Consider the following 57,671-nt stretch of genomic DNA (forward strand, 5'->3'; position numbering starts at 1 on the left):
TATATGAATGTAGTTCACAAGAGTTAGAACCCTATAACCATGCTGTTACTTGGTCAGAATGGAATAAAGTTGAACCGACGCCACTGCTCGAACAAACGCTCAAAATTATTCATAACTTCGATCATATTGAAGTTGAAGTGAAAGCGGTGAAGACACAAGCTGAAGCTGAAGCGTTGACTGAAACATTGGAACAACAGCTCCAAGGCTTTGAACATTCTGCTGTGATTACCAGTTTTGACCCTAAAATTCATCTTGCTTTGCAACAGAAAAAATCTAGCTTCAAACGCGGGCTACTGGTTGAAACGGACGTAAAATTTAAAGCGATTGAACATGCACTCGAATTAGGTTGTATTCAAATCGGTTGGATGAACCAACTCGCCAATTCAGACATTATTCTGGCCACACAGCAGGCAAAATTAAATGTGAGCGTGTGGACTGTCAACGACGTTGATCGTGCTAAACAGCTTAAAGATTGGGGCATTAACGGCTTAATTACCGACTATCCTAAATTGATGATGCAGCATTTTTAATGCTGCTTTATTCCCCTAGATTTGTGTAATTCACTTCTCGATCAACACGTCGCTATTTTAATCGGTCTATTTTCTTTCCAAAACCAATACAGTTTGTCCCCGACTGTTTTGCATCGTCATGTGTTTCCCTTGTATTTGGAATTGTGTTGCGGCTTGCAAGGCATCTGAAAGTTCAGCCTCTTGAGCCAAAGCCGAATCACAACTGAAATAGCCTGCTCGCGCATTCAAATCAATGCTGTGTTTTAAGGTATCAATCACATAAGTGCCACTGATAGTGTTACATCCCGTATTTCCCTGAATTTGTCGAAATTGCGAATTGAACTGAAGATAAGGTTGATGATGAAAGAACTTGGCTTTTTGCCCAGCAATTTGCACAATCGTCCATGGAATATCTTGTATCCCATCATTCACGCGAATAACTTTTAATGGCTGCTCAATGCTGTTGCCATGTGACTTCCCTTGTGACTTTGTAGTCACCTTCTGCGTCGGAGAACTTTGACAGGCCATGAGTCCCAGACAACTGATCAGAAAGCCGCCCCAGATACAGTGTTTGACCAAAAGCTGCGGATTATTTTGACGATTTTGCTGTTTTTTTAGCATCTTTTTTACCCCACAAAAAGTCAAATATCTTCAGTCGTATTATGTTACTGTTTAGAACAATACAACTGTACAATAACAGTGGTGAAAACGGGTTTTCCCGTGCTACTATTCTGTACGTTTAAAATCCCTTAAAAAATTAATGGGATTAGTCCTATCTATACCTCCCAAGGTTTCAGGAGTGCTGTTGGAGATGAATGCTCCCCTACCCAAAGCCCCAATGAACTGGATTGCTATTTTTGCATTGGTGTTTTTACCTATTGTCGCAGTTATTGCAATTCCGTTATATGCCATTAATCATGATTTTAGTGCCGCTGCTTGGATCAGTATGTTTGTTTTACTGGGTGTCAGCAGTTTAGGTATTACTGCGGGTTATCACCGCTTGTGGGCACACCGTGCTTATGAAGCAACCTTGCCTTTAAAAATCATTTTAATGCTCATGGGTACTTTTGCTGTTCAGAACAGTATTTTGTTCTGGGCTTCAGGTCACCGTACACATCACCGTCATGTAGACGATATTGACCAAGATCCATACTCGATTAATCGTGGTTTCTGGTATGCCCATATCGGGTGGATGCTTCGTGATTATCCAGCAGCAGAACCAAACTATAAAAACGCACCTGATCTGTTAAAAGATAAAGTCGTTTTGTTCCAAGATAAATACTACATTCCACTGGTAATTGCTGTTCATGCAGCGATTTTAGTACCAATCGGTTGGGCTGTAGGCGACATGTGGGGCGTTCTATTATTGGGTGGTTTAATGCGCCTAATCTTAAGCCATCATGTGACATTCTTTATTAACTCACTATGCCACATGTGGGGTAAACGTCCATATACTGACGAAAATACCGCGCGTGATAACTTCTGGTTAGCTATTGCAACTTGGGGTGAGGGTTATCATAACTATCACCACATTTTCCAATACGACTACCGTAATGGTGTGAAATGGTGGCAATATGACCCCACTAAATGGCTAATTTGGTCATGTTCTAAATTAGGTTTGGCAAAGAACTTACGTCGTATTCCAAGCTTTAATATTAAAAAAGCTGAGTTGGCAATGAAGTTTAAATATGCTGAACAAGACCTTGCGATTTATGGTCTGAATATGACCGATGACATTGCAACAGCAAAACAACGTATTTCTCAAGAATATGATGCGTTTTCGCAAACTTTGAATGACTGGGCAAAATTAAAAGAACAGGAAATTCAAGCGAAGAAAACAGCAGTTGCTGAAAAAATTCATCAAATGGATGACAAACTCAAACTTGAATTCCAGCAAGTTGAACAACGCCTATCTCAGCACCGTGAAACACTGAATCAATTAATGCGTAATTTGAAAAAGAGAACCGCTTAATTGTTTTAAGCTTCTCAAATGATATAGCCTCCCTTGTGGAGGCTATATCATTTTAAGCTACAGTTTTTCTATCTGGTCTTTGCTATAGTTTAAACATAATTTGAATTTTTAAAGATCATTATGCTGTTCAATGCCCGCTATAATACCCTGCCACCTCGCTTGTACCATCATCAGCAGCCTGTACCCTTAAAAGGCTCAAAATCAGGACATTTCAATGCTGCTTTGGCTGAACAGTTACAATGGTCGGATGAAGATAAAGCTCAATGGATAGAGATTTGCAGCGGGCAAAAAATATTTGAGGAATTTGAGCCGCTAGCGATGGTCTATGCAGGTCACCAGTTTGGACAATGGGCCGGCCAATTAGGCGATGGACGCGGCTTATTGATTGCGCAAATCATCGATAAACATGGGCAAACCATTGACCTGCACCTTAAAGGCGCCGGCTCTACGCCTTATTCACGCATGGGTGATGGCCGTGCGGTGCTACGTTCAGTAGTTCGTGAATATCTTGCAGGACATGCGCTGAACAGCTTAGGTGTTGCATCAAGTAATGCCGTGGGTTTTACCAGCTCTGAACAAGGCGTACAGCGTGAAAAACTCGAGCTTGGCGCGATGATGCTACGTACATCTGACTGTCATATCCGATTGGGACATTTTGAATGGATCAATCAATATCAGGGTGATTTACTACCTGAATTCACGCAAAAATGCATTGAATGGCACTACCCTGAATGCTTGGATGCCGAACAACCGATTTTAGCTTTTGCCACTCAAGTCATTCAGCGTACCGCAGTGATGATTGCCAAATGGCAGCTGATTGGCTTTGCACATGGCGTGATGAATACTGACAATCTGAATATTACTGGTTCAACGCTCGATTTTGGACCTTATGGATTTATGGAACGCTTCCGTCCAAACTGGATCAATAACCATTCGGATTACCAAGGCCGCTATACCTATCAGCAGCAGCCAAGTATCGGGCATTGGAATTTATGGCAATGGCTGAATAATCTCATTCCGCTCTGCCCTACGGACTATGACAAAGAACAGTGGAAAGAAGATTTAGCTAAGTGCTTAGAGCATTTTGAACTGACCTTCTTGGAACATTATAAATTGGGCTTAGCTCAGAAAATGGGTTTGCCAAGTTTCCATAAAGACAGCTTTGACTGCGCCATGGCCTTTTTGCGTATTCTGCAAAGTGAACAGCTGGACTACACGCAAAGCTTTATTCGTCTGCAAAATCATGAATATGAAGCCATTAAAGATGACTGCTTAGACCGCCGCGCCTTTGAAGGTTTCTTGGCACAATATGAAAGTATCCGTGAGCATCAGGACACCGATGCTTTAGATGCGGAAATGGCACAGGCCAATCCGCAATATATCTTGCGTAACCATATGGCTCAAAAGGCGATTGAGCTTGCTGAACGCAATGATTTTTCTGAAGTTGAACGCTTGTTTACATTGCTCAGTCAGCCCTTTAGCAAACAGCCTGAACTGGAAACAACAGAAGATTTAGGCCCCTTGCCAAGTGATGTGCCTGAAGTGATGGTGAGCTGTTCATCTTAAACATTTATCCACAAATTCATGCTTCAGTCGAAGCAAAATTGTGGATAATTTAGACATTATCCACAATTGAAAAATGGATGGACTGCGAAAGCATTTCATCCTCTAAAAAATAATGACAAGAAAACGTATCGCCATTTTTAGTTTCGCTACCCTCTTCTGTATTGCGGCAGCCTATCTTGCCTATCAAAAATTTGAAAAATATCTACCTACACCTACCAATGCACTAGCCTTTCCACCTAAATTAAGTGATTTGCAAATTCAAAAAATTCGCACAGAAACGCCGATCGACAGTATTCAAGTACATAAAGCTGAGCGTTATTTAGAGTTAAAACATCAGGATCAGGTCATTCGGCGTTACCCGATGCGTCTGGGTTTTCAACCGCTTGGACATAAAGTTCAAGAAGGTGATGGCAAGACGCCAGAAGGAACTTATCATATAGATTGGCGCAATCCGCAAAGTTCATTTTATAAGTCGCTGCATATCTCTTACCCCAATGCGGCCGATAAACAGAAGGCTAAAAATCTAGGGGTTTCTGCAGGTGGTGACATTATGATTCATGGTTCGGCGACCAGTTTACAAATGAAAGCTGCACCACAACTGATGACGTATTTCCCACAAAAAGATTGGACTTGGGGCTGTATTGCAGTGCGCAATATTGATATGGATGAAATTTGGCAACTGGTGAATAACGATACAGCGATTCATATTCATCCTTAGGCTTTAACGCTCAGGCTTATTTTTGGTTATCCCTTATGATTGCATTACATGCTGTAGCTGCGAAGACAGCCTTAGCCCTGCCTGAAACCACGTGCAGCCAGCCATTTGGTGAAGGCTGTGATGTGTTTAAGGTGATGGATAAGGTTTTTATGCTGAGTTTTCATTTAGAAGGCAAAGCAGTCATCAATTTAAAAGTGCTGCCTGATAATGGCACGATGCTGAAGGATATTTATCCTTTTATTCGTGCGGGCTGGCATATGAATAAACAGCATTGGATTTCTGTTTTTATAGATGACGCATTGGAAGTGGAGCTGCTGCAGGATTTGGTGCTAAATTCGTATGAATTGGTTGTATCGAAGTTAAATAAAGGACAGCGGCAAAGGATTGAGTTGCTGAGGGGTGTTTAGATAACACTTCCCTTACAATTAAGTTAATATTGAGAATTTCAAATAATCACTATTATGTTAAATGAAGTAAAATTCTATGGATTTTAATATCCATAGAAATCTTTTAGTATTCATATTTAAAATGAAATTTCCCATTATGAAAAAACCAATAATTTTTTCGATATTATTACTAACTTGTTCCTTTTCATATGCGGATGACAATGAACAATGTGATGGAATTGCATATGCAGCAGACACATTGATGACTTTTCATCAAATGGGTTCAGATGTAGAAAAAGCTAAAAGTATTTATAGCAACCTCTTCAAAGAGGAAGGTGAAATTTTCAATCAGATAGTAGATGAAGCAAAGAAATCAGCTGTCTATACCAAAGAGGAAGACGCAGAGAAAGCCGTGGAAGACTTTAAAAATAAATGGAAAAACTATTGTATAGAAAACAATATAAAGTGATTCGCAATTGAATTGATTATCTGCATAGTGATTCTAAAGATTTCCTAAAATTAACATAATACACGTTATACGAAATAATTTATTTTATACAATAAAAATCATAAACTTATAAAAAGACACACTAGAATTTAGTGCACTAGAGCGGTCTTTACATGAATATTCACTCAATTTGCGTATCTTGTCAGAATTTTTCAAAATCATTTTTTAGTGACAGTGAACAAAGGCTCGTCCCTAAGCCTCCATCTTATTAAACTTTCTTTGCTTGCATCACCTTAAACAGTACAAACAGCAATAAAATCCATACGGGCTGCATCAGCACCGACAACATAAAACCCTGATTCCACATGATGTACAAAATCATCAGCATGAACAACAAAACAAAATAGTTGGTGAACGGCGCAAATAATGCAGGAAACTTGGTCAGTATGCCCTGCTGATGCATCGCTTTTCTAAACTTTAAATGAATTAAGCTAATCAGCATCCAATTCAGCACCGCAGCGCTCACCACGATATAAATCAAATAACTCAATGCTTTTTCGGGCAAGAAATAATTCAGCAGCACACAGCCAAAAATCAACAAAGCTGAAAATAAAACCGCAGCAATCGGTGTCCCGTGCTTATTCACCTGTTTAAAGGCTTTTGGCGCATTGCCCTGTTCTGCCAAACCGAGCAGCATGCGGCTATTGGCATACATGCCGCTATTACAGACCGAAACGGAGGCCGTCAAAATAATAAAATTCAGCAAATGCGCCGCCCAATCAATCCCCATCTGATTAAAAATCATCACAAAAGGACTATGATCCAAACCGCCAAGTTTCAACTGGTTCCACGGCACCAGCGACAGCAATACAGCCAAAGAACAGATATAAAATAAGAACACGCGGATTACGGTCTGATTCACCGCTTTCGGGATATTTTGATCAGGATTTTCAGTTTCAGCCGCCGCCATGCTGATTAATTCAATGCCGCCAAAAGCAAACATCATAAAGGCTAGCATGTAGAATAAGCCTTCAAAACCGTGCGGGAAGAAGCCGCCATGTACCCATAAATTACTAATCGAAGCGGTAGAGTCTGCGCCTGCTGTAAGTAGCAGGTATATACCAAAAATAATCATGGCAACAATCGCCACAACCTTAATCATCGACAGCCAAAATTCAGATTCTGCATACAGTTTGACATTGGCTAAATTGGCTAGCGTAATCACAGCAAAAAACACCAAAACTGAAACCCAAGCAGGCACATGCGGCCACCAGTAATTGATATATTTGCCTATCGCGGTCAGCTCGGTCATCACTACTAAAATATACAGAATCCAGTAGTTCCAGCCTGTTAAAAAGCCCGCAAACTTGCCCCAATATTTAAAAGCAAAATAACTGAATGAACCTGTGACTGGCTCTTGCACGATCATCTCGCCCAGCTGGCGCATAATCAGAAAAGCAATCAAACCACCAATCAAATAGCCCAGAATTATCGATGGTCCAGCCGACTCAATAATATGCGCAGAGCCTAAAAATAGCCCTGTCCCGATTGCGCCACCCATTGCAATCAGCTGAATATGGCGGTTCTTTAATCGGCGCTGCAGTTGAGGCATTTCGCTGCTCACAACACGTTCTCATCTTATAAAAAAGTGGATTGTAGCCTGTGCAGCTCTTTGCAGCCAAATATTCGCAGATCATTTCTGTATGAATCATTATGGAATACAGCGCGTGAGCTGCATTTCTCCATAGCACTTGGTCAAATTGATAGGATGGACAATACGAGCCATAAGATTCCACTCGAACAGCCGGAAGCTCTAGCTGCCAGCATACTTAAGTGGCTGAATATATTGTCCCTTTAAATATAAACAGCCCTCAATAGAGAGCTGCTTTTTAGCATTCACTGCACTTGATGGATGATTGATAGTGAATGCAGTACGTCTAAACCTATTCTAACCATTCATACTGCACCACCATGTAAATCGTTATTTACGCTGTGGAACTTCAGCCCACCGTGCATAACTCTTCGTGCTTTTCAGCACAGTGTCCGCTTGTTTTGCAGCGACGCCACTATAGTCCTGAGAGAAACTATCTAAATTTTCGTCAAAACTCGCACCATCAAATAATGGGAAAGTTCCGGCTTTTTTCTGAATCACCACATCATCAATCATCCAACCGCGGAAACCGTTATAAAGTTGATCGACTGTTCTGAATTGGAATTTCAGCTGAACATTGGCCTTGCCTGCATATTCATCTAATGAAATTGCTTCTTGCTGAACAGCAGCCGGTGCGAGGTTAAAGCCTAAATTACTGTATGGAATCGGCGCGCGCTCATATGCCGAGGATGGATCTGCCAGCGGGTTTAATCGAGCCAAAGTCTTGAAGCTATTGCCGCCGTCGGTAGAAACTAAAATATTCATCAAATCGAATCCCTGATTATTTGGATTGACAGACTCAATTTCCCACCATGTTTTAAAGCTTAAACTCAAAGGCGCTTGATACTGGCTTAGATTAATGGCAGGTGAGATTAACTCACCCATATTATGGGTATTAGATGTTCCGCCATCAAACTCTGGAGCCAAAGATGAATCACTTAAAGCGCCAATAAAGTTGCCATTTACTTTGTCACCATACCAATATGCCGTATTACCTTGCAGTGGCTCAGGCACCTTGCCTTGACTTTGGTCATTTGGCGCTAAGCGTACACGCTGATTCACTTGATTATTACGAATGTTGTGACCTTTGTTTAGCAACTGCCAATCGACATTAGCCACACTTGGTTGCGACCTTGTCCATGCATTGCGGGTTGCAGAGTCCACTTCAAAAGTTTCACGCCATACCACATCTGCAGATGCCGTTTCAGGCAGCACTTCAAATTGATAGCCCGATGCAGAAGAAGCAATGACCGTAACTTTTTTCGTAATAGTATTAATTCCTGCACCGTTAATGGTGAGCGTGGCATTTTTCAATGCTTCAAGCAGCGCACTGGATACATTAAATGAAAGCGTGAAATATCCATTGGCATCAGTCAAAGCACTAACAAATGCGCCATTGGTCGCTGTACCGCCAGACAATGACACTTGCGCATTCGCCAAAGGTTTCCCTTTAAAAATCACTTGACCAGACAATGTTCCGACCACTGCATCATTGACTGGTGCATCACTTAGTGTCTGACAGTCTTGGTCTAAGCAGTTGAGAACCACATTCAACACAATGCTCTTATTGGTATTTTTAGGATGGATCAAGAATGCCGAAACTGCAGACTGTCCATTTTTAGTGACCAAAACATAATATGTGCCTGCAGCCAATTTAGGCAGTTTAACGATGCCTTGAGCATTGGCAAGATAACTTTGACCTTTAAAATGTGCCGCTGTCGGTAAACTATTGATCGGTGGAAAGAACTGCTCAGAATCATCTGCTGTAATTGTATTCGTTGCTATTTTCAGACTGCCTGATTGTACTTTTTGCCATTCTTCATCACTTAAAATCTGAATCGACGCAGCATTTAAAGCAAGATTATTCACATCTAATAAAGTCAGCTCTTCTACACTCTTTTGTACCATAGCATCGGCAACTGGCTCTGGCGGTACACTCCCTGTCTCGTCACGATCACTACCACCACATGCCGTTAAACCCAAGACACCCGTGACCATTATTATTTTTACAAAAGCGCTATTTTTCATCTGTTCTGCCCTCTGGCTGTTCCATTTTTAAAAATTGTTATCTCTACATTGAACTCTGCCAGCTCAAACATACTGGTGAATATTCCAGCAAAATAATAACCAATTTTCATTAAATGCGCAAATTTCGCATTTTAAGTCTTTATGGCTTTCGGTTCTTCTTGTATTTAAAATTAATGCAACTAGCTATACACGTAGCAAAAAAAACAGGCCGAAGCCTGTCCTTTCAGTATTTACAATCTATTTTAATCTTCTGGATATTCAAAACGATAACCAACGCCATACACGGCTTGAATCCACTCATGACGGTTGCCGGTTTCCGCTGCATCTGAAATCTTACGACGTAAATTTTTAATATGACTATCAATCACACGGTCAGCCACTTCAAAACTGTCTGGGTTGATATGATCCAGTAACTGCGCACGTGAATACACCTGCCCTACATGCTCTAAAAACAACTCTAGTAAACGAAACTCTGTTGGCGTTAAGCTCAACGCTTTTTGTTGATACCAAATACGCTGCTGTGATTTGTCCATACGGAATAAATCATTGGCTTCAGGTTCAGCTTTACGGTCTAAACGGCGCAGAACGGCTTGTACACGAGCCACTAATTCTTTTGGGCTAAATGGCTTACAGACGTAATCATCAGCACCCATATTAAGCCCCAATACACGGTCAATTTCTTCAGTGCGTGCAGTCACCATAATAATCGGCAAATCAGACTGCTCACGGACTTTACGGCAAATGGTTAAGCCATCCATACGTGGCACCATTAGGTCCAAAATCATTAGACTCGGCTTACGCTGCGTGAAGCTGTCATAGGCTTCTTGACCATCATGAAACATGCTGACTTCAAAGCCTGCAGCCTCTAGATAATCACGCACTAGCTGTGCAAGTTCCACTTCATCTTCAACCAACATGATATGTTTCATGCATGCTTCCTTTTAATATTTCATCTGTTTGGGAAATGTCAATTTGCAACGCAAACCGCCCAATGGAGAATGATCAAAACTCAACTCTCCACCCAATGCTCTAGCTATTTTTACGGATAACGCCAATCCTAATCCTGTACCACCAGTTGCACGCGTACGTGAATCATCCACACGATAGAAACGCTCACCTAAACGTTCCAACTGTTCATCAGTTAAACCAAATGGGCTGTCATCAACATACACGGTCCACTGGGTTTCATCTTGCTCAGTATGAACATGCACTTCACCACCAGCTTCCGTATAACGAATACTGTTACCCAATAAGTTGACCATAATCTGTTTAAAACGGTCTATATCTAATTGTAATGAAGTGCCATCGCCCGTTGCGGTAATTTTCAAATCGGCTTGTTCAAACTTCGGTTTAAAGCTTTCAACTTCCTGCATAACGACATCCCACGGATTAATCGTAGTGAGATAACAATTTAATTGCTGTGCATCGGCTTGTGCCAAATCTGCCAAATCTTTGGTCAATTTTTTCAAACTACTCACTTGATTCAGCATCGAAGTAAAATGCTCTGGCGTTGGCTTACGAATACCGTCCTGCATCGCCTCAATTTGAGCCTGTAACACGGCCAATGGCGTTTTCAATTCATGTGAAGTATCAGCCACCCATTGACGACGTGACGTTTCATGCTGATCGAGAATTACGGCCAACTGATTCAATTCATTCGATAAATCACCAAGCTCATCATTACGGTTCACTGCAACTTGATGTTGATAATTGCCCTTGGTTAATTCACGTGTTCCCATTAACAAACGCTGAATCGGTTTTTTAAAGTATGTTGCCAATAACAATGCTGCAATCAAACTTGCAATAAACGTAAGCGCATAAACCAATAATAAATAACGTTTTTGCTTACTAAAGAAGTTAATACTGATCGCATCATCTTGATCGAGGACAGGTTTGAGCCCCAAATATCCCACGATTTGATTATTCACCATAATCGGACGATAAGAGATTTGTTCATCTGTCGGCTCACCCACAACAAATTGGCGATGTGCATCATATAAAGATAAACGCGAACTCAAGCCCAAGCGGTCAGGCATTTGGATAAATTGTTTCTTACCACCATTATTACTGTTACTTTGTGAGGATTGATCTGCATCTTTTTCATCCGTGTTCGACTCTTTTGGACGGAATACATTTTGGTTCGTACTTAAAGGAAATTTTAAACCTTCAAAGGGTTGGAACTCAGATGGTAAGTTTTGTTCCAGCCATTTCAGCTCTTCAATTTTTTGCTCTGCTGTTTGCTGTGGTGTTGCCAGCATCGATGCTGCATTTAAACTATGATCTTGGAAATAGCGCTGCTGCAATGCAATGTCATATTGACGACGTAGCCACCACCGAGAGAGACGATCATAGTCATCTGGCGCTGCCTGCCCTTCAATTTGCAGAATCTGTGCCTGAATCGCATTGCCCCAATCATGATAGACCGTATACACATCGGCTAAATTTTCAATGACATGGTCAAGCTTTTGCATCTCGACATCGGCCACATATTTGGTGAAATTACGCTGCATATTCCAATGCAAAACGCCAAGACTTACCGTTGTGATGACGAGCGTCGTCAACAGCACAGTCAGAAACAAGCGTAGGGCAATCGGGATACGACGTATTTTCAAAAGAGAGCTCTCATTTTTCTTCTATATTCATTATTGTAGCGAACACGCAACTAAAAAACTCTCCATTGTTTCTACATCTTTATTATTTAATCTTTAACCATCGGAAAAAGATCTAATCTGGTGGGGTAAAGACTATGAAACAAATGACCAAAATTGCTTTAATCGGTGCAAGCGTACTGAGCATGGGTGCATTAACTGCCTGTCAATCGACAACCGCACCAAAAGATAACGATCATGGCCGTATGATGAAACAACATCATGGTGATCAAGATCGTCGTATGTCACCTGAGCAACGTGAACATTTTAAACAAATGCGTGCCGAGCAACGTCAAGTGTTTGCTGATATGCAAAAAGCTTGTAATGGCAAGGCTACAGGTTCAACAGTTCAAGTAAAAGCTGGCGATAAAAATATTGATGGTACATGTACCATGGTGTTCAAAGCAGACCGTCAAGACATGAAAAAAGCACGTGGTGAACACAAACCAATGCGCGGTGAACATCGTCCAATGCGTGGCGACATACGTGGTCAGATGCAACGCGGTGAGCCACTGACTGATGCAAAACGTGCAGAGCTGACTAAACAGTTTGATCAGCGTTTAGCGGAACGCCAAGCCAAACAACAAGCGATTATGAAAGCATGCCAAGGCAAAACCGATGGCAGCGCGGTTGCGATTAAAGTTGGCGAACAGCAGATCAATGGTAAATGTGAAGTTCGCTTCCAACCTAAAGCCCCTGTTGCCCCAACGCCAGCACCAGTAAAATAATCCAAACTTAGATCGCGATATCATTGCGTAAAAAAGGCACTCCCATGAGTGCCTTTTTTATTGGACATATCTTTTTACGCTTTTTGACTATTTGTGTCATTCATTTTCATCTAAAAGCGTTTACACTCAATGCACTTAGCTTTTTCAAGGGATATTTCTTTGACTTTACAGTCACCAACAAATCACCCTGAAATGCTTGTACCCAATAAGAAGATGTTGCACGATTAGAACCATTCCAATACGTGTCATTGAAGACACGTTCAAATGTTATTTAGGATTACTAACGCTGGTAGAAACCAGTATTGAGGAAAACGATATGCCACAATACAAAGCGCCCTTACGTGATATGCAATTTGTTCTGCATGAACTTTTAAAAGCAGAAGATCACTATGCACAACTGCCTGCATTTTCAGACACCGTAAGTCGTGAGTTGGTTGACCAATATCTAGAAGCTGCTGCTGACTTCTGTGAAAATGAACTTTCTCCTCTTAACCAAGTCGGCGACCGTGAAGGTTGTACTTGGAATGATGGCGTTGTAACAACACCAACTGGTTTTAAAGAAGCGTATCAAAAATATATCGAACTCGGTTTCCCGTCTTTGTCTGCTGAAGAACAGTATGGCGGTCAAGGTCTACCAGTTTCACTAGGTAACATCATTTCAGAAATGGTGGGTACGTCGAACTGGGCTTGGGGTATGTATCCTGGTCTATCTCATGGTGCTGTACGTACTTTAGAACACCACGGTTCTCAAGAACAAAAAGACACTTACCTGCCTAAACTTGTTTCAGGTGAATGGACAGGTACCATGTGCTTAACAGAATCTCATGCAGGTTCTGACTTAGGTATTATCCGTTCTAAAGCTGAACCACAAGCAGACGGTAGCTACGCAATCTCTGGCGAGAAAATCTTTATCTCTGCTGGTGAACACGACATGGCTGAAAACATCATCCATATCGTCCTTGCTCGTCTTCCAGGTGCACCAAAAGGCACGAAAGGTATTTCATTATTCATCGTACCTAAATTCAATGTAAATGCTGATGGCTCAATTGGTGAGCGCAATGCTGTACGTTGTGGTTCGATTGAACACAAAATGGGTATCCATGGTAACGCGACTTGTGTCATCAACTTTGATAACGCAAAAGGCTTCTTGATTGGCCCTGAAAACCGCGGTCTAAACTGCATGTTCACATTCATGAACACTGCACGTATCGGTACTGCTGTACAAGGTCTTTCAGCTTCTGAAGGCGCTTTCCAAGGTGCACTTGCTTACGCAAAAGACCGTTTGGCAATGCGTTCACTTTCAGGCCCTAAAGCACCTGAAAAAGAAGCAGATCCAATTATCGTTCACCCTGCAGTACGCAACATGCTGCTTACGCAAAAATCATTTGCTGAAGCTGGTCGTGCTCTGGTTTACTTATTGTCTTTCCATGCCGATATCGTGGAACAAGGTGCAACGGAAGAAGAACGTAAATTCTCTGACAACATCTTGTCTCTACTAACCCCAATTGCTAAAGCATTCTTGACTGAAACAGGTTCTGAATCTGCAAAACACGGTGTTCAAGTATTTGGTGGCCACGGCTTCATTTCTGAACATGGTATGGAACAAATCGTACGTGATACACGTATCTCTTGCTTGTACGAAGGTACGACTGAAATTCAAGCAATTGACTTGTTAGGCCGTAAAGTATTGGGTACTCAAGGTGCAATGTTGAAAGACTTCACCAAGATCATCCATAAATTTGTTGAAGCTAACAAAGACAACGCTGCCATGAAAGAATTTGTTGAGCCGCTTGCTGCGCTAAACAAAGAATGGGGCGACTTAACCATGCAGATTGGTATGAAAGCAATGCAAAACCCTGAAGAAGTAGGTGCTGCTGCAGTCGATTACCTCTACTTCTCTGGTTATGTAACGCTTGCTTATTTATGGGCTCGCATGGCACTAGTTGCACAAGAAACTTTAGCTGCAGGAACAACAGATGTTGATTTCTACAATGCAAAAGTAACGACTGCTCGCTTCTACTTCAAGAAAATCTTACCACGCGTTCGCTCTCATGTAGAAGTGATTGCAGGTGGCCTAGATCCTCTTATGGCATTGGATGCAGAACACTTTGCATTCTAATGTGAATATCTAAAACATATTCAAAAAATTGTACTCGTGAGTGCAGAAATAGAGAAAGGACGGTCATAGCATTGGCAGTCCTTTTTCTTTATAAATAGTCCCATAATTTTACTTTGGTCAATTTTCTCCACGCTTTATGTCGATACAAATTGCCCCAAGTCCATAGATTCAAACAATAAACAGGTGAACGAACATGCCAATTTATAATGCGCCGCTTGCAGATATGAAATTCATCTTAAATGATGTTTTTAAAGCAGAACAATTCTGGCAAAACAACGAAAATCTTGCTCACGTTGATGCTGCAACTGCAGAAGCCATTCTTGAAGAAATGGCAAAATTTGCGCAAAACGTCACTCATCCATTAAACCGCACAGGTGATGAAGAAGGCGCAACCTATAGCAATGGCAATGTCACGACTCCTGCTGGTTTCAAAGAAGCATTTAAACAATATGCAGAAGGCGGCTGGATTGGTCTAGGCGCAGATGAAGAATGGGGCGGTCAAGGCATGCCAAAAATGCTGACTGTTCTGGCTGATGAAATGCTGTTTGCAACCAACCCATCATTCATGCTCTACCCGCTTCTTTCTGTTGGTGCAGGCATGGCGTTAAACAGCTATGCATCACAAGAGCAAAAAGAAACTTATTTGCCAAAAATGTATACAGGCGAATGGTCAGGCACCATGTGCTTAACTGAACCGCATGCAGGTACAGATTTAGGTATTATCAAAACTAAAGCCGAACGTAATGAAGACGGTACTTATAACATTACAGGTACGAAAATCTTCATCACTGGCGGTGACCACGACCTTTCTGAAAATATCATCCACTTAGTTTTAGCGAAAACGCCTGATGCGCCTGCGGGCTCACGCGGAATTTCACTATTCATCGTACCTAAATTCTTGGTGAATGCAGATGGTTCATTGGGAGAGCGTAATGCTGTAGGCCCTGGTTCTATTGAACATAAAATGGGGATCAAAGCGTCTGCAACATGTGTGATGAACTTTGATGGCGCGAAAGGCTACCTGGTTGGTAAAGAAAATGAAGGCCTTGCAGCGATGTTCGTCATGATGAACTACGAACGTCTGTCTATGGGTATTCAAGGCCTAGGTGCTTCTGAATTTGCTTATCAAAATGCAGCGCAATATGCGACTGATCGTTTACAAGGCCGTAGCGCTTCTGGCGTTCAATCGCCTGCAAAACCTGCAGACAGCATCTTAGTTCATGGTGATGTACGTCGTATGTTGCTGAACGCACGTGCCAACAATGAAGCGTCTCGTGCATTTGCGGTTTATGTTGGTCAACAACTGGACATTACCAAGTTCTCTACTGACCCAGAAGCAGTCAAAGCAGCCAATAACCGTGTTGCGCTGTTAACACCTATTGCGAAAGCGTATTTAACAGATACAGCTTTCCAAGCAACACTCGATGCGCAAATGGTCTTCGGTGGTCATGGCTTTATTCGTGAATGGGGTATGGAACAATGTATTCGTGACCTGCGTATCGCACAGATTTACGAAGGGACCAACGGCGTTCAATCTCAAGACTTAATTGGTCGTAAAACCATTAAGTGCAATGGTGAATTCATTGCTGAATATATCCAAGAAATCCGCGATTTTGCCAATAACTTAGATGCCAGCTTGAACTACATCAAAGATGCAACATTAGATGCAGCAGCTGAAGTTGAAGCTGTGACTCAATATGTACTTGAAGCTGCTCGTGAAAACATTGAGTTCCCGAACTCAGCAGCAGTTGATTACCTACATGCTGTAGGCCTACTCAGCTTTGCCTATATGTTTGCCCGCATTGCAGATGCAGCAAAAGACAAAGATGGCGAGTTCTACCAAAACAAACTTGCACTGACTCTTTACTTCACGCAGCGTATTTTACCTGAATTGGCATTACGCATTGCTAAAGTAAAAGCAGGTTCTGAAGTGATCATGAACTTCTCTGAAGATTACTTTACCAACCAAGCTTAATTAGTCGTACAAAATCAAAAATGCCCGATTTATCGGGCATTTTTTTATTTTACTGCTCTTATTACATAAACACTGAGTGCAACTTTTTCAAAAAATCATAAGCATACTTACTTATTCATAATCTTCCAATTCCATTCGATATGTAAAACAAGGATGGAACTGATCGTCTAGCATTGGAAATTTCGCCCAATGCGTTTTATCTTTATCTAATTTAAATCCGGCCTTATTTAAGACATTTTGTGATGCTAGATGTTCCTCAGCACAAAACGATGAAACAACCTTCGTGACATGATTCTGCTTTAAATACTTAATTACCCCAATTAAGGCCTCAGTCATATAACCACAACCATGAAAATTCACCCCTAACCCAAAATGTATTTCTCCATGGTTTTCTTGATTGAAGAAATACAGTAAGCCCATCGCTAACTGCGTATTCTTATCACTAATCACCCATGCAAAATCAGGATTATGTGTCGACCAACAATGATCTGCCCACTTTTCTAAAACACTCTTGGTCTGTTGAATCGTTAAATGTGGTAACCGCTGCAGATAACGAGTTGCTTCTATATTCGAAAAATATGTATCAAATAATGAAATTTCATCTCCTAACTGATACTTTCTCAGGCATAAACGTTCAGTTTCAATCATATTGGGCATGATTCTTTAGCCTGTTATTTCATGGGATAAAATTTTTTGATCGACTCAACCATTTCAGCATTCGACATTTCCAAAGCTTTTGCCACATTCATTGCATCTACAACGCTGCGATTTTGACTCACTTTAAACTTACCCAAAATTGAGTCTATTTCGATTTCAATCGCTATAATTTTTTCCAGTTGTTCCGCGATAAAATCATGAGGCGCATCGCCCATTTTCCATGGCATGGGTTGGCTAGCTTCATGTTGACGCGTCAAACGAGCCAGAATTCCTCGTAAATATTTTTCATCTGCAATTTTACGTATCTTGCCTTTGACATGTACCACGCGATAGTTCCATGTCGGCACAACGCGATGATGTTCCTGCTTTCCTTCATACCAGCTTGGCGAAATATATGCTTCGTCGGCATGAAAAATCACATAGGCTTGTGCTGACTGATTTAGCAATTCAAACATTGGATTAGCCTTGGCAATATGACCGCGCAATATGCCCAATTCGCCTGACTCAGCGTCATATTCTAGTGGTAAATGATTCACTTCCAACTCACCATTGGGTGCAGTCAGTATTACTGTCGCCAAAGCATACTTACGCATAAGATCAATCAGATCAGGCAGTTCATCATGTTTAAAATGCGTTGGTTGATACATCGTCGCTTCATTCTTATAGGACAAAATTTAAGCTCAAACTTAACATTAAAACCTTTATTAAACCTAAAAAATATTTTGTCATATTCGCTTCATGTGCATGAAATTTGCTTGGTATTTAATGACTTGTTCTTCATTGAATATTCACGCAATTTACACAGGAGGAATATATATGACACACCGTGATCCCAAAGTAGAAAAAATCGAAGCCCTCCTCGACCGACTTGGCAATATTGCTGTAGAAGGTTTTCATTATCTTGCGCTGTTTGTCATCGGCTGTATGATTTTATGGTCTGCGGGTCATACTATTTTTGAAATTATTACGGTTAAACAATTCGCCACGATTGACGATATTTTATTATTGTTTATTTACCTCGAACTCGGTGCCATGGTTGGTATTTATTTTAAAACAAACCACATGCCTGTTCGCTTCCTGATTTATATTGCTATTACTGCCCTGACCCGTTTACTGATTTCGGACATTCAACATGACCATAAAGCAGATATGGGCTTGGTCATTACTACAGGTTCGATCCTCATTCTTGCTGTGGCCATTTTGATTGTGCGCTATGCCTCTTGGACTTACCCTTCGGTTATTCGAGACAAGCATTCCGAAAAGCCATTACCTGAAGGAAAAACCCCACGTCCGCAAGATGATGAATTGGCTTAAACACTAAATCGTTCCCTCTCCTTTTAGGAGATGAGTAGCACTGCTACGCAAGGGAGAGGTTATAAACCTTATCGATTAGGCACCAGCACATAGCGACCATTTTCAAAGATCCAGTACATGCCACTTGGGGGTGCAGGTAAACCTAAACGCTGCCAATCACTAATAAAAGTATAGGTTGAACTCGAAATACTCGCGCTGGCAGGATCGCCATTGACCCAACTATAGCTCTGCGAATTTTGAGTAATCGTGGTCGGTGCTTGATATTGAATACTTATGCCATTTTGCACCTGTGGTGGATATGGACGGTTTGGATAATTGGGATATTGAGGGCGATGAGGATAGTTCGGGTAATGCTGCGGGTAATTAGGAGCATGCTGTGGATAGCTTTGACCATGTTGGGGATAACCAGGCCGATTCATCGACGGTGGGCGGTGTTGTGGTTTTGATGTATCCACACCTTGGTAGTTTGCCCATTTGTTTTCCGCAAAAGTACTGGCTGAAGCACTGATCAGCATCACACCTGCAATCGCATAGAATAATGTGGTTTTCACTTAAGCTCTCCTCGACGGTTTATACGCTCAGTATAAATTCCATTGTAGGAGAAAAAATGAATAAAAATCCATCAAGTGCAAGAATTTGTTAATTTTCCGACCAAGCTGATCGCACCTTCAGGCTAGCCTGTTTTTCATTGGATTATGCTAAGATTGATTTTATTTCGTAGTGGATCAAATGCTGTGTCTGAATTAAGTTTTGACCGACTTCATCAATTTTTTTCTAAAGTTCCAAGTATTCAAGAACAACTGATTGACTCGTACGGAACCGATGGTAAAACTGCTTGGTGGTTTAAATTTCAAATTAATGTAGATCACCCTTTAGCATGGCAAACTGTTCAAGAATTGGGCCATGTATTGAACTATATTTCTAAAAATGAACGCTTACCGACTCAATTTTTACCGGTTTCTCCGCCACCATATATGAATGGCGAAGCAAAACAATTCTTGTCTTGGGTGATTCAATGTAACCACGCCGATTTTCCACCAGATGTCATCTGTGACTGGTTAGAAGCTCGTTTGCCACAACCAGTAGATGATGCCGATAAATGGAAAATCAAAACCGATATTAAAGAATTGGATCAAATGACAGATAAAGATTTAGATCAAATCGTTCCGCCGAATCCTGTACCGAAGAATTAAAACTGATTTAGTTCCTCCTAACCTCCCTTTAAAAAAGGGAGGAAAGCCCCTCTTTAAAAAAGAGGGATTTGGGAGATTAAGACAATTCTAAAAAGTAGATATTCCGCTCCATTCCATAAAGCGATACAACACATATTTCAAGGTCGATTCATCCGCATATTTACTATAGTCGACACTCATTTGTTTACCATCCAGATTTGACCAAGCGGTATTAAAGTACTGTGATGCATCTTTAAAAACTTGAACATCTTTCACACCGATCACGCGTAAATCAGTTTCTAAATTATAATTTTTCAAGTTACGTGCCGTGAAATTGGCAGAACCTAAAATCATGTCGGCTTGATAAGCAGTACGTTTTAAAATCATCTTGCTATGGCACTGCTCACCTTGGGTATTACACCAACGTACATCAATACCCGCCTCATGTAATTCGGATGCTACAGGTCGATTTGGAATGCCATTTTTGGTACGTCCAAAAGCATCCTTATTCGGATCGAGTAATACACGAACTTTCACGCCACGTTCATGTGCAGCAATGAGTGCTTTGATAATTTTACGTTCTGACAAGTAGAACATCGCGATATCAATTTCAGTTCCAGCTTTCTTCGCACTATCAATTAAGTCGAGTGTGGCATCATAAATGGCTTTTTCAGTCAGCACTTGAACCTGTGGCTGAGTTTTCGCGGCTTCAACATCTTTAATCACTACAAATGGAATATTAGCTTTAGACATCATGCCTACGGCTTGCTCGGTCTTTAGCAGATCAATCGCGGTCATGCCTTTGACGGTTAAGGCCACATTAGAATGTCGTGAGCTACCATCATGTGGATTCATAGAGGTGACCAAACCTTTCCAGCCATCGATGGTATCTACCACCAAAGTTTTTCGGTGATTCGCTTTAAAGTTAAACAGATCCATATAACTTCGAATCGTCACTTTCTCGGTTCCCAATGGATTCGGTAACCAGCCTTGTTCAGGATTATTGCCAATATCTTGACAGCAGATATACCAAAAGCCTGACCATGCAGGATTGGAAGCACGAAGCGGTACCAAATTGGTTTCCGTCAACTCAATGCCCCCTTGTCGTAATTGACGATAATGTTCGGGTTGAATGCCGCCATAGACCGAATTGACCGAGTCAGTAATCACAAAAATTTCCACTTGAGGAGATAGTCGACGCTTCAAAATCAGCGCATCGGTCAACTCCTGTGTTAATTGTTCATGTTTTAATTGAGAGTCACCAACTTGCGGATTAAAGAGAAACATATCCAACACAATGGTCGACTGTGCTTCCTCAATCATTTTCAGCATTTCTTTAAAAATGCGATGTTCCTGTTGCTGCTTTCCTTGCGCATCGATATAGGTTTCATCCACTAAAAAGTTCACTTCAGCATGGCGAAGTTTTCCTGTGTAGTTCAACCCTTCTGGGAGTGGCTTTAGCGTGTGATAGGTTGCCGAGGCCAAATAACCTAAAACCAATAAACCAATGACCACACCCACATAGCGACGACGTGACCAATTGAGCTTGTGATGTATTCGTTGAATGATGCGCATAAGAAAAAACCTAGTCTAATGCGCTCAGACTAGGTTTTATTCATTGATTTTTCAAGAGGATTTCTGTGACTTTACCTAGACTTACTTAGAAAAGTCTGTGCAAATTCAATTAGAAACCAAATTCAAGACCAACCGTAAAATTACGACCGACTTGTGGAATATTGGCAAGGAATGACGTATGAGAGTAAACATCTTCATCCAATAAATTATTGGCTTTGAAATAGACTCGATAATCATTTTGATCTTTCAATTGACCACTATAGGCCACGCCCAAATTCACCATGTTGTAGCCATCTGTTTCACGCTCAAATGCAGTGATTTTGTCTTGTTTGAATACATGTGAATATTCTGCAAGACCTGACCAACCATCGGCAAAGTCAACATCGACCTTAGTTCCTAAGCGCCCTGCAGGCACACGTGGCGCATTTTCACCATCAATTTTGCCGCGTACATAATCACCAAAGACACTGAGTTTATACATATCATTAATGGCATAACCCACTTGAGCTTCCGCGCCATAGAACTTGGCTTTGTCTTGGGTGTAATCAACTAAGCGGAAGTTTTCAAAATTATCTTTGGTTGCGGCATAAATGTAGTTGTCATACCAGTTGTGGTACACATGAACGTGATAATCCAACTGATCTTTTTCATAATGGAAACCTAATTCGAGATTATTGGATTTTTCAACATCTAGATTTTCATTCCCACGTTCATAGGTATTGGTCGCAAAATGCTTACCATCTGCATAGAGCTCTTGCGCCAATGGCAAACGCTCTTGATGAGAACCCACCAAGGATAATTTATAATTGGGTGCAAACGCCCAGTTCACAGCACCAGAGTAGGAAATACCATAATCGTCATAATCTTTTTGTGCAGAATCGATCTGAATTTTCTGCTGATCGACACGGGCGCCCAGCTCGACATGAAAATCATCAAATTGTTTATGTTCTAAACCAAATACACTCCATTTTTGGGTTTTATTTGGGTTCATCAATGACTCTTCGCCACTGATATTGAGCTTTTGCTGATTGTACTGGGTACCGATTACCCCTTCCCATTCAGCAATTGGGTTATGGACCAATTCTAAACGGCCATCATAACCTTTACTTTCAAAGGTAGTTGCTGCGGTGTTACCTTCAATTTCATCATGTTTATAGTCCGTATAACTCGCATGCGCACGTAATTTTTGGAATCCTGCAAACGGCTCAGCCAGTTCAGTACGGAAATCATAACGTTCTGACTTTAAGTCGACCCATGGGCCTGCGGCATCATGATCGTGATCATGTTCGTCATGCGCTGAATGATCATGTTCATCGGTATGCCCATGGTTATCATGACCATCACAGTGTAGATGGTCATCATGTGGATGACAGCTTTCATATTCATGACTATGACCAGGCAAGCCATATTGGTCTTGACGGTTGCTATAAGACAGTCCAGCAAAACCACGATCATGAATCCATGACGCACCTACACTGACATTTTGCCCTTCTGCAAAAGTATTACCGACTCGGCGTTCTTTTTCTAATTCACCATCATGATCATGAAAATAACTGGGTGCAATATAGTCATTGGCTTTACGCTTTGATCCCTCAACTCGCAGTGCAAAATTTTCACCTAGCGCAGCAGTAACACCTGCACTCGCTAATTTTTCGTCACTACCTGAGTTATAACGTAGCCCAACCTGCCCCTCTAAGCCATTTTCAGGCATCTGCGTTGGAATTTTTTGATCGGTAACATTCACCAACCCACCAACCGTCCCAGCTGCATATAATAAAGTGGATGGCCCACGAATCACTTCTACTTGTTTCGCTAAAATTGGATCAACCGTCACTGCATGGTCAGGGGATAAAGTTGAAACATCTGCTGTTTCAGATGCATGCTCCAACACTTTGACACGTGGCCCATCTTGACCACGCAGCACAGGTCGACTTGAGCCTGCACCAAACTGATTTGAATACACTCCAGGTTGTCCGGCAATGGCATCACCAATAGTGACTCCACCTTGTGCCAAATCTTTATGCTTAATAATGTTATCTGCAACCGCAAAATCTGCAGCACTTTGATTTAAAGGATGAACCTGAACATTAATCGCCTCTAAAGTTTGTACCTGTTGTTGCTGATCATCAGCATAAATATTGGGTGCAATCACTGCAAAAATTGAGATTGTGATTAAATTCTTATGAAAAGACATTTGGAGAGACTCAAATCTGGCTAATTTTGAATAATGTTATAATATAACATTTCATTACTTTTGCAATAAAAAACATTCTAATCTGCCCAAATCATATACACTCACCGATACCACATTGTATTTATTCATATATTTATTTTAGTTCAATGCCTTTTACCATATCCCATGCTGTACTCGCACCGCCTATTTCCAAATTAAGCGGAAATCGCCTGCCTATTGCAGCACTCGCAATTGGTAGCATGGTGCCAGATTTATTCCGTTTATTTACTAATGCTGACTATGCAGGTTCACATCAATGGTCGGGGTTAATTGTTCCAAACTTAATCCTTGGTTTGCTGTTTTGTGTGCTGTGGTATGTGCTCTATCGCCCGATGTTATTTGCTTTTTTTGGTTTAAATAAGCCGCTGAATCTACAGAATTTCAATCAATGCTGTGGGTTTATGCTCAGTCTCATCCTCGCACTCATCATTGGAACTTCGACGCATATTGTTTGGGATGGCTTGACCCATGTTGACTTTCGTACCTTTGCTTTTAAAGATCTCTTAAGTCTGCCGATTCCATTTTTTGGTCATTCATATCCCCTACATCGTGTGTTGCAAATTGGATTATCTGGCTTGGCACTCCCCGTTTTGGCATGGATGATTTATCGTCATCATCTTCACTATCGAAGTACTGCAAACGTCCCCACAACCATCAAAGTCTATGTATATGGTTTAGCGGCCCTGTCTTTAGCTGCGGGAATCGCAAGTTATTTTTATTTTGCTGACAGTATTTATTCTGATGCCTTTGTACACGACTTGTATGCCTATGTCGGCAAAGCCATTAATTATTTTTTCCGTGCATTTTTAGCCACGTTTAGCTTCGGTAGTCTGATATTTCTGATCTTAAGCAAGAGCACCAATATTTTTTCAACGTCATCGGCTTAAGCCCATCATTGACCGAAAATTTGCTGTAAATTTGGCTGTTTTAGCAATAAGTCCTTGTGACAAAACAGCCAAAAAGAGGCATAATCCCCTATTCGAATAAAAGCGGTACGCTGTTTACGTATTCGCTGACCTTAACCCATATAGTTGGATTTCTAACGCTATGATGCGAACTCATTACTGCGGTTCTTTAACCGAAGCTCAAATTGACCAAACCGTTACATTATGCGGTTGGGTTCACCGTCGCCGTGACCACGGTGGTGTAATCTTCCTTGACATGCGTGACCGTGATGGTCTTGTTCAAGTGGTTATTGACCCAGATACTCCTGAAGCATTCGCAACTGCGGACAAAGCACGTTCAGAATTCGTATTAAAAATTACAGGCCGTGTACGTCGTCGTTACGCAGGTACTGAAAACGCGAATATGACTAGCGGTCAAATCGAAGTTCTTGGTAAAGAAATCGAAGTACTTGCTGGTTCAGAAACTCCGCCATTCCCATTGAATGACGACAACACAAATATTTCTGAAGAAGTACGTTTGAAATATCGTTTCTTGGATATCCGTCGTCCAGAAATGTTAGATCGTCTTCGTTTCCGTTCTAAATTGACTAACCTAATTCGTAACTACTTCGAAGAAAATGGTTTCCTAGACGTTGAAACACCGATTTTGACTCGTGCGACTCCTGAAGGTGCGCGTGACTATTTAGTACCAAGTCGTGTTTCTAACGGTAGCTTCTACGCACTTCCACAATCTCCACAATTGTTCAAACAGTTGTTAATGGTTGGCGGTATCGATCGTTACTACCAAATTGCTAAATGTTTCCGTGATGAAGACTTACGTGCTGACCGTCAGCCTGAATTCACACAAATCGACGTTGAAACATCGTTCATGAGTGACGATGACATCATGGATTTAATGGAACGTTTAACGGTTAAGATGTTCAAAGAACTTCTAAACGTTGAATTCGACAAATTCCCACGTATGACGTATGCAGACGCAATGCGTGACTATGCATCTGATAAACCTGACTTACGTATTCCTTTGAAACTTGTTGATGTTGCAGACATGATGCAAGACGTTGAGTTCAAAGTATTCGCAGGTCCTGCTAAAGATCCTAAAGGCCGTATTGTTGCGCTTCGCGTACCAGGTGCTGGCGCGCTTCCACGTAGCCAAATTGACGAATACACTAAATTCGTTGGCATTTATGGCGCGAAAGGCTTGGCTTACATCAAAGTCAACGAACTTGAAAAAGGTATTGAAGGTCTTCAATCTCCAATCGTTAAATTCATCGAGCCAATCGTGCTTGATCTATTGAAACGCGTTGGTGCTGAAAATGGCGACATCGTATTCTTTGGTGCGGACAAAGCGAAAATCGTAAATGATGCGATGGGTGCTTTACGTATTAAAGTCGGTCACGACATGAAACTTGCAACTTGCGAGTGGGCGCCACTTTGGGTTGTTGACTTCCCAATGTTCGAAGAAACTGATGACGGTAAATGGACGTCTGTTCACCACCCATTCACGCTGCCAAAATCAAGCGTTGAAGAAGTGAAGAACAACCCAGGTGCTGCACTTTCTGTTGCTTACGATATGGTATTGAACGGTACTGAAATCGGTGGTGGTTCATTACGTATCTTCAACCTAGAAATGCAAAAAGCGATCTTTGAAGCGCTTGGTATTTCTGAAGAAGAAGCAGAAGAGAAATTCAGCTTCTTGTTAAATGCGTTGAAATTCGGTGCTCCTCCTCACGGTGGTTTAGCATTCGGTCTTGACCGTTTAGTGATGTTGATGACTGGTGCATCTTCTATCCGTGACGTGATTGCATTCCCGAAAACTAAGACTGCGGAATGTCCTTTAACTCAAGCGCCTGCGCCAGTTGAAGCGAACCAATTACGTGACTTAGGTATTCGCTTACGTGAAAAACCAAAAGCTGAAGAATCTAAATAATCTTACATTTTAAGATTTAGATTTTAAGTTTCAAAAAACCCTGCGCTATGCAGGGTTTTTTATGTCAACCTACAAAAGGTGGTAGAAAACCTACAAAACATAAATTAAAGATTTGATGTACTTTGCTAATATCAAAACGCTTCAAGTACGTTATGATGTTGCACTACATCCTTTGAGCAATGGACAGCTCAATTTTCCACTTCCGATTATTTTGTTTTTAGATTCAGATCTTTTTGTACTTTTCACTGAATAAGTCCGGTCTCTTGGCAAAATTTATTTTATCCCATGCTGTCAATTTTGAGACCTCGTGATTCATGTACTTTATATTCAAAATCATCGCGCTATTGCCACTTTGGCTGTTACAAAACTTGGCCTTGATGATCGCGTTTATTCTTAATCTATTTAATTCATCGATCAAACGTATCACTAGCATCAATATTCAACTGGCCTACCCAAACTTGTCCGAGACAGCGCGGAGACAGCTCGTCAGTCAAAGTATCCGCAGCCAATGCCTGACCTATATTGAATTTATTAAATGTTGGGGTATGCCACCAAGTTATAGCCTGAGCTTACTGAAAAACATTTATGGTGAAAATATCCTCATGGAAGCACTTGCGAATAAAAAAGGTGTCATTGTTGTGGTTCCGCATTTTGGCTGTTGGGAACTACTCAATGCATGGCTGAACTTGTATACAGAACCGATGATTATGTATAAACCGAATAAAAATAAAGGGATTAATCGGTATCTGTTAGAAGCACGAGAAAAGTTTAATGCGACCTTAGTCCCGACAGATGAAACTGGGATCCGTGCCATATTTAAACATTTGAAACAAGGCGGCTTAACAGTGATTTTACCTGATCATTTACCGAAGCCTTCAGGCGGTATTTATTCCAATTTTTTTGGGCAAAATACTTTATCGATCACACTTGTTTCAAAACTTGCTGCAAAAACCCAATGTAATGTCATTGGCTTAAGTTGTATCCGACAACCTAACCTACAGTACTTTGATGTGCATTGCCAAACCTTAGCAGACGAGATTTTATCTAAAGACTTACAATGTTCTGTCGACACGCTCAACATTGCCATGCAAGACATCATTGACCAAGCACCAGAACAGTATATCTGGTCTTATAAACGCTTTCGGGTCTGCTTTGGCAATATCAATATGTACCGCAAATAAAGGTGATCTAAGAACATCTCAACCTTTAGAGTTGTGTTCCGCAGGCTTAAATTAATCTTATTCAATTGAGATCGATTATCGACAGTGGCATAATAGCCTCAATTTCCACTTTAAGTGATTCTCCTATGGCTATGCGTCCTGAAGTCCGTCGTCGTGCAATCGTGTTGATTGTTTTTTCTGTCGTACAATGGTTGTTCATGCGCTACATTTTAGCCAATGAATTATTCAACTTAACCACCTATAACCGAATCGTTTTATTCTGTGTCAGCAGCCTTGCAGGTGCATTATTAATCTTTGTCGGTTTGATTTATATGGTGTTGAAGGGTAATGCGGATAAAGAATAATATTCCCGTCATTGGGGATAAGATATTTTACAATTTATTTGTTAATGCAATTTCTAATTAATTTACATAAATTACAGTATATATTTTATGGGCCTACGAAAATCAATACGAAAAATATTTTACCATTTAAGGTTTAAATATTTATTTTATAAAAATATCAGAGGTAATTGTATAAATGCTGAAAATTATGCCGACCCAATTCTTCTTGGAAATCCTAAATATACCCAAATACCAAAAAAAATTTGGATTTATTGGAATAACAACCCCAGTAAATTAATCTTAGACTGTATAGACCAAGTTAAAAAAATAAATACAGAATATGAGATATTTTTTCTAGATGACAATACAATTATAAATTATTGTAAAATTGATTTTAATGTCTTTCATGAATTAACACCTCAACAAAAATCTGATCTAATAAGATTCGACCTTCTATATAATTATGGTGGGATTTGGTTAGATGCAAGTATAATTCTTTATAGAGATTTAAATTGGATATTGCAATTATGTCAAGATAACAAAAAAGAATGCTTCGCTTTTTATAGAAAACCAAATACTATTTTTTTTGATTTCCCTGTTATTGAAAATTGGCTATTAGCGACTTCCGCTAAAAATAATTTTTTTAAATTTTGGAGAGATGAATTAAGCTATGCATTAACAATAGGTGTTGATAATTATCTACATAATATATCAAATCTTCCTAATCCAAATTTATATTTTCAAAAAATTAAAAACTTAAAATATTTCATAGCATATGTTGCATGTCAAAAAGTATTAAGAAAAGAGATACCCAATATCTATCTAATTAATTGTGACAAAAATGCTTTTCTATATCAAAATATAACACCAAAAAATAAATATGTATTTTTAGAAAATATGACTCTAAACTATAATCCATCTCAACCACCACATTTAATTAAATTAATCGGCTCACAAAGAAAAAACATTGAGCACTATTACAATTTAAAAAAATTTAAAAAAAATTCTTTGCTAGATTTTAAGTTAAATTGCAATAATTAAACTTAACTTTTATAAATATAATTTATTAAATAACTTAGCCCAGTTTTTTTTGATAAATTTTCCATATTTACTTTTGGAGGCAATTTTTTTTGCACTTCTATCATACTCAAGACGACTTAAATAAATGTCTGACTCACCTTTTTTTATTTCTGGATGATCAATTAAATTTATCATCCAAATTTTAGTCGATGCATCAAAATCAAACAAATAACTCCAATCATCAGTTCTTCTAATTGGTAAATGATAATTTAATAAAGTTTTTGCCATATCACGATCAATGACATATGCTACAGCATAATTAACACGGTGAAAAAAATGTGGAGATACATTTAAAACTTTCTGACCTAGAAACTGAAAATCCTCTATTTTGCCTCTAACTTTTTTACATACTTTCATTTGAATTCCACATAAACTCACAAGTGTATTGCTTGGAATTTTTTTATTTATTATTTCTTGTTCTAAAACATCAAAATTTAAAGCATTAGGAATAATTGCATCATCCTCCAACACTAAAGCATATTGATCATTAGTCATTAGAAAACTTTTCAAAGCCTCTAAATGTGATAAAGTGCATCCCAATTCACCAGGTGTTAAAGGTTTTTCTCTTCCTTTTACAGCCATTTCGAAATATTCTTTAGTAGGAAGATCTGCCCCCTTAATACCTATAATTTCGTAATGAATTGCTTTATCTTGGAAGAAGGATTGGTTTAAAAAATTTTTTAACCGAGGTGACTCTTTGTGTTCAACACTAATTATAAATACTTTCAATTGCCGCTCCAAAAAAATTACGATTTCTTTAGTTGAATCTGTTCATAGTACAATTTTTCAGTCTTTGTACACATTTCTTCAAATTTCAAATTCAATTGTGCTTTTTCAAAAGCTGATTCAAATTTTGGTTGAAGTTGAGATTTTAAACCAATTTTTTTGTTGATTAATAACTTAAGTGCTTGTGCGTCATTGGGTCGGCAAACATATTCTTGATCTAAAAAATCCGTCACCATTCCAACATCTGTGGCAAATACAGGTACTTTTAATAGTAAAGCTTCAGCAAGTGTAATAGGTCCACCCTCATTCCTAGAAGAAATAATCATAACGTCAGAATTTGTTAATAATTGAGGTATATCTGATCTCGAACCCAACAATTTTACATTGTCCTGCAAAAAAAGCTCAGATATTTTTTTTTCCAAAATAGGCCGATCTCCCCCTTCACCTGCAATCAAAAGATCAGCATCAACTCCTTGCCAAGCTTCAATTAAAAGATCAAAGCCTTTAGCTTGTACTAGCCGTCCAATAGCTAAAGCTTGTGGACGAATTCGTGGGGTCAATCTCATTTCAGATAAATACTCTACAGATGTCCCATTCCAGATTACTTGAACCTTATTCTCTTCTGGAAAAATTTGTGCAATTTTATGACTAACTGCAATTACCTTGTCAAATTTAAGGAATGGCTTAATATTAGTTTTAATATTGTGGATTGTAGCAATAGTTGGACAATCAAATTTATTGAGCCATGGTGATAATATATTTGCAGCCTTGTTTGCTTGTGCATGAATAATGTCTGGAGAAATACTTTTTATAAGCTGAAAAAGCTGATAATGAAGCAAGGGGTTAAATCGGCTTCTTGATAAATCAATATTATGTAACTTAATGCCTACGTGCAAATAATCTCGATATGAAGCATGAGCAATCAAATGCACTTCATGATGTTCTGCTAAGGCATTGCATAATTTTATGGTATGTTGTTCCAATCCACCCATACCGGCACTAGAAGCCATAACCTGTACTATTTTCATACGTTTTCTAGCCTTGTTTCTTAATAACTTGTTTCAACCGATCAGCCCTACGTAGAATTTTTTTCTTCATCAACCGATTAGACCAATATGAAATGGGGATAATTTCTTTACCACGAGCTATAGATTTAATATCGACACAATATAAACGCATCCCCTTTGAGGATTGCTGTATAACCATATTTCCAGAATTTAAGTCAAATAAAGGGATGCGATATTCAAGCAAAAATTTACAAAATTTATCAATCTCTTTGTATAACTGTTGCTTACTTAATGTGGAGTTTTCACATATATGATGATGTAAACTTTTTGCAACCGTACCATCTTCATTACGTACAAGTTCAGTTGATAATATCCAACCCAACTCACTCTCATCAAGACTATAAATCGGAGCAATATATTCTAGAGCAATTTCATGAGTCACCAATTTGTGTAATTTTTTTGCAGCTCTCCATTCTACAAAATTTTCATTAAAATAATTAAAATTACGACTTAAATAGCGTTGTATTGACTGTCTCCAGTTTTTAGTCTTTTTCCGCTCAAATGGTAAATCAATTTTTAGACAAATCGAATTATCTCTTGGTGAAATCACACAATAACGATTTGCCCCTGAACCTAATAATTCTGCTTGAGCAATTTCACTTTTTGAATACATGTTCTAACCATTCATAATTTTCTGAATACGGCTTATCAAAAATTGTTTCCAACATAAATTTTGTTGTACGCTGACAATTATAACTCACATGTGCACGCTTCCAACCAGCCTCAGCTATTAACTTAGCCTGATCTGGATTATCTTTATAAAATTGTGTCTTTCGAGCTAAATCATCCAAGTTATCAAAATAGACTACTTCAGAATCATTAAATAAAAGATCTAATTCTGGTACTTTAGGCGTGAATGTCAGTAAACCATTCCCCGTCAATTGCACAATACGATCAGATACATATAAACAAATATCATTGCGTCGTGAATAACTCAATCCCATTTTACTTTGTGTTAGCGTTTGAATATAATCCGCTCCATACAACTTGGGCGCTACAAAACCAGGCAAGTACAGTTTTAAAAATGATATTTTTTGCTGCAACTGTTTTACAAAGTTTGCTCGCTCCTGATCTCCAGCAGAACCACAAAAAATAAAATCATGTGAAGTATTTTTATTTAAAAAACTTTGCCCTACTTCAACTACCGAATTGACCATGTTCGGCATATATGCAGCCACAGTTTGATCTTTAGCGAATTGTTTTAATAACTCACCGCCAGTTGTAACAAAAATAGTATCTAAGTAAGGCTGAAACTTATGGATAAACTTAATTTTTTCAGACTCATAGATTGGATCTACATACCAAAAGGCAATTTTAATATTTGGATATTTCTGTCTAATTTGCTTTAAAGTTTCAGGATCAATCTGTGGACAATGCCCAATCAATACTAAGTCTGGTTGTAAGTTATCAGTCAGACGTAAGACTTCAGCATTTGCCCATTTAGCCCCAATTTTTTTAGTCCGCCATATTGTTCCAAAGTAAGCCATATCTTTAAATGAAAAATCATAAACAAAATGACCATTTTGCTGTAATCCAAAAGAAATTTTACGGTCTGTGTTATAAAACTGCTCAGCAGATTTTTTATAAGCTAGGTTACAAATGTGAAGAATCTTCATCAGAAAATTAAGCCCCAATAATTTAACTTATTGTATATGATTCAAATTAATCTCGTTCATTTATTCAAATTATTTAACTTTATAGTATGAAAATTTGTCAGCACTCACTTAAACTTTCTTGTATTGAATAAGAACAGTATTTTGAATTGAGGAAAATTCTACTCACTCATACTAAAATTTTAATTATGTACCACCTAAACTTAGATATGGCACATAATCATCCCAATCAAAAACGGTGACATTTTGATTGTCTTCAATATTCGCCAACGATTTTTTAGGATCTAATAATGGTGTTTTCACCCCCAATAAATCTGCATAAATATGCATATAATCGTAGGCACTGACAGTCTTGTTATATTGTTTTTTAGCCTGCGCATCGCTACGTAATACAAAAAATGGAACCTGATAATTATCTTTAAAATCATTATCTACATGATATGAATCTTCATCCACGGTCATACCATGATCAGAAAAATAGGTCACACTGAAACTACGCTGATCAGCCTTCAAAGAGGTATATATCTGTTCTATAAAGTGATCCAACTTATTGATCGAAGATAAATAACAATTAATCGTTTCAGGTTTATTCGCATACATACGTGGTGCCTTAAACAGACGTTCACAAGCATCCGGATGTGAACCCATCATATGAATAAAAATTACATTTTTTTGATTAGCATATTTTTTTAACTGGGCCTGTAATATTTCGACCATTTTGTCGTCATCAATATTACTCGACATATAGTTACCACTTTTCAGGAAGAACTGATGATCGGCATGAATAGCAATTTTAGAAATCGCCGTATCATTTTTCCCCATAAATCCCTGATTTGAAATCCACATGGTGTTATAACCCGCTTGTTTTGCTAGCGTCACAACATTTTTTGCAATCTGCGGTTCACGATTTTGATCAACCAAAGTCAGCGTACGAGTCAGACTAGTTACCGTATTCGGTGCAGTTGCGATGTAATGATCTACAACATCCAGCGGCATCTGATTTAAAAAAGGTGTGGTATTGTCTTTCGAACCGTAGAGTGATAAATGGTCTCGCTGAACACTCTCACCAATGATAATCACTTGATTATCATAGCTAGCATTCACCTGCTGAATTTGCCAATCGACATCTTGCACATTATCTTCAAGGAGCTTGGCCTCTTCTTGTTTATATTTAACCGTCGCCAGTGCAGTTTGAACACCAAACACACTGACGCCGTTAGCAATAAAGATAAGTGCCAAAATCAGCTTGCGATAATTTCCCTGATTAGCTTGATTAAAAAATAAAATATAAAAACAGAGACTTAAAAAAATAATTAAGGCAAAAACAATATATTTAGGATTAACTACAGATAAAAATTCAAAGGCTTCATTGGTATTGCTTTGGAACATCGATGCCACGATTCCCAAAGACATGTGCCCTTGTAAGAACCCCGTCCCACTTGCAATATACAGGCTAATGACAAAAAACAGACTAAGGAAGATGTACTTAAAAATACGACTATGTAATTGTTTTACTGCAATAAAAAAAAACGTACTCGAAAGTACCAAGATAAAAAATAAAGGGGCATTTTTAATATGAGCTAAATAGTCCCAAAAACCTAAGCCAACACAAAACCCAATCGAAAGCAAAAGCGGAAACAAATAGGTTTTTAGCATGACCTGACAACCCTTTAATATTATTCAAACATTGTCTAGTTAGACTGAAATGTTGGTAGAAATTTTTCGTCGGGTATTATCTATACTTTAGGGACCGAGTACAATCTTTTTGGCGATACGGTCAGTTTCTTTAAATTCGGTAGCGAGATTCAAATCAGTTAAAGTGGTCTGTAACGACACCAAGCCTTGTTTTAAAATTTCATCTACCGACTTGGTAATCCGATCTTCCTTCAATCGATCCACTTCTATCACCCCGACTTTACAACCCGCGGTGAGAGCCTCGTAAATCATTGAAACACTATCTTCAGTTACCCAAACCGCTTCGGCTTTTTGCATTTCTTCGAAAATCCAACCTTGCGGAGTGACTTCAACTGGGAAAATCTGTACTTTTTCAATATTCTTTAACTGTTTTAATTCTGCTAAAAACGCTTTTGGTGTGCGCCGTGAAGTAGTCAAAATGATTTGTGAATTTGAATTCTGCTCGACTATTTGTTCAATCGCTTGGAGTACTTTAGCAGCATTCCACTGATGGCGTTTTGAAGAGCCCCCCAAGGCGATAAGGATTCGACCATGCTGATGCCGCTCCTCATTCACAATAGGATTTAACGCACCCTGTGTGGTCAGTACTTTATTTGATGCCTGAATACCATCGTGCTGTGGAATTACTGCATAATCAAACCATGCAAACGGCAAGCTGGGCTTCATTAAAATAATGGTTTTGGCTTTGTTATATACTTTGCCTAACAGCCATACCCTAAAATGCGTATGGCTGCCGACGCCAAAAATATAAGTTGGCTCGTGTTCTACGGCATGAAGCTGATGGCTAAATAGCGCAGAAATAAGTGTCACTATAGGCAAATCATCAATTGAAATTTCTTGAAATGTGACTGCTTCCTGAGATTGGCGCTGCATGGCTTTAAATAAACCCAAAGCCTGTGAGCGATGTCCTGCTTTACCATCACTGACATAAACAATATGCATAGTCTCGTTCCAAAAAATTCAATATCTTCAAGCCAATAAAAAAGGCGAAACTTAGTTTCGCCTTTTCATCTTAACCGATCAGCTTATTTTACGTAAGTTAACCAGTGCGCATATTTAGGGTCTTTACCCTGAACCGCATTAAAGAATGCAGTTTGGATTTGCTCAGTGATTGGACCACGACAACCTTCACCAATTTGACGGTCATCATATTCACGGATTGGCGTCACTTCAGCAGCAGTACCTGTGAAGAATGCTTCATCAGCGATATAGAATTCGTCACGTGTAATACGACGTTCAACCACTTCAAAACCAAGGTCTTTCGCAATCGTAATAATGGTTTGACGGGTAATACCATCAAGTGCACCACCCGCGATGTCAGGAGTATGAATCACACCATCACGAACTAAGAATACATTTTCGCCTGAACCTTGACATACATAACCTTGTGGATCGAGTAACATTGCTTCGTCATAGCCAGCATGTGCCACTTCTTGGTGTGCAAGAATGGACAAAGTATAGTTACCAGATGCTTTTGCTTTACACATGGTCACGTTTGGATGATGGTGCGTAAATGAAGACGTTTTAACACGAATGCCCTTCGCCATCGCTTCATCACCAAGGTAAGCACCCCAGCTCCATGCAGCAACAACGGCATGAATTGTATTGTCAGTTGCTGCAATACCTAATTTTTCTGAACCAATAAAAATAATTGGACGTAGGTAGCAAGAAGCCAATTTATTTTCACGAACCACATCAATTTGAGCTTGTTCTAATGCTGCATGATCAAATGGGACTTTCATTTGATAAATTTTTGCAGAATTTAATAAACGCTTAGTGTGTTCTTTTAAACGGAAAATAGCCGTTCCATTCGGAGTTTCATAAGCACGGACGCCTTCAAACACACCCATGCTGTAATGCAATGTATGTGTTAATACGTGAGTTTTCGCCTCACGCCAATCAACCAATTGTCCATCTTGCCAAATAAAACCATCACGATCAGCCAAGTTCATGGCACACACTCCAAATTTTTATACACAGTCATTTTTATCCAATGCAAACGTTGCAGTTGGATCAATTAATCTTTGCCATAGCTTGCAAACGACCACTCGGGTATCGTGCCAATCGTCAGCTGAAACTTGCATGGATTGATTCGCAAGTGCTAAACGGTGGCTCTCGGCTCGTTCACGGAGATAAGCTTGAATCAATGCTGTCGCATCGGCGCTGGATAAGCAATCCGTTCTTGCGGCATCCTCAAGGATTCGTACGTTGTCAGAGTAATGGGCGAGATCGGGATTCGACCCACTCCATGCTAATACTGCATACTGTGCCATAAATTCGATGTCAACGATACCACCTGCATCTTGTTTTAAATGAAAAATTCCATCTTTTTGCTGCTCTTTAGAAGAACCTAGATGGTCTTTCATTTTTTGGCGCATTTTAAGCACTTCTGCACGAACATTGTTCTCATCTCGTGGCTGAGTCAAAATATTGCAGCGCAAGTTTTCAATTTCAATCCGTAAACTGTGCTCACCTGCAATCGTTCTGGCACGTACTAAAGCTTGATGCTCCCAGACCCAAGCATTTTTATGTTGATATTGCTCAAAGGCTTTTAAGCTGGTCACCAATAAACCCGCCTCTCCCGAAGGTCGTAAACGTGTATCCACCTCATACACTCGACCATCTAGGGTTTGCGTGGTCATTAAGGACATAAATTTTTGTGCAACCCGCATGGCAAATTCAAAGCCACTAATTGGTTTCTGTCCATCGGTATCCGCTTGTTCGTCCATATAGTGAATAAACACCAAATCCAAGTCCGAACCATAACCCAGCTCGATGCCACCCACCTTGCCATAGCCAATTACCGCGAAAGCCGTGTGATCAATCGAACAACGCTGCCCTTCTGCATCGATTGGATAACCATGTTTTTTGGCAACAATTTGATATGCCAAATGCAAGGTTGCATTCACAGACACTTCAGCAATATCGGTCAATGCATCCGATACTTTCATCAACGGGCTTTCGGCCAAAACATCACTAGCAGCTACTGCTAAGACATTGGATTTTTTAAATAATCGAAGAACACGCATCTGATCTTCAACTTGATCAATTTCAATTCGAAGCAGTTGTTGACGTAGAGAGTCTTCTAAATCCTTACGCTTTGGCAGCTCAAAATCCATCGATAAAAACTCATCCAACAGCACGGGATAATGCGTCAATTCTTCGCAGATCCACGGACTCACTGTTGCCATTTTCACTAATCGTTGTAATGCCCCTTTGCTCTCAATCAGCATCACCAAATAGACCGTACGGCGCAGCACCGACTCCACCAAAGGCATGAGACGTAGTAAGGCCACCTGAGGTTTATCGGACTGTAATATCGCCTCAATGAGATGTGGCCAAAAAGTTTTTAAACGCTGTACTGCTTTGGCAGGTAATTTTTTCAGCGCATGCCCATACCAAAATTCGTGAATTAAATTTTTGGCATCATCATCTAAAACATCATTTAACTGTGCTTCTAAATGACTAAAGCTTTCCAATAACGGATCGGGTTCTTTTTCTTTAATAAGATGTTCAAACTGGTAAATGACTTTGGCACGTTTCTGATTGAGCACATTCAAAAAGTCATCCCAAGATGCAAAACCTAAAGTATCTAAAATACGTTGGCGTGGTTCAGGCTCATGTGGCAACGATTGGGTTTGCTGATCATTGAGCGCTTGTATCGCATGTTCAATACGACGTAAAAATAAATACGCATCTTCTAAATCAGCAACCGCGGTATTTTCTAATAATCCAACTTCACCTAAATGATGCAGACTCACTAAACATTGACGGTCTTGCAACTCGAGTTTTGAACCGCCATAGATGAGCTGAAAGACTTGAACAATAAACTCTACTTCACGAATTCCGCCTGCACCGAGTTTAATATCATCTTCGATATTACGACGTAGCACTTCACGTTCGATCATGGCTTTCATGTCACGCATAGCTTCGAAAGCGGTGTAATCGACATATTTGCGGAAGACGAAAGGTCGGGTCATTTCCAGTAACTCGGCGCCTTCTTTACCGCCCGTGACGATCCGTGCCTTAATCCAGGCATAGCGTTCCCATTCGCGTCCATGCTGGCTTAAATATTTTTCTAATGCCGCATGACTGATTGCCAAGGCAGAACCATCGCCCCATGGGCGAAGGCGCATATCTACACGGAAGACAAAACCATCTGCGGTAATATGGTCAAGCAAGTAAATTAATTTCTGGCCCCATAAAATACAGAACTGCTGCACATCAATACATTTTCGACCGTTGGTTTCACCCTGTTCATCAAAGGCAAAAATAAGATCAATATCACTTGAAAGATTAAGTTCCTGCGCACCCAGTTTTCCCATGGCAACCACAATCAGGTCTTGAACTTTCCCCTTATAGCTTAGCGGTTCGCCATATTTCGCGATCAACGGCTTTAGTGCAAAATCTTTTGCCGCACAGATGGATGCATCGGCAAAGTCTGAAAGCTCTCGAGTTAAGGTGACGACATCGGTGAGTTGATTGGCATCTTGCCAAATCCAACGAAACATCAGACGTGCGCGCAGCACACGAATTGCACGCATCCAGCTATTTTCATCTTGGATATCGGCAAGGCTGCTTACGACAAAATGTTGAATTTGTGCTGTACTGAGCGAGGTTTGAAACTGATCAATTGCATAGTCTTGTTCTAAACTGGCCTGATGGATTCCGAGCACCTGTTCAGCATATTGACTGGCACGTAATGTTTTCTGCAATTGCTCCGTATTCATTTCACAAACCCTAGCGTGATTTTTTCTAGTTATAACAGTTGATAACGCTTAGGGAAAAGTATTTTTAGGCTTTTATACCAATAGACGCGCTTTAAAGCTCGCTTAAGGTCGCATCTTTCTGTGCATTGCAGCTCTCGGTACTTAGGGTTTGATGCAGACTTGTCGCCTTTGGCAGCCAGACTTTAAATTGTGTGCCTTCACCTTCTTTCGAGTTCACCACAATTTCACCCTGATTCAAGTCCACAAAGCGCTTACACAGCACTAAACCCAACCCCGTACCACGCTCTCCTGCCGTACCTTTAATACTAACCGTGAGTTTTTGCTGAAATAAATCTTCAATCTGAGCTTGGGTCATACCCAATCCCGTATCTTGAATGGTGAATAAAATCCGTTCACCATCTTGTTCGGCAGAAATCGTCACCACACCTCGTCCATCGGTATGAGTAAATTTCAATGCATTTGACACCAAATTTTGCATCACTGATGTGATCATATTGATATCTGCATTGACTTTAATGCCTTCAGGCACGGCATTGATCAGTCGAATATTTTTCTTCACAGCCAAGCTATTTAAGACATCACTGACAATTTTTGCAGACTGATGTAAATCAAAATTAATCGGGTGATAAACAAAGCGACCACCTTCTGCCATAGCCCAGTTCAACAGGCTTTCTAAGAGGTTATACGTCGACTGTGTGGTGTCATATAAATAGTCTGCAATATTTTGCACACTTGAATCATCTAAGGTATTGCGTTCCTGCGCCAAAACCTCTGAAAAACCCAGTAGACCATGAAAAGGTGCTCTTAAATCATGCGCAATAATTTGGAAAAATTTAGTCTTACTAAAATTCAGTGCCGACTGCTGTTCATAGGCTTCTTTTAATTCGGCATTTTCAACACGGAGTTGAATGATGTTGACTAGACTTTGTACAAATTCTTCAACGATCTTTAATTGTTTGGCTTCAAATGCAGTGACTTGATCATCGAATAAAATAACTTTACCGATAGATTCTTGATCATATTTTAAATCGAAAGCGACTAAACGCTGATGCCCTAATCCAAGTTCTTGCATATAGTTGGAATAAGCTTGGTAATTTTCAGCGTCGCGGTCTATACGAGAACGTTCAGCAAAAAACTGATCTAGACGATCATCATCAGCTTCGGCCATAAATGCCTTAAATATGTGCTCTGAGGCATACCATATATAAGGTTCATTTTTAAATGCGAGGACAGCATTATCGACTTGCACAATACCACGCGCGAACTTTAAAAATTCTGCAATGCGGTTGTCGTCGGTATAAACCCCCATCAATAAAGACAAACGACAGGCAGTTAATAATTCGGTTTGTGTACCAATATCCAGTAAACGTAAAGCCATCCCGTTGCTCTCCTCAGGGTTTATCTTAAAGATAAAAACCAACTGTTATGTTCAAGATTAATAGCAAAAATAGCCCAAACACTCAATAACAAAACCCAACAAAAAAACAAACATCATTTACGAATGCACTATTTAATTGAACTTTCATCCAATTAGAAAATAAAAATATCTATAAAGAACATAACATTAAAGGTAAAACAAAAATTAAAACAATAAAATTAGAAACTTAAATTAATTTAAATTTTATTGACTGTTTATTTTAAATCGCACTTTTCGCGTTTTATTCAAACTAAAAAACATGACCAAAAGAAATATTCACTTACATAAGACCTAAAAAACTAGGCTTAATTTTCTTTAACTACATCACAAAAAACAGTGAGTTTTATGACTATTCTATGACCAGATTGCTCATCAGGATGCTCGTTTCAGTCAGCTACACTAAATGAATCTATTTTTAAGTTTTTCTATTAGACTAATTTATTAGTTTTTATCAGTTATGTGTGTCATTTGAGCATTAAACCATACTTGCTTGCTTTTACTTTATTAAACTGAGCTAAAGATTCGTTTCATGCTTCTACTGCACATGAACTCATTCACCCAAATGACTGAAGCTGAAAAAGTGCCATGCCTTATTCATCAGATATATAAGTTAGTGCATAAACATTCCATCAGCGCTCAAAGTCAAATAGAGCATTGAACTCACGTCGTTCTTTTATAAAGTCACAGATCCTGACTAATTTTCGAACTTACGCACCAAATCTACACCTAAAAGCTAAGGCTTTCGGTTTGACCTGTCCTACGCTTTGCTTTACAACTAAATTTCGAACGAGCCATAAAGAACAGATCAGCCCCAAGAAAACGATATAAATTTAATTGTTCAATAGCTTTAAGCTATGAATAACAAGCTTTCAATATTCCCCTTCTCGGTTTTGCGCTAAAATTGGGCGTCAAACTGCACTTCTTTTGTATCATTTTTCTACGAAATGACCACATCACAGGATCTTGCGTTGACTGAAAAGCAATGAACCCCGATACTTTCATAGTTTTATTTAAGCAAATCGGTTCATAGAGGCGAGCCACAAGCTCGGACCTCAAAGACACAATCTAAAGCAAGGGGCTATATATGGCTGGTGGAAAGTCAACTATCATCTACACACTGACCGACGAGGCGCCATTATTGGCGACTTACTCTCTGCTGCCGATCATTGAAACCTTTACTAAACCTGCTGGCGTTGAAATCGTTAAACGCGATATCTCAGTTGCAGCACGTGTACTCGCTGAATTTTCAGACTACCTAAGCGAAGAACAAAAGGTGCCAAATAACTTGGCAGAGCTTGGACAATTAACCCAAGATCCAAGCACAAACATTATCAAACTTCCGAACATCAGTGCTTCAGTTGGCCAATTAACTGCTTGCATTAAAGAATTACAGTCTAAAGGTTTTGCAATTCCGAACTACCCAGAAAACCCAGCGACTGAGGAAGAAAAAGAAATCAAGGCACGTTATAGCAAATGTCTAGGTTCTGCTGTAAATCCTGTACTTCGTGAAGGTAACTCTGACCGTCGTGCGCCTACTGCAGTAAAAAATTACGCGAAGAAACATCCGCACTCTATGAGCGAATGGAAACAGTGGTCACAAACTCACGTTTCTCACATGGACGAAGGTGACTTCTACCACGGCGAAAAGTCTATGACTTTAGACCGCGCTCGCAATGTAAAAATGGAATTGATCACTAAGTCTGGTGAAACTGTTGTTCTTAAGCCAAAAGTTGCGCTTCAAGATGGCGAAATCATCGACTCAATGTTCATGAGCAAAAAAGCACTTTGCGACTTCTATGAAAAAGAATTAGATGATTGTAAAGAAGCTGGCATTTTGTTCTCTCTACATGTAAAAGCGACGATGATGAAGGTGTCTCACCCAATCGTTTTCGGTCACTGTGTGAAGATTTACTACAAAGAAGCATTCGAAAAACACGGCAAATTGTTTGATGAGTTAGGTATTAACATCAACAACGGGATGTCTGGTCTTTACGAAAAAATTGAAACTCTTCCGACTTCTCTTCGTGAAGAAATCATTGCTGACTTACATGCTTGCCAAGAACACCGTCCTGCACTTGCAATGGTTGACTCTGCAAAAGGCATCACGAACTTCCACTCACCTAATGACGTAATTGTAGATGCATCTATGCCTGCAATGATCCGTGGTGGCGGTAAAATGTGGGGTGCTGACGGCAAACAGTACGACTGTAAAGCTGTAATGCCTGAATCTACTTTCGCGCGTATCTACCAAGAAATGATCAATTTCTGTAAATGGAATGGTAACTTTGACCCACGCACTATGGGTACAGTTCCTAACGTTGGTTTGATGGCGCAAAAAGCTGAAGAATACGGCTCACACGACAAAACTTTCGAAATCGCTGAAGCGGGTGTTGCAAACATCACCGACCTAGAAACTGGTGAAGTGTTGATGTCACAAAACGTGGAAGAAGGCGATATCTGGCGTATGTGCCAAGTGAAAGACGCTCCAATCCGTGACTGGGTGAAACTTGCTGTGACTCGTGCACGCAACTCAGGAATGCCTGCGATCTTCTGGCTTGACCCGTACCGTCCACACGAAAACGAACTCATCAAGAAAGTTCAAACTTACTTGAAAGAGCACGACACTACTGGTTTAGACATTCAAATCATGTCTCAAGTACGTGCTATGCGTTATACACTTGAACGTGTTGCTCGCAGCCTAGATACAATTTCTGTAACTGGTAACATCCTACGTGACTACCTAACAGACTTGTTCCCAATCATGGAGCTTGGTACTTCTGCGAAAATGCTTTCTATCGTGCCTCTAATGGCTGGTGGCGGCATGTACGAAACTGGTGCGGGTGGTTCTGCGCCTAAACACGTACAACAACTTGTAGAAGAAAACCACTTACGTTGGGATTCTTTAGGTGAGTTCTTGGCACTTGCTGTTTCTCTTGAAGAAATGGGCATCAAAGAAGACAACGCGAAAGCTAAACTTCTTGCAAATACACTTGATGCTGCGACTGGTAAATTGCTTGACAATGACAAGTCTCCATCACGTCGTACTGGCGAACTTGACAACCGTGGCAGCCACTTCTACCTTGCTAAATACTGGGCTGAAGAACTTGCTGCGCAAGACGAAGATGCAGAGCTTAAAGCGAAATTCGCTCCTCTTGCTCAAGCACTTGCTGAAAACGAAGAAAAAATCGTTGCAGAACTTGCTGAAGTTCAAGGTAAAGCCGCGGACATCGGTGGTTACTACGCTGTAGATACAGCAAAAGTAAATGCTGTAATGCGTCCAAGCGCAACTTTAAATGCTGCTCTTGAGGCTGCTCAATAAGTTGATGCAAAACTAACGCAAGTTAGTGATGTAAAAAAACCAGCGCGAAAGCGCTGGTTTTTTTGTGACAAACTAATAATTTCAAAATTGCTTATCATTCCGACTCAATAGAATTATAGTTCTAGGTTTTTCCATTGCTTTATATTTTTCATCAGCTTCTTTTAATTCTTTAACAAAATCAGATGCACTTTGCAGTTTATCCTCAAATACCAAGCATAAAAGTGCCAATGCAATCAAAATAAAAGAAACAAAAATAAATACGATATTAACAATAACTTGAACACCTATAGAATTAATTACCACCCATAAAAGCATCCCTTCTATAAAGGCAAAAATAAAATATCCAGCTATAAACAAATAGCGCCTAGGAGTTGAACCAAGATTCAGGAAAGGTTTTATTAATAAATCTTTCGACAAATCTAAGGTTTGTCTTTTCTTATAAATAATGTATTTAACGCCATCGTCAAATAACAAAATCATACGATCAAAATTAATTAAATAATTCTGATGAAGCTCTATTAGCCTATTGACTAAGTTATGATCCACATTTGGGCTTTTAGCAAGATTCTGCGCCGCCCTATCCAAAACAAGCTGATTTGTTTGTCCACGCTCATAATACTTTTCAAAATATTGGACACTAGAAGCAAGCCTATCTGAAATTTTCTTATGTTTTAAACTTGTAATTTCATGTCTTTTTAAAAATAACGTAATAATAGTTATAAAAATACCTGCGATAGGAGCTATAAGCTTCCAATCAATTTCCATTTATGCATCTCAACATAATAAATTTAGATAGATACATGATTTAACATTAGTTTTAAACGATGAAAAGCCTTTCTCATTTATAATTTTTTAATTAACAGGCAATAAAAAACCCCAAGTCTTAATAAGCTTGGGGTCTTTTAGAATTTTGGTCCCGAGGGTCGGACTCGAACCGACACATCATCTCTGATAGTGGATTTTGAATCCACCGCGTCTACCAATTTCACCACCTCGGGAAGGTGTTGAAACGTATAATAAACTGTTTCAAAAACTTGTCAACGCATGATGTTCTCATTTGATTAAAAATAAACCGTATAAGAATTTTTAGATGGATAATCCATCAATTTCAGCGTTAAAACCTAAAAAAGCTTATACTAAGCCAAATTTCATTATCTCCTTTTCAGATTTCTTAACATGCAACTTTCTGACTTTAACTTCAATCTCCCTGACGAACTCATTGCCCGCTATCCGCTTGAAACACGTAGTGCATCACGCCTGCTCCATCTCGACCTCAATGGCGAATATCACGACCATCATTTCACTGACATTTTAGACTTGCTCAATGAAGGTGACTTATTGGTACTAAACGATACCAAAGTGATGAAAGCCCGCTTGAAAGGCAAACGAGCAACTGGCGGTGCAGTTGAAGTCTTAGTTGAACGTATTCTTGACCCAAAAACCGCACATTGCCACATTAAAGCCAGTAATACGCCTAAAGAAGGTGCGGAGTTATTTATTGGTCCAGACGAAGTTAAAGTGACCGTTCAAGGCCGTCATGAAAACTTATTTGTTGTGGAATTTTCACAGCCTATTTTACAAGTTTTAGATTTATACGGTGCTTTACCGATTCCGCCTTACTTTAACCGTGAAGCAGAAGCGATTGATACCGAACGTTATCAAACCGTGTTTAACGACCCAACCAAATTGGCGTCTGTCGCAGCACCAACAGCCAGCTTACATTTTGATGAAGCGCTACTCAAAAAATTGGCGGACAAAGGCGTAAATAAAACCTTTGTTACCTTGCATGTGGGTGCTGGTACATTCTTACCCGTGCGCACCAATGACATTGAAAATCACATCATGCACAGCGAATGGTGTGACGTATCAGAAGAATCTATGGCTTTAATCCGTGAGACAAAAGCACGTGGCAATAAAGTCATTGCTGTCGGTACTACAGCGACTCGTGCGACTGAAAGTGCCGCTCAAGCCAATGGCGGCGAACTCAAGGGTTGGACTGGTGATACACAAATCTTTATCTACCCAGGTTATGAGTTCAAAGTAGTCGATCGTTTAATTACCAACTTCCATTTACCTGAATCTACCTTGCTCATGTTAGTGTCAGCGTTGTCCAGTCGAGACAATATTTTGAATGCCTATCACCATGCCGTCGAAAGCCAATATCGCTTCTTTAGTTATGGTGATGCGATGTTAATTGATAATATTAACCATCAATAACCATGCGATGACTTAGTCCCCATGCCGATCGATTCTGTAAAGCACTCCATCCATATTCGTCGTAAGAAGAATGCTGTGGTTTTTCAGAATATCGCTCGGCTCTGGGATATAGGCCGAAACGCCAAAACTCACCAAGAACTCCTCGATGGACTGCATCCATGGAATGCACCCATTACGCTCAAATTTGAAAATTTACTCCCCCTAGCTTTAGCTGCGCTGGGTATCGGCTTCATGCTATTTATTGTGATTCAGCCCAATCATGGCTGGGCACAGCTCTGCTTTGCAGCGGGCTTGGCCATGGTGTTCTGGGCTTATATCAGCTATGAAAAAGATGATCCGCTCGAAGAAGTTATTGCGTTTTTAGAAACCGAATGCATCGCAAAAAAATACCAACTGGCTTTTAACCGACAGCCTCAATACATTTCGATGCCACTGAATAATCTACAATTTATTGGCAATCTTAAACGTATGTTCCCCGTGTTTAAACAAGGCAGCCTTTCGAATGATATTCAGACCTTCGCGAGCACCGTTTGGGAAGACGAAAATCAGCAACAGTATCAAGTCATGGTCTTTCATTATCATTATGTGAATGAACTGAAGGTACGTGACAAAGACGGTGATGAAGTCACGGTTAAAGAAATTCATAAAGACCTGTGGGGCGTATTTGTTTTTGATATTGGTATCCATGGTCTTGCCGTATCTGCAACAGGCAAAAACTTTGGCTATCCTTATAGTTTTCCTTGGCACAGCAGCGACATTCAAACTAATCAAAAATTAAAGTTTTATGGCGAAAACCAAATGGAAATCGCTAAATTGCTCAGCCCAGGCTTTGTCCTCCGACTAGCGGATTTTTTTCAAAACCGTGAAGGTGATCTGCTATTTCATCCGAGCCACCGCATAATGTGCTATCTTGGCTCTACAGATTTATTTAAAGTCAGTAGTAAAGCAAAACGAATTCAAGATGTTTCGGCATTGCGTGGGCATCTTAGAACCTTTAAATTAAATGCTTTAGAAAATTTGAAAAACGACTTAACGCAGTTTTTAAAATAGATTTCATACAATAATGTTTTAAATTACGACCTTTTATCTTGAGGATAAAATTTTATGGGGCTTTTGATCTTTGTTTTAATCATCATTGCATTGGTGATTGGCGCAATCATGATTCGCAACAACATTGTCCGACATCACAATGCAACCATTCGTGCATGGTCAGATGTAGCCAGCTATGAACGTCAAAAAATCAAAATTTTAGATGGATTACAGCCTTTGGTTGAGCAATATTCCAATTTTGAACAAGGGACTTTGGCAAAAGTCACTGAACTCCGTCAAAACATTATGAATTTGAACGTAAACAGTACCGATGTCAGCCAATTACAGCGTATTGAAGCCTTAAATCAAGATTTAATGCGCAGCCTGAATGTTGTGGTTGAAAACTATCCAGAGCTCAAAGCCAATGATATTTATCTGAAAATGATGAATGAAATTGAAGAACAAAACGAAAATGTCGGTGCGGCGATTACTATTTTTAACCGCAACGTTGAGTTGTTCAACAACCACATTCAAGTGTTTCCTAACAATATTATTAATACGCTATTGCTGAGTAAAAAAGCGGTTCGCCCTTTCCGCGATCAAGCTGCCAGCCAAAATTTTGATTATCGTCCGAACTTTTAAGTTCGGGCTTTAATGCACAAAAGTAAAAAAAAATAATGATGAGGTGATCAAGCACCTCCAAAACTAGAAAGAAAAATAAAATATGCAAAATCAAATTAATGCACTGAAAAATGTGCTGATTCAGGCGTTTTTCAAACTCTATGAGCAGCACCAAGACGACCATATTTACGCATGTACGTTGGTGTTCAATCCCTATTTGTCCATGGACTATATCGCAGTCTCTACGCAGCGTAGTATTTTTGCCGAAGATGAAGATTCTGCTCAATATCTTGCAACGCATGATCGATGGAATGTATCTAAATGGCGCTATCGTAGCCTACCGTCTTTAAGTCAAGACTTGGCGCAGTTTAAACTGACATCTGTAAATGAAGTGGGCCATTTAAACTTTGATTCATCTTCTATAGAAAGTACGATAAAGTCTGAGTCAACTAACCATCTTTCAATCTTGCTCAATGCCCTACAACAAACAAAAATCGACTTGGTTCAGTCCTACGGCATAGAACTGGACAATATTCTGTTTTTTATCACGGTCCCGACACAGCCCGAAATAGGAATTTATTCAGCTCAGGTTTTAAATACTCCAAGCACACAACTTGACGATTTTCTCAAATCCAAACAACCCCTACAACTCGACAGCTTACCTAAACGTATGAAGCTGTCTCAGTATGATAAAGACCTACTGATTGATTTGGCTCAAATCGTTGAAATACAACCTTATAACTATTTACATGTAGCTAATGAAGTCTATCTTTTAAGCTTAGAAAAAAGCTATGCAACCACGAATCCGTATATTCAAAAGCTTATTGACAGTATCGTGGCCATGACATCGGACCCGAAAGGCACATTTGCGATGGAAAAAGAAGAAATTTTGCAGCGAATTAACCAGTTCTATTTTAATGCCAAGAGTTCAGATGAAGCCTTGTCACAAGAAGCGATCTATAAATTTACAGACTTAACACCCGACAAAGCTAGCGTTTAACCGCAGAATCAAGGAAAATAGAGCACTTTTAGCACTCTTACCATCAGCGAACTGTTTTTTCGCCTTGATCTGGACCTTGTATGAAGTTTGAAAAATTGGCGCAATCGGGCCGTGCTCGTCGCGGCCGTTTAACCCTTGAACATGGTGTCGTTGAAACACCTATGTTCATGCCTGTCGGTACTTACGGTACTGTAAAAGGCATGCTCCCACGTGACATTAAAGAAATTAAATCCCAAGTTATTTTGGGCAATACCTTCCATTTATATCTACGTCCAGGCCTAGATGTCATTCGTGAACATGGTGGCTTACACCAATTCATGAAATGGAATAACCCGATTTTGACAGATTCAGGCGGTTTCCAAGTCTTCAGCCTTGGCGCTATGCGCAAAATTAAAGAAGAGGGCGTGACTTTCCGCTCTCCGATTGATGGCTCTAAAGTCTTTTTATCTCCTGAAATTTCGATGGATATTCAGCACACACTGAATTCAGACATCGTGATGATTTTTGATGAATGTACGCCTTATCCTGCGACACATGAAGAAGCGCAAAAATCACTGCAGCTTTCATTGCGTTGGGCGAAACGTTGTAAGACTCAACATCATGACGTGCTGAAAAACCGTAATGCACTATTTGGTATTATCCAAGGCGGCATGTATGAAGATTTACGTGATGAATCTTTAAATGGTCTGAAAGAAATTGATTTTGATGGTTATGCCATTGGTGGCTTGTCTGTTGGCGAACCTAAAGAAGAAATGATCAAAGTATTGGATTATCTTCCAGAGAAAATGCCTGCGGATAAACCACGTTACTTGATGGGTGTCGGTAAACCAGAAGATATCGTAGAAGCTGTTCGTCGCGGTGTCGATATGTTTGACTGTGTGATGCCAACTCGAAATGCACGTAATGGTCATTATTTTGTGACCGACGGTTTAGTGCGTATTCGTAATGCCAAATATCGTCATGATCAAAGTCCGCTTGACCCACATTGCGACTGTTATACCTGTACAAACTTCACCAAATCTTATCTCTTCCATCTTGAGAAATGCGGCGAAATGCTCGGTTCGATGCTCGGTACTATTCATAACTTACGTTATTACCTACGTCTAACTGAAGCGATGCGTGATGCTCTCGATCATGGCACTTTTGATGAGTTTGTTGAAGACTTTTATCGTCGTCGCGGCATGGAAGTGCCACCTTGTCCTCAAGATTAATTCTTTCAGCATTTGCGCTGAAGAAAAAGACAAGGTAAATTGCTGAACAAGTCCAATTTATTTATCAAAGTATTGATAACCAGTTTTTTTAGTTTAGGAAAATGAAATGAGCCTTTTTATTTCTACTGCTCACGCGGCAGGTGAAGCAGCACAGCAACCAAGCATGATGGCAAACCTGTTGATGATTGCGGTATTTGTCGCAATCTTCTACTTCTTGATCTGGCGCCCTCAATCAAAACGTGCAAAAGAACATCGTGCACTAATTGAAAGCCTAGGTGTTGGTAGTGAAGTTGTTTTTGCGGGCGGTTTAATGGGTAAAATCACAAAAATCGAAGGTGATTTTGCAGTTGTTGAACTGAACCGTGGCGTAGAAGTAAAAGTACAACGCGCAAGTGTGATTTCAGTTCTGCCTGAAGGCACTCTAAATAACCTTTAATCAAAAAATAAGTCGTGCACCCGCACGGCTTTTTTCATTTTAAGAAGAAAACGAATGCGTTACCCAGCATGGAAATATCTACTGATTCTAGTGGTACTAGTCATCAGTACATTATATGCCCTGCCAAGTTTGTATCCTGATGAACCTGCTGTTCAAATTTCAGGTGCCAAAGCCGGTACCCAGATTGATCAAAGCATCGTACAAAAAGCAGAGCAGATTTTAAAATCTGAAAATATTGCCAGCCATGACAATAGCTTCACCAATAATGCCGCTTTATTACGTGTTGATTCGAGCGAACAACAATTAAAAGCGAAAGAAGCACTACGTCGTGGGCTCGGTGAAAATTATGTCGTCGCACTGAACCTTGCGCCTACTACCCCAGAATGGCTACAAAAAATTGGTGCTAAACCAATGAAGCTGGGTCTGGATTTACGTGGTGGTGTACATTTCCTACTCGAAGTGGATATGGATAAAGCCATTTCACAACGTATGGAAACGTCTGCGGCTGACTTACGTCGCCAACTTCGTGACAATAAATTAAAATTCAATAGCTTATCTTTGAACAACAACACCATTACGATGCAATTTGCAAATAATGATGACCGTTCTGCAGCTATGGATTTCCTTCGTCGTAACGGCAATGAATATACTCAACAAGCGGTTGCAACAACTGAAGGTTCGACTCTTCGTCTAAGCTACACAGATACACGTAAACAAGAAATTCAGTCTTATGCTGTCAACCAAAACTTAACAACTTTACGTAACCGTATTAACGAGTTAGGTGTAGCGGAAGCATTAGTACAAACTCAAGGTAGCAATCGTATTGTGGTTGAATTACCGGGTGTGCAAGATACTGCTGAAGCAAAACGTGTACTTGGTCGTACTGCGAACCTTGAGTTCCGCTTAGTTTCTGACTTAAATGATCAATATATCGATCCTTACACAGGTCAAGCAAAAGGCTCATTACCGCCAGGTACAGAAGCATTTGCTTATGAATCTTTGGACAGCGGTCGTCAATTATTGCTTAACCGTAACCGTATCTTAACGGGTGAACGTGTACAAAACGCGTCATCAGGCTTTAGCCAAGATACAGGTGGTGCTGAAGTAAACATTACTTTGGACACTGCGGGCGGTAAGTTGATGTCTGAAGCCACTCGTAATGCTGTAGGCAAACGAATGGCAGTTTTGTTCATCGAGAACAAACAAAAAATTAGTTATGTTGCAGATCCTGCAACAGGTACACAAACTGAAGTTCGTACACCTTATACCGAATCTGTGGTCATCAATGCGGCAACGATTCAAGCTGTATTAGGTTCTCAGTTCCGTATTACTGGTCTAGATTCACCTCAAGAAGCGTCTGAACTTGCATTGATGTTACGTGCAGGTGCATTAGCAGCGCCAATGTACTTCGTGGAAGAACGTGTGATTGGTCCGAGTCTCGGTCAAGAAAACATCGACAAAGGTGTATTATCAACTCAAATCGGTTTCTTATTGGTTGCGATTTGGATGGTGGTCTTCTTCCGTGTGTTTGGTTTGATTGCCAACTTTGCACTCGTGGTTAACCTTGCCATGATTTTAACCATCATGTCTTGGATTGGCGCGTCCCTCACCCTTCCGGGTATTGCAGGTATCGTGATTACCATTGGTATGGCGGTCGACGCCAACGTACTGATCTGTGAGCGGATACGAGAAGAAATTAAATGGGGTGCCTCGCCGAAACAGGCGATTGTTGCGGGTTATGATCGTGCGTATAACACCATCTTTGACTCCAACTTAACCACATTCTTGGTTGCTTTCATTCTGTTTGCAATTGGTACAGGCCCGATTAAAGGCTTCGCGGTTACCCTAATGATTGGTATTGTGTGCTCGATGTTCACAGCGATTACCGTGACACGTGCAATCGTACAAATCATTTATGGTAAAAAACGTAACCTGAAGAAGTTGAGCATTTAGGAGATCGAAAATGACTGAAAATACTCAACCGAAACAATACGGCCGTCCGGACAACGAGCGCATTATTCCATTTATGAAGATTGCCAAACCGGCAGCCTTTATATCGATTATTTTAACGCTCGCAAGTATCTTTTTTATTTGCACCAAAGGTCTAAACCTCGGTTTGGACTTTACTGGCGGTGTGGCAGCAGAGTTGAACTATAGTCAACCAGTAAAATCTACCGATGTGAGCTCAGCGCTGACAAAAGCTGGTTTTAAAGACCCTGTGGTACAAACCTTAGGATCTGACCGCGACCTGATGGTTCGTATGCCAGTTCAAAAAGACATTGAAGCTGAAGACTTAACCAAAGCCATTACGACTGCCGCTCAATTGCCGGGCAATAAAGCAGAAGTGCATAAAGTCGATGTGGTGGGTGGTCAAGTCGGTAATGAACTCTACGTGCGTTCTGCTGGCGCTGTAGGTCTTGCCCTACTGCTCATGCTGGTTTATGTCACTATTCGCTTTGAATTCAAACTTGCGATGGGTGCTGTACTGTCTTTATTCCACGATATCGTGGTAACCATTGGTATCTTTGCCATGATGCAGTGGCCGTTTGACTTAACAGTTTTGGCTGCGCTACTCGCAATTATTGGTTTCTCGCTCAACGATAACATCGTTGTATCTGACCGTATTCGTGAAAACTTCCGTAAGATTCGCGGTGCTGAACCTCTTGAAGTTGTGAACAGTGCTTTGACTGAAACACTTCGCCGTACCATTCACACCTCTATGACACTGTTACTGGTTGTTGTAGCAATGATGGTACTGGGCGGTGATGGTCTAAAATGGTTCTCTGTTGCAATGTTTGTTGGTGTATTTGTGGGTACATATTCATCAATCTACATTGGTACAGCCTTCGCGTTATGGCGTGGCCTGAACCGTCAAGACTTCATTGTACAAGTGAAGCCTGAATTTGAAGAAGAAGAGATTCCTTAAGCTTTTCAACTTATAGTTCAGATCAAAACCCATCTTCGGATGGGTTTTTTATGCTACTAAGTTAAATAAATGAGCTAAGCAAAATCGCAATAATAGGATGTAACTTTTCAATATCGGATTGCAGGAATTCCACCTGTCGTTTTTGGTCTAGACTTGCAAATTGCCATGTATCATCTGTTTGCTGTATCACGTTTAAAATTAAATTTAAGCCATTTCGCAAATATACACAGGCTAGATCCGATCTCTCCACCCCTCGCTTTTCATCACAGACCACAAGCCAACCCTCTTGTAATACAGGGGCATAATACGATGCTGTGATGCGAATCAAATACAGGTCTTGAGTGTTTTTAAATAATGCTGAATATTGAGATGAATCATTTGAAATCAGTTTTAAAGAAAATGCCTGTGTCTCAACCACCTGCATTTCAAAAAGGACCAAGCTTGCTTGCTCCTCAGTGCACTTGTCTTGTTCTATAAATTGAACTTCATGATCCAAACTTCCCTTTATGAGTTCCAATTGTGTCTCTAACTCACGTGCAAATTTCTCTCCAATCTGCCGATGACTATTTAATAATTGGGAAATTAAAGGAACTGATAAGCCAAAATGTTCACACACGGCTTTACCATTTTTAAAAGGGCCTGTTGCCACCCAATGGTCAATCGCTCGTGTTAAATTCTGTCGACGCTTTTCAAAAAGCTCTGAAGGCAGCATAAGCATTCAATTTTATAATTTCTCTCCCCCAATATAATAAAAAACCCGCACGCAGCGGGTTTTTTTATACAGCTTTATTTTTAGCTACCTTGTACCAATCGACGTGCGCTAATAATGCCTGGTTGTTGCTCTAGACGTGCCAACAGTTTCGACAACTGCGCCAAGCCTTTCACTTCAATCAATAGCTTCATATTGGCAATACCATCACTCTCGGAAATGGTATTCACCTGACGAATATTGATTTGGTCTGAGAAAATCACTTGAGTCAGATCTTTAAGCAAACCACGACGGTCATAAGCTTCCACCACGATTTGCACACTTTGACCACGAGTTGGCTGCATTTCCCAATCCGCTTCAACCGCACGTTCAGGCTCTTGCCCAATCATACGGATATAATCCGGACATGCGACCTTATGGATACTTACGCCACGATTCAGGGTGATATAACCAGCAATCGATTCACCATGCACAGGCTGACAACACTGAGCAATGTGTAGTTCTACATTGTCCAAACCATCAATCAAAATACCATGCGCCGAAAGCGTATGACTTGCACGTGGGTTCAAGGTTGGTTTTAACACCAGTTCAGGCTCATCCTGATCGAGGTGCATATGACGGTTAACCTGATTGATTAAAGCATGCAAGCTAATGTCACCACTCACCAAGCCAATCAATATATCTTCACCCAATTTCACATTAAAATGATTGCAGTAATCATTCAAATCGATACTTTTCGGGTGAATCGCCAAACGTGACAATTCTTTATTCAGAATCTCACGTCCCACTTCCAAGTTTTTACTACGGTCTTGCTGACGGAACCAATGACGCAACTTATCACGTGCACGAGCCGTCTTGATATAACCCAGCGAGTTTACCAACCAATCTCGGTTAGGCTCACGATCTTTCTTGGTTAAAATCTCGACCTGTTCCCCAGTTTTTAGGGTATAGGTTAAAGGTACATAACGTTGATTCACCCGTGCTGCATAGCACTTGTTGCCCACTTCAGTATGCACATGATAGGCAAAGTCAAGCACGGTCGAACCGCGTGGTAATTCTTTGATATCACCATCACGACTGAACACATAGATTTTCTCAAAATCTTCAAACTCTTGGATTTGTTCGAAGTTTTCAGAAGCCTCATCTTCTTTATGGGCGCTAGCATCATTTCGTTCTTGATAATGTTCAAGCACTGCACGTAAAGAATGTAAGCGATGATTAAATGAATAATCTGTGGTTTTAGAACCTTCTTTATAGTTAAAGTGCGAGCACACCCCGAGCTCAGCTTCTTCGTGCATATTATGCGTACGAATTTGCACTTCTAAAGATTTGTTCTCTGCAATCACGGCCGTGTGCAGTGAGCGATAACCATTGGCTTTCGGGTTAGTAATATAATCATCGAACTGATGCGGAATATGACGCCAAATCTGATGAACGATCCCCAGTGTGTGATAACACTCAGGTACATTATCCACCAAAACGCGAACTGCTCGAATGTCATAAAGCTGATCAAAGCTCAGGTTCTTACTCTTCATTTTTCGATAAATCGAATAAATGTGTTTCACCCGTCCATTAATCTCGGCCTCAATGCCATGATCTAATAGTTCTTTACGCAACTTTTCTGTCACGAACTGAATATATTGTTCACGCTCTAAACGTTTTTCATTCAGTAAAGAGGCAATTTCTTTATAGCGTTCAGGTGCTAGATAACGGAAAGCAAGATCTTCAAGCTCCCACTTAAGCTGTGCAATCCCTAAACGGTGCGCAAGCGGCGAGTAAATAGTTAAAATTTCTCGTGCGACACGCTCTTGACGTTCTTTGGTTGAGTGCGCTAACTCACGTAATGCATAGGTACGTTCAGAAAGTTTGATTAACACAACACGAACATCTTCAGTCACAGAGATCAGCATTTTATAAATGCCGGTCAAATGTTCACGTTGGTTATTATTAAAATGATCTTCTAGACGTTTATTTTGCTCAATCAGGTCAGACAACTTACCCATGGCAAGCGTGCCTTTCACCAAAGCATGCACTTGATCGCCAAATTTGCTTTGGACTTCTTCTAAACTGGTTACGCCTTCACGAACACTTCGATACAGCATGGCTGCTGATAACGTATCTTCATCCGCATACAGATGGGCAAGAATATCCGCCATTTCAATACCCGTATAGAAGGTATTTGAGCGATGGTTGACCGTTGTTTCAAGTTCATTCTGTAAGGTCAGATGTGCAACTTCTTCGAGTTGCTTTAGAGGAGCCCCGTCAAACATGCCACTCACACGCTCTAGCCATTCAGCTAAATCATGCTGTGCTTGCTCGGCATGTTCTACAGTCGTTTCCTGAGACAGCTCATTGAGACGTCCAGGTAATTGTTCACGTACTGTGACCATACCCTACTCCTAGTTTTCTACGCTTCATAACTTTTAATCGTTTATCTGATTTTCTTTTTCGAACAAAGCAATCGATTCGACATGCCCTGTATGGGTAAACATGTCCATGACACCCGCTTTTTTCAAACGGTAGCCTTGTTGTACCAGCATTCCAGCATCGCGTGCTAGTGTTGCAGGATTACATGACACATAAACGATTCTTTTTGCACCAAATTTGGGCACATAACGCATTATTTCCTCTGCACCAGATCGTGGTGGGTCTATCAATAATGCATCAAATCCTTGTTTTGCCCAAGAATGATGCGAAAAATCTTTTGTTAAATCTTGTGAATAAAATTTCAGTTGCGAAAGGCCATTGTTTTGTGCATTTTCTGCACCACGCTGAACCATTTCTTCACTCCCTTCAACTGCAACGACTTGACCCGTTGAACCCACACATTGAGCAAGTGGTAAAGAAAAGTTTCCTAAACCACAAAACAGATCTAGAACTCGCTCACCTTGTTGTAACTGAAGCAATTCACATGCCAGTTTCACCATTTGCGGATTAATTGTGGAATTCACTTGTGTGAAGTCCTGAGGATTAAAGCCAAATTCCACACCAAAGTCACTTAGACCATAGTGCAGACGCATCGGTGCATCTGGATAATCCACGCGATGTAAGCTGTCTGGCCCTTCAGGTTGTAAGTACAGTTGCCACTCTTTATGTAACGCAAATTTTACTAATTGGTTGACATCTTCCGCGCAAAGTTCCGCCGTATGACGAATCAGGAGAGCAATTTCTTGATCTCCCATGGCCAGTTCTATATGCCCAATATCTGCTTTACCTTGCAGACTTTGTAACAATTGTTTGAGTGTGGTGATTGAGCCAAACTCACGATCCAACACCATACAACGGTCAATCGAAGTCAGTTTATTTGACTGGCTCTCACGAAAGCCGACCACGAGTTTATCTTTTGCAGGTAGGTAACGCACACCAATACGTGCTTTGCGACGGTAATCTTCACGCAATGAACGTAACGGAGCTAACCATTGATCAGGTTGTATCCCAGCAAAATGTTGCAAATGTGATTGTAAAACATCTTGTTTTAAACGAATTTGCTCGTCGGGATGAATATGCTGCATGCTACACCCACCACAGACCCCATAATGTGGGCAGGCCGGTTTAACCCGTAGAGCAGACTCTTCACTCAGTAATTCCAGACTGTCTGCTTCTTCGAGACGCTTAACGACATTAGTAATACGCGCACGCACCGTTTCACCCGGCAAGGCATAACGGATAAAGACTTTCTTACCGTGTTTTTCTGCAGGATGATCTGGATGCGTCCCAAAGTGCGCTATGCCTCGCCCCTCATGTGAAAGCGATTCAACCTGAAATGTATAAATGGGTTGTTGGGCTTTTTGGGGTTTGGCTTTGTGTTTCATGCGTACCTAATGTGTGGAAGATGGGAAA

At 40.2% G+C, this 57,671-nt stretch carries 49 protein-coding genes and 1 tRNA gene (2 of these 50 only partly in view); 25 read left to right on the forward strand and 25 right to left on the reverse strand.

Annotation, left to right across the window (positions count from 1 at the left end; genetic code table 11):
• Nucleotides 1-530: the 3' portion of a glycerophosphodiester phosphodiesterase gene (locus G0029_RS12845; protein WP_180108134.1), read on the forward strand. 184 nt of this gene lie to the left of the window's left edge; the window shows 530 of its 714 coding nt (coding positions 185-714); its start codon lies off the left edge, out of view; the stop codon is at nucleotides 528-530.
• A 66-nt stretch (nucleotides 531-596) separates the two neighbouring features.
• Here G0029_RS12845 and G0029_RS12850 read toward each other — a convergent pair whose 3' ends face one another.
• Nucleotides 597-1,130 (reverse strand): META domain-containing protein, encoded by a 534-nt coding sequence (locus tag G0029_RS12850; protein ID WP_180108135.1) that lies wholly within the window; start codon nucleotides 1,128-1,130, stop codon nucleotides 597-599.
• A gap of 190 nt (nucleotides 1,131-1,320) precedes the next feature.
• On the opposite strand from G0029_RS12850, the gene G0029_RS12855 reads away from it, so the two are divergent.
• The 5 genes from G0029_RS12855 (at nucleotide 1,321) to G0029_RS12875 (ending at nucleotide 5,620) form a co-directional block, all read left to right on the forward strand.
• Entirely contained in the window at nucleotides 1,321-2,481 is a 1,161-nt protein-coding gene (locus G0029_RS12855; RefSeq protein ID WP_180109986.1) for an acyl-CoA desaturase, read from the forward strand.
• A gap of 120 nt (nucleotides 2,482-2,601) precedes the next feature.
• Complete coding sequence (locus G0029_RS12860) at nucleotides 2,602-4,047, forward strand: protein adenylyltransferase SelO (protein WP_180108137.1); 1,446 nt, start codon at nucleotides 2,602-2,604, stop codon at nucleotides 4,045-4,047.
• Nucleotides 4,048-4,159: 112 nt separating this feature from the next.
• The gene (locus tag G0029_RS12865; protein ID WP_180108138.1) at nucleotides 4,160-4,765 is read left to right on the forward strand and encodes a L,D-transpeptidase family protein; all 606 of its coding nucleotides are present in this window, start codon (nucleotides 4,160-4,162) and stop codon (nucleotides 4,763-4,765) included.
• 35 nt (nucleotides 4,766-4,800) lie between these two features.
• Nucleotides 4,801-5,172 carry an MmcQ/YjbR family DNA-binding protein gene (locus tag G0029_RS12870; RefSeq protein WP_218948107.1) on the forward strand — a complete coding sequence of 124 codons (372 nt, stop codon included), beginning with the start codon at nucleotides 4,801-4,803 and terminating at the stop codon, nucleotides 5,170-5,172.
• Between the two features lie 136 nt (nucleotides 5,173-5,308).
• Nucleotides 5,309-5,620, forward strand: coding sequence for a 3-hydroxybutyryl-CoA dehydrogenase (locus tag G0029_RS12875; protein ID WP_194087871.1), 312 nt, complete (start codon nucleotides 5,309-5,311; stop codon nucleotides 5,618-5,620).
• Nucleotides 5,621-5,867: 247 nt separating this feature from the next.
• Here G0029_RS12875 and G0029_RS12880 read toward each other — a convergent pair whose 3' ends face one another.
• The 4 genes from G0029_RS12880 to baeS form a co-directional block, all read right to left on the reverse strand.
• Nucleotides 5,868-7,223, reverse strand: coding sequence for an amino acid permease (locus G0029_RS12880; RefSeq protein ID WP_180108140.1), 1,356 nt, complete (start codon nucleotides 7,221-7,223; stop codon nucleotides 5,868-5,870).
• Nucleotides 7,224-7,580: 357 nt separating this feature from the next.
• The gene (locus tag G0029_RS12885; protein ID WP_180108141.1) at nucleotides 7,581-9,278 is read right to left on the reverse strand and encodes a carboxypeptidase regulatory-like domain-containing protein; all 1,698 of its coding nucleotides are present in this window, start codon (nucleotides 9,276-9,278) and stop codon (nucleotides 7,581-7,583) included.
• 242 nt (nucleotides 9,279-9,520) lie between these two features.
• Nucleotides 9,521-10,207, reverse strand: a complete 687-nt coding sequence (locus G0029_RS12890) for a response regulator (RefSeq protein ID WP_180108142.1) — start codon at nucleotides 10,205-10,207, stop codon at nucleotides 9,521-9,523.
• A 12-nt stretch (nucleotides 10,208-10,219) separates the two neighbouring features.
• Nucleotides 10,220-11,890 (reverse strand): sensor histidine kinase efflux regulator BaeS, encoded by a 1,671-nt coding sequence (gene baeS, locus G0029_RS12895; protein ID WP_180108143.1) that lies wholly within the window; start codon nucleotides 11,888-11,890, stop codon nucleotides 10,220-10,222.
• Between the two features lie 134 nt (nucleotides 11,891-12,024).
• Between baeS and G0029_RS12900 the strand changes: the two genes are divergently transcribed.
• From G0029_RS12900 to G0029_RS12910, 3 genes are all read left to right on the forward strand, one after another.
• Complete coding sequence (locus G0029_RS12900) at nucleotides 12,025-12,654, forward strand: hypothetical protein (RefSeq protein WP_180108144.1); 630 nt, start codon at nucleotides 12,025-12,027, stop codon at nucleotides 12,652-12,654.
• 316 nt (nucleotides 12,655-12,970) lie between these two features.
• Entirely contained in the window at nucleotides 12,971-14,773 is a 1,803-nt protein-coding gene (locus G0029_RS12905; protein WP_078194152.1) for an acyl-CoA dehydrogenase C-terminal domain-containing protein, read from the forward strand.
• Nucleotides 14,774-14,966: 193 nt separating this feature from the next.
• Complete coding sequence (locus G0029_RS12910) at nucleotides 14,967-16,748, forward strand: acyl-CoA dehydrogenase C-terminal domain-containing protein (RefSeq protein WP_180078760.1); 1,782 nt, start codon at nucleotides 14,967-14,969, stop codon at nucleotides 16,746-16,748.
• A 111-nt stretch (nucleotides 16,749-16,859) separates the two neighbouring features.
• On the opposite strand, the gene G0029_RS12915 is transcribed toward G0029_RS12910, so the two are convergent.
• Together G0029_RS12915 and G0029_RS12920 are read right to left on the reverse strand one after the other, a co-directional pair.
• The gene (locus G0029_RS12915) at nucleotides 16,860-17,405 is read right to left on the reverse strand and encodes a GNAT family N-acetyltransferase (RefSeq protein ID WP_180108145.1); all 546 of its coding nucleotides are present in this window, start codon (nucleotides 17,403-17,405) and stop codon (nucleotides 16,860-16,862) included.
• A gap of 14 nt (nucleotides 17,406-17,419) precedes the next feature.
• Nucleotides 17,420-18,052 (reverse strand): FMN-binding negative transcriptional regulator, encoded by a 633-nt coding sequence (locus tag G0029_RS12920; RefSeq protein ID WP_180108146.1) that lies wholly within the window; start codon nucleotides 18,050-18,052, stop codon nucleotides 17,420-17,422.
• Between the two features lie 169 nt (nucleotides 18,053-18,221).
• Here G0029_RS12920 and G0029_RS12925 point away from each other — a divergent pair, with 169 nt between their 5' ends.
• Nucleotides 18,222-18,719 (forward strand): phosphate-starvation-inducible protein PsiE, encoded by a 498-nt coding sequence (locus G0029_RS12925; RefSeq protein ID WP_078194156.1) that lies wholly within the window; start codon nucleotides 18,222-18,224, stop codon nucleotides 18,717-18,719.
• 68 nt (nucleotides 18,720-18,787) lie between these two features.
• Here G0029_RS12925 and G0029_RS12930 read toward each other — a convergent pair whose 3' ends face one another.
• Nucleotides 18,788-19,270, reverse strand: a complete 483-nt coding sequence (locus G0029_RS12930) for an RcnB family protein (RefSeq protein WP_373685053.1) — start codon at nucleotides 19,268-19,270, stop codon at nucleotides 18,788-18,790.
• A 183-nt stretch (nucleotides 19,271-19,453) separates the two neighbouring features.
• Here G0029_RS12930 and G0029_RS12935 point away from each other — a divergent pair, with 183 nt between their 5' ends.
• Nucleotides 19,454-19,912, forward strand: coding sequence for a hypothetical protein (locus tag G0029_RS12935; protein WP_078194213.1), 459 nt, complete (start codon nucleotides 19,454-19,456; stop codon nucleotides 19,910-19,912).
• Nucleotides 19,913-19,999: 87 nt separating this feature from the next.
• Here G0029_RS12935 and G0029_RS12940 read toward each other — a convergent pair whose 3' ends face one another.
• Together G0029_RS12940 and znuD are read right to left on the reverse strand one after the other, a co-directional pair.
• On the reverse strand, nucleotides 20,000-21,466 hold the full coding sequence (locus tag G0029_RS12940; RefSeq protein WP_180108147.1) for a phospholipase D family protein: 1,467 nt from the start codon (nucleotides 21,464-21,466) through the stop codon (nucleotides 20,000-20,002).
• Nucleotides 21,467-21,575: 109 nt separating this feature from the next.
• Complete coding sequence (gene znuD / locus G0029_RS12945) at nucleotides 21,576-23,660, reverse strand: zinc piracy TonB-dependent receptor ZnuD (RefSeq protein ID WP_180108148.1); 2,085 nt, start codon at nucleotides 23,658-23,660, stop codon at nucleotides 21,576-21,578.
• Nucleotides 23,661-23,806: 146 nt separating this feature from the next.
• Here znuD and G0029_RS12950 point away from each other — a divergent pair, with 146 nt between their 5' ends.
• From G0029_RS12950 to G0029_RS12970, 5 genes are all read left to right on the forward strand, one after another.
• Entirely contained in the window at nucleotides 23,807-24,586 is a 780-nt protein-coding gene (locus G0029_RS12950) for a DUF4184 family protein (RefSeq protein ID WP_180108149.1), read from the forward strand.
• A 160-nt stretch (nucleotides 24,587-24,746) separates the two neighbouring features.
• Nucleotides 24,747-26,531, forward strand: coding sequence for an aspartate--tRNA ligase (gene aspS / locus G0029_RS12955; protein WP_180108150.1), 1,785 nt, complete (start codon nucleotides 24,747-24,749; stop codon nucleotides 26,529-26,531).
• A 314-nt stretch (nucleotides 26,532-26,845) separates the two neighbouring features.
• A complete protein-coding gene (locus G0029_RS12960; protein WP_180109988.1) occupies nucleotides 26,846-27,712 on the forward strand; it encodes a lysophospholipid acyltransferase family protein in 867 nt (288 codons plus the stop codon).
• A 125-nt stretch (nucleotides 27,713-27,837) separates the two neighbouring features.
• On the forward strand, nucleotides 27,838-28,056 hold the full coding sequence (locus tag G0029_RS12965; RefSeq protein ID WP_111885360.1) for a hypothetical protein: 219 nt from the start codon (nucleotides 27,838-27,840) through the stop codon (nucleotides 28,054-28,056).
• An 87-nt stretch (nucleotides 28,057-28,143) separates the two neighbouring features.
• Entirely contained in the window at nucleotides 28,144-29,076 is a 933-nt protein-coding gene (locus G0029_RS12970; protein ID WP_180109989.1) for a glycosyltransferase family 32 protein, read from the forward strand.
• Between the two features lie 9 nt (nucleotides 29,077-29,085).
• Here G0029_RS12970 and G0029_RS12975 read toward each other — a convergent pair whose 3' ends face one another.
• The 9 genes from G0029_RS12975 to G0029_RS13015 all read right to left on the reverse strand — a co-directional run bounded on the left by G0029_RS12975 (nucleotide 29,086) and on the right by G0029_RS13015 (nucleotide 40,324).
• On the reverse strand, nucleotides 29,086-29,844 hold the full coding sequence (locus tag G0029_RS12975; RefSeq protein ID WP_180109990.1) for a glycosyltransferase family 25 protein: 759 nt from the start codon (nucleotides 29,842-29,844) through the stop codon (nucleotides 29,086-29,088).
• Between the two features lie 17 nt (nucleotides 29,845-29,861).
• The gene (locus tag G0029_RS12980; RefSeq protein WP_180109991.1) at nucleotides 29,862-30,869 is read right to left on the reverse strand and encodes a glycosyltransferase; all 1,008 of its coding nucleotides are present in this window, start codon (nucleotides 30,867-30,869) and stop codon (nucleotides 29,862-29,864) included.
• Nucleotides 30,870-30,876: 7 nt separating this feature from the next.
• A complete protein-coding gene (locus G0029_RS12985) occupies nucleotides 30,877-31,521 on the reverse strand; it encodes a YrbL family protein (protein ID WP_180109992.1) in 645 nt (214 codons plus the stop codon).
• A complete protein-coding gene (locus G0029_RS12990; protein ID WP_180055865.1) occupies nucleotides 31,505-32,524 on the reverse strand; it encodes a glycosyltransferase in 1,020 nt (339 codons plus the stop codon). The genes G0029_RS12985 and G0029_RS12990 overlap by 17 nt, the downstream gene beginning before the upstream one ends.
• 183 nt (nucleotides 32,525-32,707) lie before the next feature.
• The gene (locus G0029_RS12995) at nucleotides 32,708-34,177 is read right to left on the reverse strand and encodes a phosphoethanolamine transferase (RefSeq protein WP_180109993.1); all 1,470 of its coding nucleotides are present in this window, start codon (nucleotides 34,175-34,177) and stop codon (nucleotides 32,708-32,710) included.
• An 87-nt stretch (nucleotides 34,178-34,264) separates the two neighbouring features.
• Nucleotides 34,265-35,158, reverse strand: coding sequence for a mitochondrial fission ELM1 family protein (locus G0029_RS13000; protein ID WP_180109994.1), 894 nt, complete (start codon nucleotides 35,156-35,158; stop codon nucleotides 34,265-34,267).
• 83 nt (nucleotides 35,159-35,241) lie between these two features.
• Nucleotides 35,242-36,168: a branched-chain amino acid transaminase gene (locus tag G0029_RS13005; protein ID WP_078191262.1), complete on the reverse strand. Its 927-nt coding sequence runs from the start codon at nucleotides 36,166-36,168 to the stop codon at nucleotides 35,242-35,244.
• Between the two features lie 18 nt (nucleotides 36,169-36,186).
• On the reverse strand, nucleotides 36,187-38,946 hold the full coding sequence (gene glnE / locus G0029_RS13010; RefSeq protein ID WP_111885810.1) for a bifunctional [glutamate--ammonia ligase]-adenylyl-L-tyrosine phosphorylase/[glutamate--ammonia-ligase] adenylyltransferase: 2,760 nt from the start codon (nucleotides 38,944-38,946) through the stop codon (nucleotides 36,187-36,189).
• Nucleotides 38,947-39,037: 91 nt separating this feature from the next.
• Complete coding sequence (locus G0029_RS13015; RefSeq protein ID WP_180109995.1) at nucleotides 39,038-40,324, reverse strand: sensor histidine kinase; 1,287 nt, start codon at nucleotides 40,322-40,324, stop codon at nucleotides 39,038-39,040.
• Between the two features lie 1,123 nt (nucleotides 40,325-41,447).
• On the opposite strand from G0029_RS13015, the gene G0029_RS13020 reads away from it, so the two are divergent.
• Nucleotides 41,448-43,682: an NADP-dependent isocitrate dehydrogenase gene (locus G0029_RS13020; RefSeq protein WP_180109996.1), complete on the forward strand. Its 2,235-nt coding sequence runs from the start codon at nucleotides 41,448-41,450 to the stop codon at nucleotides 43,680-43,682.
• An 81-nt stretch (nucleotides 43,683-43,763) separates the two neighbouring features.
• On the opposite strand, the gene G0029_RS13025 is transcribed toward G0029_RS13020, so the two are convergent.
• Both G0029_RS13025 and G0029_RS13030 read right to left on the reverse strand, forming a co-directional pair.
• Entirely contained in the window at nucleotides 43,764-44,447 is a 684-nt protein-coding gene (locus G0029_RS13025) for a hypothetical protein (RefSeq protein ID WP_180108090.1), read from the reverse strand.
• Between the two features lie 146 nt (nucleotides 44,448-44,593).
• Nucleotides 44,594-44,680, reverse strand: a tRNA-Leu gene (locus G0029_RS13030).
• A 178-nt stretch (nucleotides 44,681-44,858) separates the two neighbouring features.
• On the opposite strand from G0029_RS13030, the gene queA reads away from it, so the two are divergent.
• From queA to secF, 8 genes are all read left to right on the forward strand, one after another.
• Complete coding sequence (gene queA, locus G0029_RS13035; protein ID WP_180108091.1) at nucleotides 44,859-45,899, forward strand: tRNA preQ1(34) S-adenosylmethionine ribosyltransferase-isomerase QueA; 1,041 nt, start codon at nucleotides 44,859-44,861, stop codon at nucleotides 45,897-45,899.
• A 21-nt stretch (nucleotides 45,900-45,920) separates the two neighbouring features.
• Nucleotides 45,921-46,949 carry a hypothetical protein gene (locus tag G0029_RS13040; protein ID WP_180108092.1) on the forward strand — a complete coding sequence of 343 codons (1,029 nt, stop codon included), beginning with the start codon at nucleotides 45,921-45,923 and terminating at the stop codon, nucleotides 46,947-46,949.
• Between the two features lie 54 nt (nucleotides 46,950-47,003).
• A complete protein-coding gene (locus tag G0029_RS13045) occupies nucleotides 47,004-47,570 on the forward strand; it encodes a LemA family protein (RefSeq protein ID WP_078191268.1) in 567 nt (188 codons plus the stop codon).
• An 82-nt stretch (nucleotides 47,571-47,652) separates the two neighbouring features.
• Complete coding sequence (locus tag G0029_RS13050) at nucleotides 47,653-48,549, forward strand: DUF4303 domain-containing protein (protein ID WP_180108093.1); 897 nt, start codon at nucleotides 47,653-47,655, stop codon at nucleotides 48,547-48,549.
• Nucleotides 48,550-48,629: 80 nt separating this feature from the next.
• Complete coding sequence (gene tgt, locus G0029_RS13055) at nucleotides 48,630-49,760, forward strand: tRNA guanosine(34) transglycosylase Tgt (protein ID WP_078194179.1); 1,131 nt, start codon at nucleotides 48,630-48,632, stop codon at nucleotides 49,758-49,760.
• A 106-nt stretch (nucleotides 49,761-49,866) separates the two neighbouring features.
• Complete coding sequence (gene yajC / locus G0029_RS13060; protein ID WP_078191271.1) at nucleotides 49,867-50,196, forward strand: preprotein translocase subunit YajC; 330 nt, start codon at nucleotides 49,867-49,869, stop codon at nucleotides 50,194-50,196.
• Between the two features lie 54 nt (nucleotides 50,197-50,250).
• A complete protein-coding gene (secD, locus tag G0029_RS13065; RefSeq protein WP_111885819.1) occupies nucleotides 50,251-52,149 on the forward strand; it encodes a protein translocase subunit SecD in 1,899 nt (632 codons plus the stop codon).
• A 10-nt stretch (nucleotides 52,150-52,159) separates the two neighbouring features.
• Complete coding sequence (gene secF, locus G0029_RS13070) at nucleotides 52,160-53,122, forward strand: protein translocase subunit SecF (protein WP_180004599.1); 963 nt, start codon at nucleotides 52,160-52,162, stop codon at nucleotides 53,120-53,122.
• Between the two features lie 61 nt (nucleotides 53,123-53,183).
• Here the strand turns inward: secF and G0029_RS13075 are convergent, their stop codons facing one another.
• The 4 genes from G0029_RS13075 to G0029_RS13090 form a co-directional block, all read right to left on the reverse strand.
• The gene (locus G0029_RS13075; protein WP_180109997.1) at nucleotides 53,184-53,834 is read right to left on the reverse strand and encodes a hypothetical protein; all 651 of its coding nucleotides are present in this window, start codon (nucleotides 53,832-53,834) and stop codon (nucleotides 53,184-53,186) included.
• An 80-nt stretch (nucleotides 53,835-53,914) separates the two neighbouring features.
• Nucleotides 53,915-56,221, reverse strand: a complete 2,307-nt coding sequence (locus tag G0029_RS13080; RefSeq protein ID WP_078194183.1) for a RelA/SpoT family protein — start codon at nucleotides 56,219-56,221, stop codon at nucleotides 53,915-53,917.
• Between the two features lie 33 nt (nucleotides 56,222-56,254).
• Entirely contained in the window at nucleotides 56,255-57,643 is a 1,389-nt protein-coding gene (gene rlmD, locus G0029_RS13085) for a 23S rRNA (uracil(1939)-C(5))-methyltransferase RlmD (RefSeq protein WP_180108095.1), read from the reverse strand.
• Nucleotides 57,644-57,649: 6 nt separating this feature from the next.
• On the reverse strand, nucleotides 57,650-57,671 hold the end of the coding sequence (locus tag G0029_RS13090) for a 3'-5' exonuclease (RefSeq protein ID WP_078191277.1). It continues 797 nt past the right edge of the window; 22 of the gene's 819 nt are visible here — the last part of the coding sequence; the start codon falls outside the window, past its right edge — the gene reads right to left on this strand; its stop codon occupies nucleotides 57,650-57,652.

This window comes from Acinetobacter sp. YH12138 (assembly GCF_015218525.1).
Lineage (GTDB): Bacteria > Pseudomonadota > Gammaproteobacteria > Pseudomonadales > Moraxellaceae > Acinetobacter > Acinetobacter amyesii.

Bases quoted from the DNA above. Each gene is read 5' to 3' on its own strand.
- G0029_RS12870 (WP_218948107.1), top strand. From the start codon at position 4,801: ATGATTGCATTACATGCTGTAGCTGCGAAGACAGCCTTAGCCCTGCCT.
- aspS (WP_180108150.1), top strand. From the start codon at position 24,747: ATGATGCGAACTCATTACTGCGGTTCTTTAACCGAAGCTCAAATTGAC.
- G0029_RS13080 (WP_078194183.1), bottom strand. From the start codon at position 56,221: ATGGTCACAGTACGTGAACAATTACCTGGACGTCTCAATGAGCTGTCT.
- rlmD (WP_180108095.1), bottom strand. From the start codon at position 57,643: ATGAAACACAAAGCCAAACCCCAAAAAGCCCAACAACCCATTTATACA.
- znuD (WP_180108148.1), bottom strand. From the start codon at position 23,660: ATGTCTTTTCATAAGAATTTAATCACAATCTCAATTTTTGCAGTGATT.
- G0029_RS12990 (WP_180055865.1), bottom strand. From the start codon at position 32,524: ATGAAGATTCTTCACATTTGTAACCTAGCTTATAAAAAATCTGCTGAG.
- G0029_RS13050 (WP_180108093.1), top strand. From the start codon at position 47,653: ATGCAAAATCAAATTAATGCACTGAAAAATGTGCTGATTCAGGCGTTT.
- G0029_RS12855 (WP_180109986.1), top strand. From the start codon at position 1,321: ATGAATGCTCCCCTACCCAAAGCCCCAATGAACTGGATTGCTATTTTT.
- G0029_RS12920 (WP_180108146.1), bottom strand. From the start codon at position 18,052: ATGTATCAACCAACGCATTTTAAACATGATGAACTGCCTGATCTGATT.
- G0029_RS12890 (WP_180108142.1), bottom strand. From the start codon at position 10,207: ATGAAACATATCATGTTGGTTGAAGATGAAGTGGAACTTGCACAGCTA.
- G0029_RS12970 (WP_180109989.1), top strand. From the start codon at position 28,144: ATGGGCCTACGAAAATCAATACGAAAAATATTTTACCATTTAAGGTTT.
- tgt (WP_078194179.1), top strand. From the start codon at position 48,630: ATGAAGTTTGAAAAATTGGCGCAATCGGGCCGTGCTCGTCGCGGCCGT.
- secD (WP_111885819.1), top strand. From the start codon at position 50,251: ATGCGTTACCCAGCATGGAAATATCTACTGATTCTAGTGGTACTAGTC.
- G0029_RS12915 (WP_180108145.1), bottom strand. From the start codon at position 17,405: ATGCCCAATATGATTGAAACTGAACGTTTATGCCTGAGAAAGTATCAG.
- G0029_RS13045 (WP_078191268.1), top strand. From the start codon at position 47,004: ATGGGGCTTTTGATCTTTGTTTTAATCATCATTGCATTGGTGATTGGC.
- G0029_RS12940 (WP_180108147.1), bottom strand. From the start codon at position 21,466: ATGCGCATCATTCAACGAATACATCACAAGCTCAATTGGTCACGTCGT.
- G0029_RS12865 (WP_180108138.1), top strand. From the start codon at position 4,160: ATGACAAGAAAACGTATCGCCATTTTTAGTTTCGCTACCCTCTTCTGT.
- G0029_RS12875 (WP_194087871.1), top strand. From the start codon at position 5,309: ATGAAAAAACCAATAATTTTTTCGATATTATTACTAACTTGTTCCTTT.
- G0029_RS12965 (WP_111885360.1), top strand. From the start codon at position 27,838: ATGGCTATGCGTCCTGAAGTCCGTCGTCGTGCAATCGTGTTGATTGTT.
- G0029_RS13025 (WP_180108090.1), bottom strand. From the start codon at position 44,447: ATGGAAATTGATTGGAAGCTTATAGCTCCTATCGCAGGTATTTTTATA.
- G0029_RS13075 (WP_180109997.1), bottom strand. From the start codon at position 53,834: ATGCTGCCTTCAGAGCTTTTTGAAAAGCGTCGACAGAATTTAACACGA.
- yajC (WP_078191271.1), top strand. From the start codon at position 49,867: ATGAGCCTTTTTATTTCTACTGCTCACGCGGCAGGTGAAGCAGCACAG.
- glnE (WP_111885810.1), bottom strand. From the start codon at position 38,946: ATGAATACGGAGCAATTGCAGAAAACATTACGTGCCAGTCAATATGCT.
- G0029_RS12905 (WP_078194152.1), top strand. From the start codon at position 12,971: ATGCCACAATACAAAGCGCCCTTACGTGATATGCAATTTGTTCTGCAT.
- G0029_RS12980 (WP_180109991.1), bottom strand. From the start codon at position 30,869: ATGAAAATAGTACAGGTTATGGCTTCTAGTGCCGGTATGGGTGGATTG.
- queA (WP_180108091.1), top strand. From the start codon at position 44,859: ATGCAACTTTCTGACTTTAACTTCAATCTCCCTGACGAACTCATTGCC.
- G0029_RS13015 (WP_180109995.1), bottom strand. From the start codon at position 40,324: ATGGCTTTACGTTTACTGGATATTGGTACACAAACCGAATTATTAACT.
- G0029_RS12900 (WP_180108144.1), top strand. From the start codon at position 12,025: ATGAAACAAATGACCAAAATTGCTTTAATCGGTGCAAGCGTACTGAGC.
- G0029_RS12995 (WP_180109993.1), bottom strand. From the start codon at position 34,177: ATGCTAAAAACCTATTTGTTTCCGCTTTTGCTTTCGATTGGGTTTTGT.
- G0029_RS12860 (WP_180108137.1), top strand. From the start codon at position 2,602: ATGCTGTTCAATGCCCGCTATAATACCCTGCCACCTCGCTTGTACCAT.
- G0029_RS12960 (WP_180109988.1), top strand. From the start codon at position 26,846: ATGTACTTTATATTCAAAATCATCGCGCTATTGCCACTTTGGCTGTTA.
- G0029_RS12950 (WP_180108149.1), top strand. From the start codon at position 23,807: ATGCCTTTTACCATATCCCATGCTGTACTCGCACCGCCTATTTCCAAA.
- G0029_RS13005 (WP_078191262.1), bottom strand. From the start codon at position 36,168: ATGAACTTGGCTGATCGTGATGGTTTTATTTGGCAAGATGGACAATTG.
- G0029_RS12910 (WP_180078760.1), top strand. From the start codon at position 14,967: ATGCCAATTTATAATGCGCCGCTTGCAGATATGAAATTCATCTTAAAT.
- G0029_RS12985 (WP_180109992.1), bottom strand. From the start codon at position 31,521: ATGTATTCAAAAAGTGAAATTGCTCAAGCAGAATTATTAGGTTCAGGG.
- G0029_RS13000 (WP_180109994.1), bottom strand. From the start codon at position 35,158: ATGCATATTGTTTATGTCAGTGATGGTAAAGCAGGACATCGCTCACAG.
- G0029_RS13040 (WP_180108092.1), top strand. From the start codon at position 45,921: ATGCCGATCGATTCTGTAAAGCACTCCATCCATATTCGTCGTAAGAAG.
- G0029_RS12885 (WP_180108141.1), bottom strand. From the start codon at position 9,278: ATGAAAAATAGCGCTTTTGTAAAAATAATAATGGTCACGGGTGTCTTG.
- G0029_RS13020 (WP_180109996.1), top strand. From the start codon at position 41,448: ATGGCTGGTGGAAAGTCAACTATCATCTACACACTGACCGACGAGGCG.
- secF (WP_180004599.1), top strand. From the start codon at position 52,160: ATGACTGAAAATACTCAACCGAAACAATACGGCCGTCCGGACAACGAG.
- G0029_RS12925 (WP_078194156.1), top strand. From the start codon at position 18,222: ATGACACACCGTGATCCCAAAGTAGAAAAAATCGAAGCCCTCCTCGAC.
- G0029_RS12850 (WP_180108135.1), bottom strand. From the start codon at position 1,130: ATGCTAAAAAAACAGCAAAATCGTCAAAATAATCCGCAGCTTTTGGTC.